The organism is Pseudoalteromonas nanhaiensis (assembly GCF_051235485.1).
Lineage (GTDB): Bacteria > Pseudomonadota > Gammaproteobacteria > Enterobacterales > Alteromonadaceae > Pseudoalteromonas > Pseudoalteromonas lipolytica_C.
Genome location: NZ_JBPNYQ010000001.1, coordinates 1 through 57,671 on the forward strand (window position 1 = coordinate 1; position 57,671 = coordinate 57,671).

Genomic DNA, 57,671 nt, shown 5'->3' on the forward strand with positions numbered 1-57,671 from the left:
AATTATTGATTGAAAAAGATCAGTTACCTGAATTTAAGTAGGGGCAACTGATCAAAATATATGTGAAAGAGTACTAGTTTATTGATTTTAGATGAACCATGCCTAGGTCTTGATGAAGCGAATAGGCAACGCGTGTTGTTACTAATAGAAAAAATCTGCGCCGCGGGTACCAGTACTGTAGTTTACGTTAACCATCATGCCAGTGATAAAATTGCAGGCATCGACAACTATTTAGAGATGGCTGATTTCACAAAAAAAGCGCCATAAGGCGCTTTTTTCAGTTGTTTATATATTTAGATACGGGTAATGGTGAAACCTTTATCTGTTAATTGTTTTAATAAACCATGTTGCTCAGGTAAGTGTAAAGCACCTACAGCTATGAACAGTTTTTCTTTACCAATGCGAGTCGATAGTTGCTCAACCCAGTCATTATTGCGATCAATCAGCATAACCTGCTCACTTAATTCACCGTATTGTGAGTCGTCAAAACTTTCGTTATAAAAAGAGGTTAACGTTTTCATATCGCCTGACTTCCACGCCTTAATCAGACCTAAAAAGTAGGTATCGACATCAGCGAGTTGCTCAAAGGTTTCCTCAATCATTTTGTCGTTCATGATCGCTAGGTGTTCAAACATTTCCATTTGTCGTTCTAGAGTTTCTAACTCACCTACGACAATGTTATTTTCTTTAGCGTAAGCAAGAACCTGTTTGTCTATCCCATATTGATCTGAAAATCCAACGCGTTGAAATTCCATTTGCATCATCGTAATCATAACCGCCCAAGGCGCTAAGTTCTTAAACATCGCAATATCAATTGATTTGTCAGCAAAGTACTTTTGCAGTTTCGCATAGTTAGCTGGCGATAATTCTGACTGTAATGTTTTACCATCTTTTAGCATCATAAATGGCAATGAGCGACGTTGCATCTCCATAGGAGATATTGAGCTAATATCCACCTCAACAATCACTTTATCACTATTATCAAGGGCCTGAGTTACTTTGTTTGGCAAGCCTTTCATGCTGGTATCACCCACATGAACAGTGCCAAATAAATAAGAGGCAACGCCGTTTTTTTCTACCTTCCATAAGCCAGGTTCTGCAAAAACATGCTGACTAAAGCCAAGCACTAAAACAAGACAAAACAAAACCTTGATATGCTGAATGAGTTTCATAACTTTCCTTTTAAGCTGTCGTTATTTTCAATACTAAACTAATTTTTTGTTGGTCGTTAAATTAAATCGCTCTCAAATAGAAATTCAGCAATATCCTAGATAAAAATTAATCAATCATTTAATGGCTTATTACGAGGTATGAAATTTCAAAAAACGAACGATATCGAAAAATAAATCCGTAATAATTGTTTTTGTGCATATATTTTTCTTTAAATTCGCGTTTGCCTTGTTTTTTTGAATTGATTTTTATGTTGACTTAACGGGCTTGTCGCGGTACTAATAGAAAAAGGCAGCGGGATGGCTAGATTTCCGCTACAAATGAACAAAATTTGGTTACAGATAATGCTTACTAACAAACTCACTCTTATTCTAATTAACGTCGTGGTGATTATTATTACCGCGGGGGCTAGTTAGTGCTTGGAGAAAAGTAAAGCATTTAAAAAGCCCCCCGCACTTAATAGTCCGGGGGGCTTTTTCGTTTAAAGGGTTTGAATCGCAGCAAATACACAATGTCACTGAGGAATGAGGATTTACGATGACAGGCGCAGAGTTAACAATCGATTTATTAGCCAAACATGGCGTTAAGGATGTTTTTGGATACCCAGGTGGTGCCATCATGCCTATTTACGACGCTTTGTACGGTGCGCCAGTCAAGCATTACCTGACACGCCATGAGCAAGGTGCTGGTTTTGCGGCCGTAGGCTTTGCACGTAGCACGGGTAAGTTAGGTGTGTGTTTTGCAACATCGGGCCCAGGTGCAACTAACTTAATCACTGCACTTGCCGATGCCATGATGGATTCAGTGCCATTACTTGCTATAACAGGGCAAGTGCCAACCGCTGCGATAGGCTCAGATGCTTTTCAAGAAGTGGATGTGTTGGGTATGTCATTATCATGCACAAAGCACAGCTACATGGTTGAACGTGCAGAAGACCTTGCCGAAATCCTGCAAGAAGCCATCCACCTAGCACAAAGCGGTCGCCCTGGCCCTGTGTTAGTTGATATCCCCAAAGACATTCAAATGGCGCAAGTGCCATTCCACCCTTGGCTAGCTGCAGAAGATTATTTACCTAAACTAGACCCAAACCAAGTTGCTATAGCAAATCAAATCTTAAGCGAAGCACAGCGCCCAGTAGCCTACGTGGGCGGTGGCGTACAAGCCGCTGATGCGCAAAACGAGCTTATGCAGTTTTTAGAAAAAACACATATGCCTGCGGTTTCAACCTTAAAAGCGTTAGGTAGTGTGTTACCTGATTACGATTATGACTTAGGTATGCTAGGTATGCATGGCGGTAAAGCGGCTAACCTAGCGGTGCAAGAATGTGATGTATTAGTTTGTATCGGCGCCCGTTTTGACGACCGAGTAACTGGCAACTTGAGTAAGTTTGCGGCAAAAGCAAAGGTGATCCACTTAGATATCGATGCTGCTGAAGTAGGTAAACGCAAGCCTGTAAAAGCGTCGTTAGTGGCAGATTTAAAAACCTCATTACCGCAACTTGATTGTTTTGTGACACCTGACGAGTGGTTGACTCATATCGAAAGTATGATGAAAGAGCATGCTTGGCGTTACGACTACCCGGGCGAAAAAGTATTTGCTCCTTATTTGTTAAACCAACTAAGTCAAAAAATGCCATCAACCGGCGTAGTGTGTTGTGATGTTGGCCAGCACCAAATGTGGGTTGCGCAGCATATGAAATTTAGCCACCCAAGCAATCATTTAAGTAGTGGTGGTGCAGGTACTATGGGCTTTGGTTTACCGGCAGCGATCGGTGCCCAAGTTGCTCGCCCAAATGATTTTGTGATCACTGTGTCAGGTGATGGCTCAATCATGATGAACATTCAAGAGCTGGCAACGATTCGTCGTAACAACTTACCAGTTAAAATTTTAATCTTAGATAACCAGCGTTTAGGCATGGTACGTCAATGGCAACAGCTATTTTTTGAGGGCCGTTATTCTGAAACCAATCTTTCGGATAATCCTGATTTTGTAGCACTTGCGGCAGTATTTGGTATTCCAGGTCAAACCATCACTAAAGCAGATGAGGTCGATGCTGCGGTTGATGCGTTAGTGAAAAGTGAAGGTCCTTACATTTTACATGCTTGTATTGATGATAAAGAAAATGTATGGCCGCTCGTGCCACCAGGTGCAGCCAATGATGAAATGATGACGGAGACAGTAAAATGAAACACACCCTAACGATTACATTAAAAAATCAAAGTGTCGCAGTTGAGCGCTTTTTACGCGTTGTTCGTCATCGCGGTTTTGATTTAACAACAATGAACCTAGAAATGGCTGATGGAACTTTTCATGTCACCATGACAGTCGACAGCGATAAGCCAATTTATTTACTAACATCACAGTTAAATAAATTGGTTGATGTAAGACAGGTCAGCATTGAAAACCAGTTTCACCAACAGGCAATGTAACAACGAATAAACTAATTCAACAGGTCGCTTAAGCGCTAAAACGACGGTTAAGCGAATAAATAAATTTTTGGAATGAGGAAGTCAGTGGCATGCCACTGCAACAACTGAGGTAATTATGGCTAAATTAAGAAGTGCAACAACAACAGAAGGTCGCAAACGTGCAGGTGCGCGCGCACTATGGCGTGCAACGGGGATGACAGATAAAGACTTTGGTAAGCCGATTATCGCAGTTGTTAACTCATACACTCAGTTCGTTCCTGGTCACGTTCACCTTAATCAGTTAAGTGAACTAATGGCCGAAACCATCACCGAAGCAGGTGGTGTACCAAAAGAGTTTAATACCATTGCAATCGATGATGGCATCGCAATGGGTCACGGCGGTATGCTTTATTCACTGCCATCGCGTGATTTAATTGCTGACTCAGTTGAATACATGGTTAATGCACACTGTGCCGATGCTATGATCTGTATTTCTAACTGCGACAAAATCACCCCAGGAATGATGCTGGCAGCGCTTCGTTTAAACATTCCAGTTATCTTTGTATCGGGTGGGCCAATGGAAGCAGGTAAAACACGCCTTGCTGATATCGATATCAAGCTCGACTTGGTTGATGCCATGGTTAAAGGGGCTGATACCTCTGTGAGCGATGAAGATTCAGAAAAAGTAGAGCGCTCAGCGTGCCCTACTTGTGGCTCGTGTTCAGGTATGTTTACTGCCAACTCAATGAACTGTTTATTAGAAGCGATTGGTCTGGCACTACCGGGTAACGGAACCACACTTGCAACGCATAAAGACCGTAAGCAGCTGTATGTTGAAGCGGGCGCACGCATTGTTGATTTATGCCGTGAATACTATCAAAAAGATAATGCAGCGGTATTACCACGTGCTATTGCAAATCGCACCGCTTTTATGAATGCGATGGTGGTTGATATTGCCATGGGTGGTTCATCAAATACGGTGCTTCACTTATTAGCTGCGGCGCAAGAAGCAGGTGTAGACTTTGATATGTCGCACATCGATGAGCTATCTCGCAAAACACCATTCCTATGTAAAGTGGCACCCGCGACAAACAAATACCACATTGAAGATGTTCACCGTGCTGGTGGCATGATGGCCATCATCCGAGAACTAGGCAAAGCTGGATTAGTTGATTTATCAGTTGATCACGTAGCAGGTCATACTATGGCTGAGATGGTTGCTAAATGGGACGCGACCGATCCAAGTAACGAAGTGGCGCAAAAATTCTATAAAGCGGGCCCTGCAGGTATTCGAACTACAAAAGCAATGAGCCAAGAATGCCGCTGGCCAGAACTTGATAATGACCGAGAAAACGGTTGTATCCGCAGTGTTGAAAATGCTTTTCGTCAAGATGGTGGCTTAGCTGTGTTATCGGGCAACCTTGCCCTTGATGGCTGTATTGTTAAAAGCGCCGGTGTTGTTGAAGAGATGCTACATTTTGAAGGCCCTGCCGTTGTTTATGAATCACAAGATGATTCGGTAGAAGGTATTTTAAATGGCGAAGTAAAAGCGGGTGATGTGGTTGTTATTCGCTACGAGGGGCCAAAAGGTGGTCCGGGCATGCAAGAAATGCTGTACCCAACAAGTTACTTAAAATCGGTTGGTTTAGGCGAAAAATGTGCGCTTATCACAGATGGTCGTTTCTCAGGTGGTACGTCGGGCTTATCAATTGGCCACGTTTCGCCAGAAGCAGCAAGCGGCGGTGCAATAGCCTATGTTGAAAACGGCGATAAAATAATCATTGATATCGCGACCCGTGAAATCACTTTGGCGTTGTCTGATGAAGAGCTTGAAGCGCGTAAGCAAAAACAATTAGCGCGTGGTAAAGATGCATATAAACCATTAAATCGTGAACGCTATGTATCGCCTGCACTTAAAGCCTATGCGTTACTTGCAACCAGCGCAGATAAAGGAGCTGTGCGCGATTTAGCTAAACTTGAGGAGCTAAGTTAATTATGGTGTCCCAAGAGCTCGATTATTTTCGCGCTATCATCCAAGCGAACATGGAGCCGCTTGCAAAAGTCACTGAGGTCAGCGAAATGGCTGAACTCAGTGCGCGATTAGGCAATCATGTGTGGTTAAAGCGTGAAGACCAACAACCGGTTTATTCATTTAAGTTACGTGGTGCTTTTCATAAGCTGGGCAAGCTGCCAAAAGGGTCTGATGTGATCACGGCTTCAGCTGGCAATCATGCACAAGGCGTAGCACTGAGTGCCTCTTTTTTAGGGCATAAAGCAACTATTGTGATGCCAGTTACAACACCCGAAATTAAAGTCAATGCAGTGCGTGCTTTAGGTGGTGAAGTGGTATTACACGGCCATCATTTTGATGCGGCAAAAGCCCATGCTTTAGAGCTCACAGAGCAGCGCAATGGGGTATTTGTACCACCGTTTGATGATCCTGATGTGATTGTTGGCCAAGGTACGGTTGCCCGTGAATTAATGCAACAGCTTAATGATCTTGATGCAGTCTTTATTCCTGTGGGGGGCGGTGGCTTACTTGCAGGCATGGCGGTGTACATTAAATCTTTACGTCCCGATATCAAAGTTATTGGTGTTGAAGCCGACGAGAGTGCTTGTTTAAAAGCTGCGCTTGAGGCTGGCAAACCCGTTGAGCTTGACCGCGTTGGCAGCTTTGCGGATGGCGTAGCAGTAAAAATCATCGGTACAGAAACCTTTCGTTTAGCGCAAAAGTTTTGCGATGAAGTTGTCACTGTAACGGGCGATGAAATCTGCGCAGCAATGCAAGATATCTTTGTTTCAACCCGTGCTATAGCGGAGCCTTCAGGAGCACTATCAACAGCGGGTTTAAAGAAGTGGTGCCAACAAAATGGTGTGAAAGGCTTAAACGTAGCTGCGATTTTATCGGGTGCAAACTTAAACTTTGACCGCTTACGTTATGTTGCTGAGCGAACCGCGCTTGGTGAAAAGAACGAGGCACTTCTTGCCGTAACTATCAAAGAAGAAAAGGGCAGCTTCAAGCAGTTTTGCGCTTCTTTAGGTGGGCGTGCAATCACCGAATTTAACTATCGTTATGCAGGACCAGGCGAAGCACAAATTTTTGTTGGTATTGCTTTGAGGCAAGGCCAACAAGAGCTTGATGAGCTGAAAGGCGCACTGACTGAAAATGGTTATACGTTTTGCGATCTATCAGATAACGAGCTGGCTAAATTGCATATTCGTTATATGGTGGGTGGTAAAGCACCGGCTCAGTTGCATGAACGTCTGTTACGTTTTGAGTTTCCTGAATACCCAGGTGCACTAGCGCGTTTCTTAGATACACTAGGTAGCAATTGGAGTATCACTTTATTCCACTATCGTAATCATGGTGGGTCAATTGGTAATGTTCTGGCTGCCTTTGCTATTGAGCCGAGTGATTATGAGGTATTTAACGAGCACTTGAACCGGTTGGGTTATAACGTTCAAGATGAAACAAATAACCCATGTTTTACGCAATTTTTAACCACTCAAGGCCAAAAGTTAGCTGATGTAAAAGCGGCTAATCAATAAAACCGATTTAAGGCTCCTTTTGGAGCCTTGATTTTTTATTGGCTTTTCCTATAGTTAATGGATGGTTTTCAAGCAAGGATGATGCGTGCGTGGAACTCGCTATTACATAGGGTTACTTTGTTTAATGTGCAGCTTGAGTGCATTGAGTAAGGATAAGGTTACCCTACAATTAAAATGGACTCATCAATTCCAATTTGCTGGCTATTATGTGGCATCACAGAAAGGCTTTTATAAAGAAGCAGGCCTTGATGTAACAATTTTACCCGCCGATCCAAACGACCCTGATACCTTCCCTAAAGTGTTAAGTGGCAAAGCTGACTTTGCAATTACTCACTCAGGCATATTGCAAAAGCGCCAACAAGGAGCGCCAGTTGTTGCCTTAGGAGCCATACTGCAGTTTTCACCTTATTGTTGGATGGTGAAAAATAACTCAGATATTTTTCAGCCTCGAGACTTTGTAGGCAAGAAAATTAGTAAAGTAAGCTCGTTGGAAAACGCCGAATTACTAGTCATGCTTCGTAAAGCTGGATTAGATTATCAACATTTAATAGAGGCAAGCACCGAAGGAGGAATTGAGCAGTGGCTTAATGGTGAGCTTGATGCGGTGCAAGTGTATGTTACCAATGAACCTTATACAATGACGCTGCGTGGTGTGGGGCACCGATTAATCTGCCCACAAAAGTTTGGTCTAAATGTGTATAGCGATATTTTATATACTTCAGAGTCGATGCTCAAAGCTAATCCTGATGTTGTTAACCGCTTTTATCAAGCAAGTATTAAAGGCTGGCGCTATGCATTACACAACATGAATGAGACGATTGCATTGACCAAAAAGCACTATGCGGTTCATAAGAGTATTCAAGAACTTGCCCATGAAGCTGATGTGTTGGTCAATTATATTCAGCCGCCAGGAATTAACATCGGCAATATGTCGATGGCTAAATGGCGATTGATTGCTGACTTATATGGACTCAGCCAAGACGAGTTTGATCAAACGTTTGCCGGTTTTATGTATCAACACCAGCAAGATGAGGGATTAGAATTATCGTGGATGCTGATTTTAGCAATTTTATTAAGCATTGCCTGCATTCCATTATATATCCACTTGAACAGAAGTAATCTGCGCTTGTAAAAACTGTTATACTACATTTTATTTGTTGTCGTTTTGTAGTTATGACCCTTGCTCAGCAGTTTGCTGCCTTAGATACTTTGCTTTTTTCAACCCGTCAGTACTGGCAATGTACCGCATTTGATTATGATGCAATCCCTTGGCCTGAACTTTCGTCTTTATTATGGGCGCTTGACGATCAACAAGTTAGTGAACTAGATAGTGACCAGAATGCGTTGTATGCCTATTTTGCAAAGGCAATTAAGGGGCTCGATGAGCTTCAATCGTTATGCGAACTTCCCACAACCCAACAAACCCGAGATGAGTTTCCATTTTGGATCAGTAACGGCATTAAAGGACGTAAGTTCGAGCAACTACAGGACTTTGTTGCAGCGATTAGCCAGCAGAAGTCACAGTATCCAGTACTTGAATGGTGTGCTGGAAAAGGGCATTTAGGGCGCATGCTCGCTTTTAATGGAGCACCGAGTATTCATAGCATAGAACTACAAGCGCATTTGTGTGAACAAGGCCAACACAGTGCTAATCAACAACAATTACCTATGCAGTTTTCGCAAGCTAATGTACTTACCGATGATGTTACTGAGTATTTTAAAGAGCAACAGCATGCCGTTGCGTTGCACGCCTGTGGTCGATTGCATCAAACATTTATGCAGCAAGCAAGTGATGCTAAAACTCAGCAAATAAGCTTTTCTCCATGTTGTTATCATTTATTCACGGATAACGATTATCAAGCAATGAGCGAGCCTGCAAAGCAAAGCCAGCTTGCGTTGACTCATCGCGATTTAAAATTGGCACTACAAGAAACCGTCACTGCTCCGAGTCGTGTTGATAAAGTACGAAAAACTGAAGTCGAATGGCGGCTTGGTTTTGATGCGTTGCGTAAATCAATCACGGCAGAGCAGCACTATGTTAGTGTCCCGTCGGTGAACAAAGCGATCTTTTCTGATTCTTTTAAATCATTTTGTTTATGGGCTGCTGAGAAAAAATCATTATCACTGCCAGAAGATATTGATTACCATGAATTTTTAGCAATAGGGAAACAACGAAAACGAGTAACTGAGCGTGTTGAACTCGTCCGACATGTGTTCAGAAGGGCAATTGAAGTTTGGCTCGTGCTCGATCGTGCTTTATATTTGCAACAACAAGGGTATCAAGTAACGGTTAGTACGTTTTGTGAAAAGCAGCTCACCCCAAGGAATATCTTGATCCAAGCTAATTATTAAAACATCGTAAAGAGGCGCAATGAGAAAGTTAAAAAATTTATTCGAAAATAATAGACGTTGGGCAGCGCGTACGAGTGAAAATGATCCTGAGTTTTTTAAAATTCTATCAATGCAGCAAAATCCAGAGTACTTGTGGATCGGTTGTTCAGATTCGCGTGTACCGGCTAATGAAATCGTTGACTTGTTACCGGGTGAATTATTTGTTCACCGTAATGTAGCAAATGTCGTTGTTCATACTGATCATAACTGTTTATCAGTAATGCAGTATGCTGTTGAAGTGCTTAAAGTAAAACACATCATGGTGGTCGGTCACTATGGTTGTGGTGGTGTGCAAGCGGTATTAAATGAAGCGAGCTTTGGTTTAATTGATAACTGGCTTCGTCATGTAGGTGATGTAAAAGAAAAACACATCGAACAACTTAACGCATTACCTGAAAAAGAGCGTTTAAATAGTCTGATAGAATTAAACGTTATTGAACAAGTACGTAACGTGTGCCGTACTAACATAGTGCAAGATGCGTGGGCGAAAGGCCAAGAGTTAACAATTCATGGTTGGGTTTATGGCTTAGCGAATGGTCACCTCAATGACTTAGAGTCGGTTGTGACGTGTGCTGAAGAAGCTAATGAGACCTATGGAATTGCGGTTAAGCGTGTATTTGAACGAGTGGCTGAAAAAAGCTAATACCGAATAAAGTAGAAAAAAGGAGAGCTAATTCGCTCTCCTTTTTTATTGTTCGTCTTGTTTGCTAGCAAGTTGCTGCTCAAGTAATGCAACTTTCTCTTCAAGCTCAGTGAGTTTTTCACGAGTACGAATAAGTACTTGGCTTTGAATATCAAACTCGTCACGGCTTACAAAGTCCATCTCAGCAAGTTTGTTTTGAATAGCTTGCTTAGTTTTGCCTTCGATTGTATCGGCAAGGTTTTTCACACCTTGCGGCATGTTATCAGTAATTTGCTTAGCGATTTCTTCAAGTTTTGCTGGGTTGATCATGTTCGTCCCTTGAGTCACGTAAAAAAACAATCTTACCTTATTGGCTAGGCGTAGTGTAGTGATTACGGTAAAATTGCCCGTCCTGTCTTTGGATAATTTCTTTAGGGGCTTATGAAACTCAACCCAAAACAAGATGAAGCGGTAAAGTATATTAGTGGGCCGTGTCTGGTATTAGCCGGTGCGGGCTCTGGTAAAACGCGTGTTATTACTAATAAAATCGCTTACTTGGTGCAAAAGTGTGAGTATCAAGCACGCAATATTGCTGCGGTAACCTTTACCAATAAAGCAGCAAAAGAGATGCGTGAGCGTGTCACGCAAACACTTGGCAAGCAAGAGTCAAAAGGCTTATGGGTTTCAACGTTTCATACCCTCGGGCTTGAGATAATCAAAAAAGAGCTAACCACTTTAGGCTTTAAGCCCGGATTTTCGTTGTTTGATGATCAAGATACCAACCAGCTATTAGCTGAGCTGACCGAAGAAGAGCTTAAAAAAGACAAAGACTTACTCAACCTGCTTAAGATGCAAATAGGCAGCTGGAAGAACGAATTAATTCTACCTGAGCGTGCTATTCGCGAAGCCAGAGAGCCGCAAAAAGCTTTATTTGCCCAGCTGTATGCGCGTTATCAAAATCAACTGCGGGCTTATAATGCGCTTGATTTTGATGATCTGATAATGATCCCCACTTTATTACTTAGCCAAAACGCCACTTCTCGTGAGCGTTGGCAACAGCGTTTTCGTTACTTGCTGGTGGATGAGTATCAAGATACTAATACCAGTCAGTATCAACTGGTTAAATTATTAGTGGGTGAGCGAGCTCGTTTTACCGTGGTAGGCGATGACGACCAATCAATTTACTCATGGCGCGGTGCCAGACCACAAAACCTTGTGTTATTGAGTAAAGACTTTCCGGGCTTACGTTTGATTAAGCTTGAACAAAACTACCGAAGTGCTGGGCGAATTCTTAAAGCGGCGAATATTTTGATTGCCAATAACCCTCATGAGTTTGATAAAAAGCTATTTAGTGAGCTTGGTTATGGTGAGCCTATCAAGGTCATTGGTTGTCGTGATGAAGAGCATGAATCAGAGCGAGTGGTGGCAGAGATCATTTCTCATAAATTTATGAAACGCACCAGCTATAAAGATTACGCAATTTTATACCGTGGTAACCACCAAGCGAGAGTGTTTGAAAAAGCACTCATGAGCAACCGCATTCCTTATAAGATCAGCGGTGGTATGTCGTTTTTCTCTCGCTCAGAAATTAAAGACATCATGGCTTACTTACGCCTATTGGTGAACCAAGATGACGACAACGCATTTTTACGAATCGTCAATACGCCACGCCGTGAGATTGGTACGGTCACTTTGGAAAAGCTAGGTACGCTTGCTAATGAAAAACATATCAGCTTATTTGCTGCCTGTTTTGAGCCTGAGCTTGCGCATCGACTAAAAGGCCGTGGTTTTAATGCTTTAGCTGGTTTTGCCCGTTGGGTGGTTGAGCTATCTGATAACGCTGTACGTGGTGACACCCTTGAAGCAGTTAAAGAATTAGTTAGGCAAATTAATTACGAAGCATATCTTTACGAGTCATCACCGAGTGCAAAAGCCGCTGAAATGCGCATGAAAAACGTCTCAGAGCTTTATCGTTGGATCACTGATATGCTGACAGGGGACGCAGACAATCCGCCGCTGAACCTCGCTGAAGTGGTCAGTAAACTGACCTTACGTGACATGCTTGAGCGTAACGAAGAAGAAGACGAATCCGATGCGGTACAATTACTAACGCTACATGCTTCAAAAGGTTTGGAGTACCCGTATGTGTTTATGGTTGGCATGGAAGAGGGGTTATTACCGCACCAAGTGAGCATTGATGAAGATAACGTCGAAGAAGAGCGTCGCCTTGCTTATGTAGGTATTACGCGTGCTCAGCAAGAGCTGGTAATGACCTATGCTAAGTTACGCCGTCAATTTGGTGAAACCTCAGAGACTGAGTTGAGCCGTTTTGTACAGGAATTACCGCAAGATGACCTAGCCTTTGAATCTAAAAAGCCACCGTCATCGCAAGCAGAGCGTATGGAAAAAGGACAGGCTCGTGTGGCTAATCTAAGAGCAATGCTTAAGAAGTAATCGACTTTGCGTTTGGCACGACTTGATCAAAGGGTGCCAGCGCACGTTGTTTTCCAATAAACAAAGACAAGCCATGCTTTTCTAGCAAGGTGCGGTAATTGAAAATAGACGGCCCTTTAGCGATTACTTGGATATTTTGCAGTTTAGTAATCGCCAGCACACCTTGCAGTTGTAAATGATAATTTTCTTGCTGTAATACTCGTTTGCTGAAGGTTGAGCTTAACAGTAAGTAATCGAACTCGAACTCAGTAAGCAGGTTTAGTTCACAGCGATCTTTAGCAAATTCGTTCAAGCCGATAGATACCCCCAAAGAAATAAGCTCTTTTAAGTTCTCTATTTGCACTGCTGATGCATAACGGATCTCTTGCTCATTAAATAGCAAACAGATTTTGCTCGCATGATTTACTTGTAATAGCTTAGTCAATACTTTGAAATTAATGCGTTCAAGTACTAAGCCTGAGCATGGGAATAATACTTTTTTAAGATTATTCGTATTGATTAACGTAAAAGCTTGTTCAATGAGCTTTAGCTCAACTTCAAAGTGCTGCACGCGATCAGTCGCAAACTTCTTCAAAACTTCAAAGCTAGTACTGCCAAGTACAGGGTGTTCACCAAATGCTTCGAGTAAAGACTCTGGGTGAGGTTGCTCATCAAGGGTAATGATTTCTGCACTTCTAAAGTGCATTGGCAAATCATCCAAGTGATGCATTGATTCTGATTCGTGATGAGATAGCGACGTATTAAGCAATGGATGAAAAGATTCAAATCGATTACGACCTGCATTTTTAGCGTAATACATAGCAGCATCAGCATCGCGAATAATTTCATCAGTGTGCTTATAACTCGGTTGAGAGTAAGTAATACCAATACTCGCACCGCTTTGAATACATTGACCTTTTAAACAAAACGGCTTTTTCATTATCTCAATAATTCGCTTAGCAACATCTTGTGCTTGCTGCTGCTCTGTTAGATGAGTCAACAACACAACAAATTCATCGCCGCCTAAGCGCGCTAATAAATCATGCTCACGAATACAGTGCGAAAAGGATTCTGCAACACTAATTAAAAACTGATCTCCGGCTTGATGACCAAGCTGATCATTAATGTCTTTAAATTTATCTAAATCGATAAATAACACTGCAAATTGTTGTTCTGGATAGCGCTGGTAGTGCTGAAGTGTTTTCTCAAGCTGAGTTAAGAATAAACTGCGATTTGGTAAACTAGTGAGAGAATCATGATGGGCATCATGATAAAGCTGTTGCTCTATTTTTTTACGTTCTTCCATCTGCATTTGCAAGTGCATATTAGCTTGGCGTAATTCTTTGGTTTTTTCGGCCACTCTATGTTCAAGCTTTTGATGGCTTTGTTTAAGCGCTTGATTGGCTAAATGTGCTTGGATAACGTTGGCAATTTGATGTGAAACAAAGGTAATGAGCTCACAGTCATCTTGGCTAAATTCATGTTTGTTATTATATGCTTGGCAGACTATTAAACCGATAACACCTTGCGATGTTTTAAGAGGGGCACCTAACCAGCTCGTGGCTGTTTGTTCTCGGGGAACATTAACAGGCTTCTCAACTATGCCAAGTTTAACCAGTTCTTGCTCTCTTTTACTATCAATAAGCTGACATTTTTCGGTACTTAGCACTAATTCACTGTAGCCTTTAGCAAACGGACGCGGCTTAGCATTGTTATTATATTCATCAACACAATACGGAAAGCTTAACCAGTTTGTGTTTTCATCATACAGTGCAATGTATAAATTATCTGCGTATGTAATTGTTTTAATAATTTCATGCACATGTAGATAAACATCCTCTAAGTTTTCACTGAGCGTAGCTAGCTCTGAGATTTTAAACAGGATCTGTTGTCGCTCGAGGGCATTTTTCCGATGTTGAATTTCTTCGTTGAGGGCTTGGTTACTTTGCGTTAGTGCACGAGTACGAATTTTTACTTCTGATTCTAGTAATTCACGTTTTTTGACCCGCTCAATCGCTGTTGCTAAGTACATCGACATCGCTTCGAGTAGTTCAATTTGCTGCTCGGTATAGCCATTTTGTGCATCGTAACTTTGTGCAACCATTACACCAATGATTGTTTTATCTCGGTATACAGGTACACCCACCCAATGCTCCGCCGGGGTTCCAAATACTTTAAACAGACCTTGCTGCTCGGCTAGCTCTGTTTGTTGTTTTGTAAAGTAACTGGTTTCTCCGTGTTTAAACACATACCCCGTTAATCCTTCCTTGAAGTACTGCTCATATTTTAAAGGCACCGATAAACCATCTTTTTCATCGGCAAAATAAGACAGTTCGAGGTTATCGTATACAGGATTGTGTAAAACGACGAAAAAATTCTTACTAGGAATAAAATCTTGTAAAATTTCGTGAATAGCTGGATAGAGTAGGGTTAATTCGGCAACAGTGCTGGCCTGCTCTGATAATTGTAAGAGAGCATTTTGCAGGTGATGTGATTGCTTATACTGTTGTAAAAGCGATTTTAAACGAGCATTTTTACGGGCTAGTTTATCAATGTGTGTTGCTGAATCTTCCAATGATTTAGAACCAGATCTTATTATTGTTTAAATATCGTCCTATATAGTTCCACTTTTTTATTAGATCGTCAAGTAACAGTTGTTAACAAAATACTAATTAATTGTGGGGCTAATTCGGCGACAGAGCTAGCCTGGCGAGCAAAAATGGGCACAAAAAAAGGGCTTAAAAATTTAAGCCCTTAGTATTAGTTTTTGAATTGTTACTTGCTAGTCATAAAGTCGATAGCAGCACTGATTTCTTCATCAGAACAATCCATACATGTACCTTTTGGTGGCATCGCATTGAAGCCATTGATAGCATGATCTAATAGTGTATCTTTACCTTTAGCAATACGAGGAGCCCAATCATCAGCTGATTTAGGTGCACCTAGTGCGCCAGTGCCATGACAAGCAAAACATGCTGCTTGGTAAACTTGTTCACCAGAACGAGGACCTGTAGGTTCAGCAGCGACCGCAGCTTTATCACCTTCTAGATATACAGAACCAATTGGCGCTAGACGCTTTTTAATTGCATCTTCAGTCAAAGAGTTGTCATACGCTTGTGCATATGCCGTTGTTGCTAGCAGTAATAATGCAGCTGATAGTTTTTTCATTTTGCCTTGCTCACTTCGATTTGAACGTGATCAATCACGATATCTGACGGAAATTAGAACGATTATAACGCTAAGCCACAATTTATAAAATGATCTAAAAGGCTTTTTCTTGAGAAAAACCGTCATTTTTTTGCGTTAGCGCAAGAAAAGCCAGCATTAAATACTGGCTCTTAGCTTGATGTTTAAGCAAGCTCTAATACTTTGTTAACCAATTTTTCGATACCCGCATCAGCATCTAAAATGCTTTGGGCCAACATATAGGCTGGGGTTGTGACCACTTTATGCTGAGGATCGACAACGATATCATCCACAGCACAGCTTTGGTGCGCTCCGCCAAGTTGCTCGATTGCTGCAGCGGTGTCTGCATCGTTACCAATGGTTGTTTTTACACCTTTACCATAAATAAGTGGCAGCATGGCAGGAGCAATACATATATAACCTGCTGCTTTGTTGGAATCGACAAAGGCCTTCGCAGTTGTCAGTACATCACCTTGAACTTGGGCATCTGCGCCTTTAACAGCAAAGTCAGATAGGTTTTTCGCGGCCCCAAAGCCACCTGGTACGATCAAGGCATCGAATTCATCTACATTTAGCTCAGTCAGCGCTTTAATTTCACCACGGGCAATACGCGCAGCTTCAACTAACACATTACGGTTAGGTGTCATTTCTTCACCGGTTAGGTGATTAATGGTGTGCATTTGTTCGATATCGGGTGCGAAGCATTGATAGCTCGCGCCTGCTTTTGCGATATGTAATAAGGTTAATACGGCTTCATTGATTTCTGCGCCGTCGTAAACACCGCAACCAGCTAAAATTACAGCAACTTTTTTCATTTTTGAACTCTCCTTAATGCGACTAGCTTTAGTTTAACAAGGATACGAGCATGGCGACAAAATAAAAAATTTTTGTCGCTTGATAACTCGCAAAGCATGATGAATAGCCGTTTATGCCTTTTTATAAATTACTAACGAAAAAAAAAGTATAAAGGATCGCTATGATCTTTGATCCATTATGCTAGAATACTCCTCCGGTTATGAAAAGGGATGTTAATTCGGTATCGAATAAGCAAAAGGTTATCGCTACTAAAACCGTTTTCCACATCGGATAAAAATAATAAAAAAAGAACCACGCATTATCTTTTTTAAATAAAAACATAGTCTTAATAAAATTTTCCTAAGTGTTTTTACATTTTGGGAGGATTAACTTTGTCCGTTATCTACATAGTTATCCACAGGTTGCTATTAAGTTAAACGCTTGTTGGTTAATAATTCACAGTCGTTTTCTTCATGGCCTTATGGCATGCTTACAAACAATTTAATGTTATTCAATTAGGATCCAATTTCACCATGGCTCAGATCCCTGAAAATCCACTTATTCTTGTAGATGGTTCTTCTTATTTATTCCGTGCATACCATTCGCCACCGCACCTTACTAACTCAAAAGGTGAAGCGACAGGCGCAATCTATGGCGTAGTTAATATGCTTAAGAGTTTGATCAAGCAATATGATCCGTCGCACATGGTGGTGGTATTTGATGCCAAGGGTAAAACCTTCAGAAATGATATGTACAGTGAATACAAAGCGAATCGTCCGCCAATGCCGGATGACTTACGCACACAGATCGCACCACTGCATAACATTATTAAAGCAATGGGTTTCCCACTGATTAGTATTGAAGGTGTTGAGGCTGATGATGTTATTGGTACCTTTGCGCGCATAGCGTCAGAGCAGCAGCGTCATGTACTGATTTCAACTGGCGATAAAGATATGGCGCAGCTTGTTAATGAACATGTCACGCTGATCAATACCATGACAGATAGCATTTCAGATCCAGAAACCGTGGTTGAGAAGTTTGGTGTTGGTCCTGAGTTGATCATTGATTACCTTGCTTTAATGGGTGACAAGGTCGATAACATCCCAGGTGTTGATGGCTGTGGTCCAAAAACAGCAGTGAAATGGCTACAAAAATATGGATCATTGCAAGGTGTTATTGATCATGCAGGTGAAATTAAAGGCAAGATTGGTGAAAAACTTGCTGCAGCACTTGATCATCTGCCACTTAGTTATGAATTAGCAACAATTAAGTGTGATGTTGAGGTTGAGTCAGATCTTGAAACTTTTAAGCTGCAAGAGCCTAATCGTGACGAATTGATCGCACTTTATGGTGAATGTGAGTTCCGCCGTTGGTTAGCTGAACTACTTGATAACCCTAAAGACGCTGATACGCATTTAGATGTGCCAACTGAAGCTAACGAACTACCAAAAGTTGCTGATGCACACTACGAAACTATTTTAACTGAAGAGCAGCTAGATACCTTAGTGGCGCAGTTAAATGACGCTGAATTATTTGCTTTTGATACTGAAACAACCAGCCTTGATTATATGCAAGCGCAATTGGTTGGTATGAGCTTTGCGGTTAAAGCCGGTGAAGCGGCTTACCTTCCGGTTGCTCACGATTACCCTGATGCGCCAGAACAATTAAGCTTAGAAACCGTAATGGCAAAAATTGGCCCAATCTTAGCTGACGAAAACAAAGCGAAAGTGGGGCAAAATCTTAAGTACGATAAAAGCGTGTTAGCGAATGCGGGCTTTGAGTTAAAGGGTATTAAATACGACACTATGTTGGAGTCGTATGTCTTTAATAGTGTAGGCAGCCGCCATGATATGGATTCACTGGCACTGAAATACCTAGGCCACAAAAATATCAGCTTTGAAGATATTGCCGGTAAAGGTAAAAAGCAGTTAACGTTTAACCAAATTGAGCTAGAAAAAGCGGCGCCTTATGCTGCTGAAGATGCCGATATAACGCTACGCCTTCACCAAGTGTTATGGCCAAAAATTGATGCTGATAGCCAGTTGAAATCAGTATTCGAAGATATTGAGTTACCACTTGTCACAGTGCTTTCTGATATTGAGCGCACTGGTGTTGCAATTGATAGCAACATGCTTGCAGCTCATAGCCAACGTTTAGGTGAACGCCTGTTAGAGCTTGAGCAAGAAGCTTATGATATTGCAGGTGAAAAATTTAACTTAGGCTCACCTAAACAACTGCAAGCTATTTTGTTTGAAAAACTTGAGCTGCCTGTTATCAAGAAAACACCTAAGGGTGCACCTTCGACAGCAGAAGAAGTATTGCAAGAACTTGCTCATGATTATCCATTACCAAAAGTGATTATTGAGCACCGTGGTTTATCTAAACTTAAATCAACCTACACAGATAAACTTCCGCTAATGGTTGATGAGCGCACTAAGCGAGTGCATACCTCTTACCATCAAGCTGTAACAGCAACAGGGCGTTTAAGCTCAACGGATCCTAACTTACAGAATATTCCAATTCGTTCAGAAGAGGGGCGCCGTATTCGTGAAGCCTTTATTGCTGCACCTGGGCATAAAATTGTGGCTGCCGATTACAGCCAAATTGAATTACGTATCATGGCGCATTTATCACAAGATAAAGGCCTATTAACTGCGTTTGCGAATGGTTTAGATGTACACAGTGCTACGGCGGCAGAAGTCTTTGGGGTTAGCCTTGAAGAGGTTACCAGCGATATGCGCCGTAAAGCCAAAGCGGTTAACTTTGGTTTAATTTATGGCATGTCAGCGTTTGGTTTATCACGTCAGTTAGATGTTCCACGTCATGAAGCACAGCATTATATTGATAAATATTTCGAGCGTTTCCCGGGCGTACTTGAGTACATGGAAACTACCCGTGAAAAAGCGGCAGATAAAGGTTATGTAGAGACTATTTTTGGTCGTCGCTTACATTTACCAGAAATCAACGCCCGTAACGGTGCTCGTCGCAAAGCCGCTGAGCGTGCAGCAATCAATGCGCCAATGCAAGGTACTGCTGCTGATATCATCAAAAAAGCGATGCTTAAAGTTCATCAGTGGGTAAACGCACAAGCTGAAGGGTCAGTGAAGCTTCTAATGCAAGTGCACGATGAATTAGTGTTCGAAATTAAAGAAGAGTGTGTTGACGACTATAAAGCTGAAATCTGTAAGCTAATGTCAGAAGCTGCCACTCTTGATGTGCCACTGATTGTTGAAGCCGACAGCGGTGACAACTGGCAACAAGCACACTAATAGTCGCAATAAATGAGAGCTGTCAGCTATCAGCCGTCAGCTTTCAGACTGAAAGTTAGCGAGTTTCTAGGGGAAAGTTAGAGCTGTCAGCTATCAGCCGTCAGCTTTCAGACTAAAAGTTAGCGATTTGCTTGACCGTTATACCGTATTTATCTCGAATCTAGCTTCCAATTTAAGGGTCGCGGCATAAAGGCGCTGCTACAGGTAGGCGTGAAACTTGTTTCGCGCGTCTGACCGCTGAAGGCTGAAAGCTGATCGCTTATGTGTATAGAACATCACTTCTAGCGACCCGACTTAACCAAAAATAAATCATTACTCGTTAACTATAACCCCAACTCTTGTAACCTTTTTACATGTTGACGATAAAGCTCAACAGGGTCGACTTCGCGTAAATGATGCAAACCTATAAATTGATTGATTTCGTCTAAATGATTCATTTTATAATCATCTTTAATGACATGACCTAAGTGGCTACTACAGCGTGAAATCAGGCCATCATCTTGACCTACGATCAATATTGATCCAAGCAGCATAGATAAGTCGGTTGGATCAAGAATATTGGTAAGCGCTGCTGTGCCACTCCACGAAAAATAATACACCCCATTACTGGCAAGCATTTGTCCTTGCTCGCATGCCGTTGGCGGTAAACCTTCTGGGTACTTTTGATTGAATACAGAGGCTCCTTGGCTGGTTAAGCTATATAATGCTGCTAACGGATCTTGCGGTAAATCACTGTGACCTGATAGTAACGAAATCATGCTGCCTAGTGCTGCAAATACTAGCTTAAACGAATGTTCAGATGGTGAGTTTGGTTTTATTTCTTCGCGAATAAGATCAGCAAGTGTACTGCCATAGTTTGCCCCCCCGATACTGGTCACAGAGGCAACTAAGTTAGGCGAGATCGAAGCGACATAGCGAACCGTTTGCGCTCCTTGACTATGACCAATTAAGTTAACCTTTTCTGCGCCCGTGAGTGCCAAAATATGATTAACCTGAGCCAGTAATTGTTGACCACGAAACTCTGAACTGTGAACAGCTGACACAGCAGCAACAAAAACCAGGTGGCCATCAAGCGATAAAGTGCTAGGGATATTATGAAAATAGTCAACGCCTAATAGGCTATCAAAACCTAACAGCCCATGTACCAAAACAATCGGGTATTGAGTGCTATTATTTTTCGCGTGACAGGGCAAGCTCAGCGAAATGAGTAAGATGGTAGCTAGTGCTAGGAGGCATTTTTTCATTCCTTTTTACTCTTGTGCTAAGTTTTTGCCATCAACATGTATTAATAATGCTGCTATTTTCTCTTATTAATTTAACGATACCTTAAATAACCACTTGATGTAATGTTAATTATAGGTAAACAAGAAAAGATAGTTTTAGAGTTTCGTTATATGTTTATCAAATCGAGCGTTTTCTTTGCGGATGTAATTTCTTTTTAACGCGGACTTTGTTAAAGTCCGCGCCGTCCTCATCCTGTAGGACATCCTGTTGATGATGCATCTGAAAAGATGCAACGTATTGATAGCTTCTCCCCAGTTTGCTATACCGGCTCGCTTGTTATTGAGCGAGTCGTTTTTTCTCTTCTTATCATACAATTCATTGCACAAATTAACGCAGGTGATACCATCTAATAGATTGTTATTATCTTCGAAGGAATGCGTTATGTTTAAATCTGTGGCCTTTGCCGCCTTATCATTATCAAGTTTATTAGTTGCTCCTTTTGCTAGTGCAAACTGGCAGGTTAACAATGAGCAAAGCAAGGTTAGCTTTGTATCTATCAAAAAGAATTCAATTGCTGAAGCGCATCATTTCAAAAAAGTATCAGGTACGTTGAATGAGCAAGGTCAATTCAAGTTAATGATCGATCTTAGCTCTGTTGAAACGCTAATTCCTATCCGTAATGAGCGCATGACTAAATTGTTGTTCGAAACAGCTGAGTTTCCTCATGCAGTTTTAACTGCTGATTTAAGTAAATCATTATTAGCATTGAAGCCAGGACAACATGTATTAACTGGTTTGAAAGCCGAGCTTGACTTCCATGGCAATAAAAAAGAGTTAACGATTGATGTACTGGCAAATATGTCACCCAATGGTGATGTGACAGTTTCTTCGTTCTCACCAGTGATTATTAATGCAGATGATTTCAAAGTAACAGAAAGCATTGCACAGCTACAAAAGCTTGCTGGTTTACCATCTATTGCAACAGCTGTTCCTGTAACTTTTTCTTTGACGCTCGATAAAGATAAGTAATGCAGTCGCTTGCCGAGCTAGAAGCTGCACTTGCAGAGCCTGATAAACCTTTTGATCAATGGCAACCAGACAATTGTGGTCAGTTGCCTATTGAGATCAATAGTCAAGGAGTGTGGTTTTATGCTGGCAGCGAAATTCAACGGGAGGCAATGGTCAAACTATTTGCCTCCGTACTTTGTAAGGAAGCCAATACTTACTATTTAAAAACGCCAGTAGAGAAAATGGCGATTACAGTCATTGATGTGCCTTTTGTTATTGTTGATTGGTATTTTGAAGAGACCGAGCAAGGGCAGGCTTTATGCTGTGTTGATAATCTACAACGCACTTGGTTGGTGACATCATCGCAACCACTACAATTACGCAAATTTGAAAGTCTGCAGGTACCTTATTTACAGTTAGCACATGGGTTAGCGGCAAGAGTATCGAGAAATGTTTATTATCAATGGGCTGAAATAGCCTGCTCAGACGAGCAGGGCTACTTTATAGAGTCATTAGGTAAGCGTTATTACTTGGCCTAAGCTTCTGGTTCTTCCTCAGATTCAGGAGTTTGAACTTCAATTGGCCCTAAGAACCATTCATCTAGCTTTTTAGCAACTTCAGGTAAGCCTGTTCCTTTTAATGATGAAAATGCATGAACAGTAATATCACCTTCCAAGCTACTTAGCTCACGGCGAACTTGTAAAACTTGTGCTTTACGTGCGCCCTGTTTTAATTTGTCGGCTTTAGTTAAAAGTGCAAGTACTGGGATCTCACTGCCAACGGCCCAGTTAATTAAATCACGATCAAGATCTTTTAGTGGATGACGAATATCCATTAAAATAACAATCCCTTTCAAACTTTGGCGCTTTTGTAAGTACTCACCTAACGATTTTTGCCATTTCTTTTTCATTTCGATAGGCACTTTCGCAAAGCCATAACCAGGTAAGTCGATAAGGCGTTTATCAGCATCAAGCTCAAAAGTATTGATCAACTGAGTACGACCCGGCGTTTTAGAGGTACGTGCTAACTTTTGATCAGTTAGCGTATTAAGGGCACTTGATTTACCCGCATTAGAGCGACCAGCAAACGCGACTTCAATCCCCGTATCAGCAGGCAAGCGTGAGATGTCAGGTGCGCTAGTAACAAAGGACGCAGTATTGTATTTGATACGAGATTTGAGCACAGGCTCTCCTAATCTTTTATAAATAATGTTGAACAGTGACTAAAATTCACTTAAGACGCGTATTTTATACTATTAAAGCAGCATTCAAAAGCGTATTTAAGCGTGCTAAATTTAGTTACACAGTGGGAAAATTTCTAGATAGAAACTTAATCTAAGTCAAATCCCTATAAATTATGAGCTTAAAGTGGGCAGAAAACGTGCCAGAGAATTTATTATCGTGTAGAATATAGAAATCACAACATCCATATTGTAGATGATACAGGGTCGGAAACAGAGAATTCACCATGAAAAAAATAGCACTATCTTTAACTATATTGCTTGGAACGTTGTCAGCAAGCAACGCAACAGCATTTGATGGCGATGTAAACGCAGGTAAAGAGAAATCGGCAACGTGTGCGGCCTGTCACGGCCCAGACGGTAATGCACCGGTTAATATCTACCCTAAAATTGCAGGCCAACACGCAGATTATATCTATAAACAATTACAAGAGTTTAAATTAGGTATGACGTCTGGCGGCAAAGAAGGCCGTATGGATCCAGTAATGAGTGGTATGGCTATGCCGCTTAGCGATCAAGACATGAAAGACCTAGCAGCTTACTTCTCTTCTTTAAATATGTCTGAAGGTTCAACACCTAAAGATGTAGTAGAAGTGGGTCAGCAGCTTTATAAAGCCGGTGATGCAGAGCGTGGTATTCCAGCATGTGCTGCGTGTCACGGTCCTCGTGGTAACGGTACATCACTTGCTAAATTCCCGAAAATTTCGTTCCAACACCCAGAATACATCAAGTCTCAACTTGAAAAATTCCGTGATGGTACACGCAATAATGACCTGAACGGCATGATGCAAGACATCGCTAAAAAATTAACAGACAAAGACATCGAAGTTCTTTCAAAATACTTAGGTGGCTTACACTAAAGTCTGATTGCCGAATGTAAATATTGGCATTAAAGTGTACAAATTGTAAAAAAAGCAGCGCTAGCTGCTTTTTTTTCATATTTATCTCATCGAAATTTCTTACTTCCTTGTGAGACATTGCCCACACTTCAATGTGAGCTAAATCTTATTTTTATTTTTTTTTATAATATAACGAATTGTTTTAAAAGGTAATTGTCTTTTTTTAATCTTTTGACTGTAAGAAAAGTTATATAAATTAGTTGTAACAAAATTATTAATGAGTAAATTAACCACTGTCGCTGAGACAATAAAAACAACAAGGACAAAGCAATAAGGAAAGTGATTGCGGCAAATCTTTAGGGGGTTACATCGTTTGATGTACTAAAGGAAATAACAAAAAAGTGTCAGGATTGACCGAGAATAATAAAAGCTCACGGAAGTTTAATAATAAAAACAAAATGGAATGCTACACGGAAGGTTTAAAAATAACAAAATGGATAAAAAATAATAATAAAAATAATAAAGACTAAAAGTCGAAGGGAGAAGTGTCCAAATTATTGGCGCTCAGATTAGTAGGCGGTAGAGATGTTTTCTCTACCGCCTTTTTATTTGTCCTGTTACAATAGCCACCGTTTGTACTAATACCAATCGACTTAAATATTTAGCTGCTAAATAACTTAACACGATTGATATGAGAGTATGAAAAGTGCGCAGTTCGTCATGTTGACAAACCACATCCGCACACCGAATTCTTCTGGTTATGCCAGCATTACAATGCCGCTAAAGGTGTTGTGCACAACCTCTTAAGTGAGACGATCAAGATATGAGTAGAAAGAAAAAGTCGCGTAAAATTCCATCAAATGGCCCGGTACGTCTGAGTAAAGAAAAACTTAGAGAGATGCGAGCGTTGAAGGAGCAGCGAGTTAAAAAGACCAAAGGTGCTAAACCAGGTTCTCGAAACGCCCCTGACGTGCAAAAGGGAGAGAACACAAAGGCTAATAACCAACCGAAAGATAAACGTGTTGGTAGCAAAAAGCCAGTTTCATTAGTTGCGCCTAAAGCTGAACCAAAAGTTGAAATGAAACGTAACTTAAAACCAATGGTTGAGCTTAAGAAAGTTAATGAGCCAGAGCTAACACCAGAGCAAGAGCTAGAAGCATTAGAAAATGATGAGCGCTTATTAAAGCTTGTTGAGCGTCACGAACGTGGTGAGCTGTTAACAGGTAAAGATGCTAAGTACTTCAATAGTCGTATCGCACGTCACCAAGAGTTATGTGAACTGCTAGGTATTGAAGACGAAGACGAGTACGAAGATGACTTTGAAGATGATTCATACGATGAAGGTGAATCTGACTTCGATAAGTACTTATCTGATGACCTAGCAAACGAATGGTTAGATGACGAAGATGAGGATGAACGATGAGCATACCCTTGATTATTGCCATAGTTATTGGTGCGGCAATTATCGCAGGACTTGCGTTTTATGCAGGACAACTTCTGTATAAACTAAAAGAGCAAAATAAGCTTATCGCTAAGAAAAAAGCTGAGTATGCGCTAAAGCTTGCTGACTCAAAAGCAAAGCGTAATGCAAAGTTAGCTGACAGCATTCATTTAATTGCCCGTGCGATGAATGAAGAGCAATGTGAGTTCTCAGAAGGCTGTCTACGCATTTGGGTGCTGATCTCTCAATACAGCTTTGCAGAAGAGTTTGAGTTAAGTGAGCGCTACCCAGGCATATTCAAAATGTACGAAGTTGTAAAAGACATGCCAACGCACGATGCCCGTAAAAAGTACTCTAAAAAAGAGATCTTTAAAATGGACGCCACTCGTTGGCGTGCTGAAGAGCAGCATAGCGATGAGATTAAAGCCGATTGCGCACGTATTATTGAAGAGTTTAAAGCAGCTCCAGGCAGCGAAAACGTAGTATTTAATTAAGTTGACGTATCGTTGAATTAAGCTAATTAAACAGCAGAGCCTAGGCTCTGCTTTTTGTTGTTAAATTACTCGTGAGAAACGAGTTTGCTTTATTTGTTGTTGTAGGTGCGCATCAAAGCACATACAAATAATACGAATAAATAAATTACCGCGGGCTGTTACTGTGATCTTATTTTGGCTAACAGACACCAAGCCATCAGCTAGTAATGGGTCCAGTGCTTGCAATGCCTCACAGAAATAGCTGGCAAAGTTGATATTAAACTGTTTTTCGATTGAGGGAATATCCAGCTCAAACTGGCAGATCAATTGTTTGATCACCGCTGCACGTAAAGTATCGTCATCAGTGAGAGCGACACCTTTACATACTGCATTGCCAAAGCCTTCTTGCACGGCTTTGTAATAGTGCTTTAACTCTTTTTCGTTTTGTAAAATGGCATTGCCAATTTGCGAAATCGACGACACACCCAAACCTAATAAGTCACACTGACCATGTGTTGTGTAACCTTGGAAATTACGGTGTAATTTACCTTCATTTTGGGCAATCGCTAGTTCATTATCCTTACGAGCAAAGTGATCCATACCGATAAACTGATAGCCCGCCGCTAACATTTGCTCAAGTGTATTTTTGAACATAGTAAGTTTATCGCCAGCAGAAGGTAAGTCAGCGTCTTTAATTTTACGTTGCGCTGCAAATCTATCTGGTAAATGAGCGTAATTAAACACAGACACGCGATCAGGATTTAGCTCAATCAGCTGTGCAATTGTCTCTTTAAAGCTTTCAGGTGTCTGTAATGGCAAACCGTAAATCATATCAGCATTAATAGATTTAAAGCCAAGCTCACGAGCCTCGCTAATTAAACCTTTTACTGACTGCACGCTTTGCGGACGATTAACCGCCAGCTGTACAGCATCATTAAAATCTTGAATACCAAACGAGACACGATTGAAGCCAAGCTTACGTAGATGTACTAACATGCCATCAGCTAAAGAGCGAGGGTCAATCTCAATTCCGCGCTCAGCATCATCAGCAAAATTAAAATGCTGCTCAACTAACGCCATTAAGCGGCTCATTTGCTCTGCAGATAAAAACGTTGGCGTACCACCCCCTAAATGCAGTTGTTCAACGTTATAATCAGCAAAAAGCGTTGCCTGCTCAGCAATCTCAAGCGCTAAATTATCGAGGTATAAATCGGCTTTAGACTGATGACGAGTGATCACCTTATTACAACCACAGTAATAACAAAGCTGACTGCAAAAAGGGATATGGATATACAACGATAAAGAACGGCTTTTCGATGCCGCAATCGCGTTAATCATATCTTGTTGGTTATAACCATCAGCTAGAGACAACGCAGTGGGGTAAGATGTATATCTTGGCCCTGAAATATTGTATTTATTGATCAAAGATTGATCCCAGCTTGGTAAATTTATCACAGTCAGCACTCCGCAATTGATTGAGCGGCTATTTTAACGAGTTTAGTGATTTAGCTATTTGATCTAGAACAATGTCGGAGGCTAGAAATCAATCGACATGCTTTAAGGTCGTTGAAAAAACAAAGAGTTTACTATTTGAGCAAATAGTTTAAGGATTTTTAAAATAAAGAGTTTTGCTAGTGACAAGGTTACAAAAACTTTTTATACTGCAACCCGCTTTAGTGAGTTAACCCTCCTAAACGCATCTCAAAATTAGCAAAAGCTAATACAATGGCCCCTTAGCTCAGTTGGTTAGAGCACACGACTCATAATCGTTAGGTCCCCAGTTCTTATGAGGGGTGTAAAATAGGGTTGTATTTGGATACACTGAAAGGTATTATTCAAACAGGTTTAAAACTAGATTGGTATACTCACTAGTATAAAAATAAGTATAAGAAAATTTGGCCCCATAGCTCAGTTGGTTAGAGCACCCGACTCATAGAGTATTGTGACCCATATCAGTAATGGTATGAGGAAAAATCGGATGAATTGCTGGAAAGCTTCGTTTTATTAACATGCCAATCAGCAGCCAAGCTCCATAGGCGTATGGAGAAGGTTCAGAGACTAAGTGGTTCAGCGCGTTCCCGCTGTGTAATACACTATTAGCGTCCGACACCCCACCGTATATACGAGGGTGATGATATAGTCCAGGCCATGACGAAAGTCTTGGATAACCAGAATCGGTAGGTCGTTGGTTCAAGTCCAACTGGGGCCACCACTTCCTCTATGATATTTCATTAATTCTCCTTATTTGACAAAACTTTTTCTGCTATATAACTTTACCTATACAGGGTTGTATTTAGAGTTTAAAAGCAGTGAAGAATTTCCTACTTCAAAAAATGGGGGTTGGGTATAAAGCTCGTTATGTACTGTTATATAAAAATATGACAGATGTAGACGATGTGGAGTATGCACCTTTTACAAGTTACGTGAATTGGTTGGAACACACTAAAGGTTACGCAGAGCACACGATTGAACAATACTCTGGGCACGTAGCAAGGTTTTTAGACTTTCTATATGAAGCTGTAAAGATCGAAGACCGGAATAACGATTTTCAATTATTAATTGCCTCTTATAAAAGTTACCTCTTATTTGGAAAAAGTTCAGAAGATAAGCTTGCTACAAAAGTAGCATATCAGCTGGGTAGAAACCATGCTGCGTCGGTTGAGTCCATAACTTTGGGTATTGAAAATGCAATTAGTAGTTTTATTGATTTTCAAACTGTGAAGTCTAGCGCCGTAGATAGTGATAATCTTTTCTTAAAATATTATTTAACTGAAAGAGTTCGTACACCTAAAGAATTAAATAATATACGAGAAAAAGATTGGCTTGCAGGAACTATTAGACGAAGTTTATCTGCCGCACGAAAAACACTGGGAAAAAAACTCTTTCCAGGTGCAGCCAGAAAGTCCAATAGAAATACAAAAGCAGACAAACCATACAAAACTAAAGCTTATCCGTTAGAGTCTGTTATAGACTTATTACATAACAAACCCAAACGCAAAACAACATCCCATACTCGAAACCAATGTATTTATTCTTTACTTGCAGCATCCGGTATGAGAACTTCAGAATGTCTTCAGCTTAGAACAAAAGATATAGACTTCAATAACTTCAAGATTTTCATTAGATCGCCTTTTGAAGATGTTCTACCAGGTATAACAGAAGAAGAGTTTACTTACCTTTCTTGGAAAGGGCGGGCTACTGAAGAAACATTTTTAATTGAGCCCTTCGCTACTAGGTTCTGGACTTTATTAAAAAAATACATGGCGGAGGTTTATAACTCTTCTGTTAACCATGATTTTATATTTCAGAAACATGATGGTCGTCCTCTGTTTACGGGTGATAGAGCGTCTAGAATTAAAACATTCAAACATAATGCAAAAAAAAGTGGCCTAAAAGATACAAAAGGTATTTCCCCCCACAGTTTACGGCACATGTATGGAACATACGTATTAAATTACTTACCCATTGATGCAGGTCAAGGACAAATGAGGTATGGGTTGTCTATGGCTTTCGTAAAGCTACTCATGGGCCACCAATCAATATCGTCAACTGAAAGGTATGCTATAAAAGACTCTAAGGTTGCCGATTTTTATTTAAAAATAGCCAACAACTTTATTAAGCAGAAATCGATCGATATGGCTCAACTAAAAAGGAGGTTTTATGATACACAAATCGAAGGTTTGAAAGCTCTAAGGGAGCGTATCGACGATGTTTAACTCTTCTAATGGTATTAAAATTTTATTAGAGGGCGAAGAGCTATATGAGGCTATTATTGCAGCTATTTCAGATGCAAAGAGAATTAATCTAAGTTATTTAGGTAGAAAAAGTATATCCCCAGAGGAAGTTACATCTGCAAGTGCAAATCCGTTAGGCAGAAAAGCAACACTATTTAAGTTTTTCCACAAACACAAGTCAAAAAATAACAAAAACTTATTTTCGAAATCATGGATTGAAAAATTATGGGAAATCAGAAGTAGTTCGTTTGAAAATAATGTTGAATTGAAAAAATTATTTACAGCAGATAGTAAAGATTACAAAATTACAAATCAATTCAAAGGATCTTTGAAACGTGACTTTGACCTAATACTTCATATGTTATGGGAGAATCGAGCAATTCTTCTTCCTATAACAATGAAAATGCCCTTAGCGAAAGGCGGAAATAGGGCTCAGAACATCGAATTTGCGGCAGAGTCATATTCTGAAGTGCTACAAATATTCAAAAAGTCTTCAGTTAAACACGTAGATTTTGGGGTTATAGACTTAACAAAAAAAATGCCAGAACAATCGATAAAAAACTACGAATGGTACGCTTGGCGGATGGTGCGTGCTGCAACTTGGTACACGATTGAAGATATTACAAGCGAAGATCTCAACGATGCATGGAATTATTGCTTAGAAAGCCAAGTCTACCCTTTTCAGATAAAGTTTTGGTTTACTCTTCTGGCTGAGGCTGTCCCACAGAGGACAAATTATGATGTTAACCAAATAGGATACCAACTTACACAAAGGATACATAAACAAAAAAATTTAGCCACCACAGGACAAAACAAAAAAAGCGATGCTATTACAACGAGTGACTATGTTCCAAAGCCGATAGAGGATAAGCTTAAACCTTGGTTAAATGCTGTTTTTATATATGGGAAAAAGCAAAAGGCTAAAGGCCATAAAACATGGGATAAAATGCAAAATATAGCTTCGTTTGTTATTACCTACCTAATACATGAAGTTTATCCCAAATGTGGTGCAGATGGTGTCCCTTTGATACATCAGTTTGATCGTTCTTACATTGATGGATTTAATGGAAAGCCGAGTTTATTAACATGGTTAAGTAAAGACGTCAAAAAGAATACTTATCAATCAAGGCTATACCGAGTTTCTGACTTCTTTGATTTCCTTGAACTATATGATGAAAATGGTTTTAGAAATAGGATGTCTTCTAAAATTGACTTCCCAATCGTGCGGCGAGGTAAAGGCACAGAAAAGAAAACTATTGATCAAGATTACTTCTCTATTGTTTACAAATTCACATTTGCAATTGCTGATTGGTATTGGCACCTGACACAACAGGCTGTAGATGGAATCAATTTAAATGTAAGTTCAAAAAAACTAGCTATTGAGACCTGCTTATTTGGGTTTGTTCCATTCATTATTCATGATGGAAAAGTATTTCCTATTAAATTCGTGCCTATTCAAATCGCTCCTCTAATTTACCGTCAATTGAAGGACTCGGAGGGCTTAAAACAAATCCCAACAATACATTATTTAAATTTAACACAATTTATGCTGGAGACAGGCATCCGACATATACATGTAAATTGGCTTGACCGAGATCGATACGATGAGTTGACAGATAGAGAGACTTTGAATCCCTACGATTTTCTGCCGGTTGATATTCTAATAAATACAGATAAGGTAAACGGTGAATGGTGTGCGCAACCTTTACCTACCGCATTACTTGTTTTAGATAGACAAAAAGAATATCAATCCTTTTTTCCTGAACCGGAACTAACCAAAAAAATTTGGTATGACGGCCATGAAGATGGTGTATTTGGAAAGTTCATTCCTTTATTTGCATTAGGTGCTGCTGCGGGTGGTCACCACCGAAGCATTAGTAGCCCTCCAAGCCATGATGTTTACACATCAAAGTGGAAAGCATTACTTTATGTATTCAACCTGTTCGCTATTGATGTACTTGGATTAAAGGGGGTTTTAGATAAGCCATTAATATTAAATGATAAAAATAGTTTTTTATCTATGGATAATTTCGAAGATGCCATGAAAGTCTTTGAGGCAAAGAATGTGGATATTACTCCCCATTCGATAAGAGCAACTGTAGTAAGTGAATTTATACCTATACTCCCCCCAAGTGAAATAAAGAAAATAACTGGCCATGCATCAACCGCACATTTGCTCTATTACGCTAAGATCGATAAGAACTATTTGAAAAAAGTGGGGGAGTTTCAGAAAGCCATCATAGAAGCTGGCTTTTCTGAAGTTAGGGAACCTCGCTCTATAGATGAAATTGACGCAATAGATGTTGATTTTGTCAGTGCCAAAGACATAAATGAAAAACTCAGAAATGCTTTCAGGCAGAATAGAGAAGGTACTTTGCATGATTATGGTGCGGTTAGTAATACTAGCCCAGCCAAAAATGCCGATACAATCTCTTCGGGAATAAATGTTATAAAAAACAGACCTATAGATAATTTTAGTTTCAACAATACACACATTTGTCCATTTAATAATGAGTGCCCAAAGGATGTTGTACGTAGCTTTCCTTCAGCGCCTATCATGAAGCCATGTGGAGCGTGCTTTTATTCAGTAAAAACAGTTGACCATTTGCCAAGTATATTAGGAAAAATAAGAGCTTATACGGATGAGAATGCTGAATTAGAGGCGTTCATAAAACAGGCTAAATCTAAAGGAGTTGATAGCTGTGAACTGAATGAACAAATAACACGTAGAAAGTTTCTTTCTGATGAAACTGTTGCTTGGATATCTACAGTACATTGCTTAGATCGGATGAGGATTGAACGGGAAAGTCGAGAGCAGTGGTTAGTTCAAAAGCCAGAGTTGCTAAATGAGCATTTGATAAAGGTTTCTTCAACTGAAGGCTCTCTCTCAAACTTATTACTCAAAGCATCTGAAGCTCGTGCTCATGCCGAATATTTTACGCCAACTCTAAAAAACAAATTAAAAGCAGCACGAAGTAAGATATTAGCCCACACGCAACAATACCAGTTGCTTTTAAAAGAAGCTCCTGAAGATTTCACCTTAATCGATGAATTTAGGGGGCAAGTAAAGTCTATATGTGACGCACTGAACATTAATGTAACCGAATTATCGGAGGTAATGCAGCAACCACTAGCCATAGATAATTCACCTAGAGGTTCTTTAGCGCTGTTAAATGGTAAAAAGGGAGATAGTAATGAGTAAAGGCGCAAAGAAGGGGGAGAACCGATTCAAAGCTTCACAGGAAGCATCTATAAGCTACAGGATAGAACGAATTAAGACACATGTAATCCCTAAAATTAAATCTTTATCACTGCACATGAAAGTAAATAGTTCGACGGCTTACTGTAAATTGTGCGCCAAATTATTTAATGATGGGCTTTCATTAAATGACAAGCCAATTGCATATAGAGTAATAAAACAGAACAGAGACTACTGGGAGTTACTAGGCCCAGTTTATTATCAACTTTTTGAAATAAATGAAGATCTGGATGATTTCAAGAAAGAGTCAATACTTAGAATTGAAATCAAAGAGTTACAAGAGAAGCTAGATAACAAGGAACAAGAGGTAAACGCACTCTCTGCTATGCTAAAAAAGGTTGGTAATTTACACCAAAACAAGCCTATCCAAAAGGAAGGTGAAATAACTGATTACACTCAAAACTCGGATAAACTTTGTCGTATAATCTTAGCGATAATTGAAAGTACTGACGGAGTAATATTAATCGATCGTGAAAACTCGGCAATACGTAACCTTGCTGACGATTTTGAAGGTGAAGAAGGTCTGTTACCTAAGGAAGTAACTCGCCCATTTATTGATTGGATAAATAATAGAGACGAAAAGTTCAGTTCAAATCAATAAGAATATGTCAAACTACGAAAAAGCCTAACAATAAGTTAATCGATTCTCATCGGTAGAATCTTAAGAAATTAAGATTGAGAGCATGTCTCAAGTTTGATTATATGTTTACTTCCACACAAGCGTTGTAAAAATTAAGAATACGCGGGATAAGAATAGCGAGCTCTAAACTAGTTAACAGACTTCTGAACGAATTCAATATTAAAGATGTTGGTAAACGGTGTGTTTTTTGTCATCGTAAGGGGATTATTAAACCCTATGAGTTAGTGATAGCACTGGTGACTACCATTGGGGACAACCGCACTTCCGCATAGGTGATTTGCATCGCTATTTTACCGGGTTGAAGAACGGGTTCTTTCTGATTTTATAAGACAAGCTTACAGCAATCACTGGGTAAATTAACGAAGAATTTATTTCCGTAGAATAACTTACTTGTAGTCATTAGACTTCAAAGGCTCAACACGAGTTAAAGCACCGTGTGCTTTTATTTGTTCATCATTTAAAGATTGGTCTGAAAACTTTTTAAGCTCAATTGAGCGCTTATCTTCAGTAAGTTGGCATAATAGAATATCACCGATATTTAGCTTACATAACTCGTTGTCAGGTAGCGGAATGGCCCCATTTTTACCAACTGTCACAATCATATATCAACCTGCGTATGTTATTTAATGAGCCTTGAATTTGATCTTAATATTAGAAAAAGGTTTCATTCTGATCTAAATAGTAAAATGAAGCCTTGATTATAAACTCAAATATTGAAATAAGCCTTCATTTTGATCTCAATACTGAAATAAAGCCTTGATGAAAAGCTCAAATATTGAAATAAGCCTTCATTTTGATCTCAATACTGAAATGAAGCCTTGATGAAAAGCTCAAATATTGAAATAAGCCTTCATTTTGATCTCAATACTAAAATGAAGCCTTGATGATAAGCTCAAATATTGAAATAAGCCTTCATTCTGATCTCAATACTGAAATGAAGCCTTGATGATAAGCTCAAATATTTAAATAAACCTTCATTCTTATCACCTGCAATCTTATTTATGCGAATTATCAAACTTTCGTTGTGCGCGTAACCAGAATTCACGCGGCATTCCGCTTGTGGCTTCAAGTCGTTCAGCTAAAGAAACTGTTACGCCTTTTTTCCCTTTTAGAAAATCATCGTATTGTTCGACCGGCAGGTCTAGCATCTTGCTTAGATCATTATTGCCCAGTCCTTGAGCTTTTAGTTTATGCAAAAATAACCCCTCGAAATATCGTGCAGGGTGAGGTACTTCTTTGCCATCTGGAATATTGATAATATAATCGTCTTTAATTTCAGCAATGAATTTGAGCTTTTCCGGACTGCGAATTCGTGAAGCAGCAGCATCGACTCCAAGGTTATCCAGATCTTTGCTCTTGAAAGGGGTTGGACGTTGCATTTGGCTTGTTCGCTGAGTGTCATAGGAAGCCTGAATTATTTTTGCACTTGGGATCACTGCCGTAACTTGTGCAACAACCGAAGCGACCAAACTCTTATAATTAGTCTCTTTCCTACATAACTCAATTGCAATATTTCCACCCCCAGAATGACTTATAATAGCATCGTCAAATCCAGCTTCAAAGAGACAATCGTCAATATCATCTAGAGTTAGAGAATCATTATTAATCTTAAATCTTATTATTGCTTCAGTCATAATGTGTATACCTTTTTTCTTCAGTATTCACTTAAGCCTACACCATCGACATTAAAGTAATCAAAATGATTACAGCAACTTTGTTACGCTTTTACGCGGCTTCAGTTTTTAGGGGGGTTGTTTCCGAGATGAAGGATTGATAGCTGATATTGAGCTAGAGGAACTAACCTTAGAAACCATTAAACATTTAAGAGAATGATTGTTACTAAGCAAATAACAAGAAGTGTTTAATCAATTTAGACCCAAATGAAGATATCAATTTTTCAGAAAAAGTTGTATTATTTCATGTTAATAATTAGTGTCGTTGTTTAAGTAAATAACCTGTTTAAGAGTCTTAAAATAATTAATATGTCCGTTTCTTGTGTAGATTTATTTTGTGGCGCCGGTGGCTTGACACATGGGTTTGTTAAGGAAGGATTACGAGTCGTTGCTGGTATAGATCTTGATGCTACATGTCGTTATCCGTATGAGCAAAATAATGATTCTATTTTCATAGAAAAGGATGTTAGTGATTTCTCGGTCGGTGAGTTATCAAAACTCTATGGCAATTCAAAAATTAAGATCCTTGCAGGGTGTGCTCCCTGCCAACCATTTTCAACTTACTCTCAACGATATGACATTAATAGGAATGAGCGTTGGAGCTTGTTGAAAGAGTTTTCTCGTCTGGCTGAAGGTGCAAAACCTGACATTATTACAATGGAAAATGTTCCAAGCGTGCAAAAGCATTATATATTCGATGAATTTATTAAAGAGTTGGAAAAAAATAATTACCATGTGTGGTTTAAGGTTGTTGATAGTAGTCACTATGGAGTGCCACAAACTCGTAAGAGACTTGTACTATTAGCATCTTTGCTAGGACCGATTAAAATCATCGAAAGAACTCAGCCTTATCCAATAACAGTAAAAGAGGCTATTGGCTCTCTTGCTCCAATTAAGGCTGGTGAATCATCTAAGTATGATAAGCTGCATTCAGCTTCAGCATTAAGTGATATAAATATGAAACGAATCCAGGCTTCTAGACCTGGTGGAACTTGGAGAGACTGGCCTGAAGAACTCATCGCACCTTGTCATAAAGCCAAAAGTGGTAAGACATATACAGGTGTTTACGCTCGTATGGAGTGGGATAAACCAGGTCCAACAATGACAACGCAATGTTATGGGTTTGGAAATGGGCGATTTGGTCACCCTGAACAAGATAGGGCTATTTCATTAAGAGAGGCGGCCATTCTTCAAGGCTTTCCTCGGACCTATAAATTTATCCCTAAAGGTAAATCCCTTGATAGATCTGCTTTGGGGAGAATGATTGGTAATGCTGTTCCTGTGGGTTTAGGTGAGGCAATTGCAAAAAGTATTAAAGTACATCTAAAAGAATACGGAAAAACTTTGCTTTGAATTAAAAAATAAGGAAAAACTCAATGCCTGAAAGCGTTGCAGAAATTAACTTACCTCTAAGAATTTCACCAGAGCCAGGGCAACTGGTCGAAGTCAGAAAAAGGCAATGGATTGTCGGTGATGTTAAATCATCACAACTATCAAATTCATCCCAAAAGCAACAGAGCTACGTAAAATTATCTTCTATTGATGAAGATGCCCTAGGTGAAGAACTAGATGTCATCTGGGAAATAGAGCCAGGTGCTCACATCATTGAAAAATCAGGATTACCAGAGATTACAGGTTTTGATGATGCTAATAAGCTAGATGCATTTTTAGACGCGGTACGTTGGGGGGCTGTAACAAATGCCGATAGAGGTTTTCTACAAGCGCCATTTAGAAGTGGTGTAAGCATTGAAAATTTTCAACTAGACCCGCTTGTAAGAGCTATCAATATGGCTCGCGTAAATCTTCTTATAGCAGATGATGTCGGCTTGGGGAAAACGATTGAAGCTGGGCTTGTAATCCAAGAAATGTTGCTGCGTCATCGAGCTCGAACAGTATTAATTATTTGTCCCGCATCACTGCAATTAAAATGGCAAGATGAAATGCAGGAGAAGTTTGGTCTAGAGTTTAAAATCGTTAATACCGATTATGTCAAAAATCTTCGTCGAGAGCGTGGTATTCACGCAAACCCATGGACTTCATTTCCAAGACTAATAGTATCCCAAGACTGGATTAAGAGTGGCGAAGGTTTAAGACTTTTAAGAGAAACCATCCCTGTCAAAGCTACCTACCCTCGTAAATTTGATATGATGGTTATTGATGAGGCGCACAATATAGCCCCATCGGGTTCAGCCCAGTACGCGATGGCGAGTCAACGTACAAAAGTCATAAGAGAGATCGCCCCTCACTTTCAGCATAAGTTGTTTTTAACTGCCACTCCTCATAACGGTTACACAGAATCTTTTACTTCATTGTTGGAAATATTAGATGATCAACGCTTTTCACGAAACATCCTGCCAGATGAAAAGCAATTACAAAAAGTAATGATAAGGCGTTTAAAAACAGATCTTGTTGATGAACAGGGCCAACCGCTTTACCCGAAGCGTAAGCTTCAGGCTTTAGAAGTTAACTACACAGAACTTGAACGAAAAATCCATAAAGTATTAGATGATTATGCTGAAAGCCGCGAAGATTCAAATGTTGATGCTAAAAACGCAATGGCAACAAAATTTGTAAATGGCTTGCTTAAAAAAAGACTTTTTTCTTCTCCAGCCTCTTTTGCATCGACTCTTGAAAAGCACATAAATACTGTTAATGGCAACTCAAGCGCTAACAAAGTTAATGTGTTGGATGATCGTATTCTACGTAAGGCAATACTTAAAGCCGAGGAAGATTATGCTAATGATCAAGACGTAGAAATTGCACAAGAAGAAGCGATTGAGGAAGCTACTAACCGAAGTGGCCCTATTACTTCAGAGCAACGAGCATTATTGAATGAATTAAGAAACTGGGCACAAATAGCGCAGCATCAGACGGATTCAAAAGCTGACGCCATTTGTCGCTGGATAGACAATAACTTAAAAACTAATAACAAGTGGAATAACCAGAGAGTCATATTATTCACGGAATACCGAACCACTCAACAATGGCTTGAGAAAATTCTTACTGAAAAAGGTTATGCAGGTAAGAGACTTGCCATAATAAATGGTGGAATGGACCATGAAGAGCGCGAAGAGATTAAAGCAGCTTTCCAAACCCAACCTGAGCAATCTGATGTACGAATTTTATTGGCAACAGATGCAGCTTCCGAAGGTATTGATTTACAGAATCACTGTAATTGCCTAATTCATTTGGAAATACCCTATAACCCAAATGTAATGGAACAACGTAACGGTCGGATAGACCGTCACGGTCAGAAAGCCAATGAAATACTTATTTGGCACCCTGTAGACGCTGGTGCAAAACCTGGAGATAGCAACACTGTTGGTGGTAATAAAGACGATATTATTCGGGCTCTTACAAAGCTTGAATCAATGCGCGAAGATATGGGGAGCGTAAACCCTGTAATCGCACCACAAATGGCTGGGCTGATTGAAGGGCGTAGGAATGAGTTAAATACAGCGCAAGCAGAAGCAAAAATAGCTAAAGCAAAAAAAGCTATTCGAGCCGAAAAAGATTTACAGGAAAAAATTAAACGCCTTCATCAGCAGTTAGTCTCGACTCAAGAAGACTTCCACTTAACGCCAGAGCATATAATTGCAGCGGTGCAAACAGCGCTAGAAGTTGCTCAAAAACCACTTCTTAAGCCTTCTATCCTTGCTAATACACCAGATGGTAGCATCTTTATAATGCCTGAATTTACAGGTTCTTGGGCACCATGTAACAAAGGCTTACGTCACCCTCATACAAAAACAATTAGACCTATAACATTCGATCATAATGTTGCCAAAGGAAGAGACGATGTCGTCTTGGTTCATTTAAATCATCGTTTAGTACAAATGTGTTTGAGGCTCCTTAGAAGTCGAGTCTGGGAAAAAGATGACAAGTTGCATCGAGTAACCGTCAGAAGTTTACCAAATGATCAACTAGAGAATGCTGTTGCGATTGTTGCTTCAAGGCTTGTAATTGTTGGTGGCACTCACAATCGCCTTCACGAAGAAATTACTTATGCAGGTGGCTATTTAAAGAATAACGGTTATAACCGAGAGCGTGGTGTAAACCAAATAAATGAATGGTTAGAGAGTTCTAAACCGGCCACAATTTCTGATGAAACTAAAGAGGCACTTCAACTTAGGTTTGCCAAGTATAAGGATTCGATTTACCAGTCTGTAGAAGCTCGATCAAAAGAGCGACTTAATAATTTGGAAAGCACCTTAGAGCGTCAAAAAAACAAAGAAATTGAAGATATTACAACGGTTCTAGATGAATTAGATAATGCCATAAAAACTGAGTTAGCTTTCGAAGGTGTTATTCATGATCAATTGAGCTTATTTGGAGACGATGAACGAACTGAGGTAAGAAGAGATAAGGCCGCCATTGAAGCAAGACAAAAAAGAATTGAAGCAGATAAAGAAGCTGAAACAGATGCTATAGAAAAGCGCTATGCCAACTATATAGATCGCACATTTCCTGTTGCGGTTACGTTTCTTGTACCTGAAAAATTTTGTGAGGCTGACTAATGGCGTATTCTACAAATCAACACGCCGAATGGCTGTCACTTATTGAAGTATCTGGTCCATTTTTAGCCGAACCAATACTTAATCAAGCATTTCCACAAGGGTTAGAAAAAGTTGACCCTGTTAAAAAAAAGCAATTTCGCCAGGCCTATGATGAATGGCGAGAAGTTATTGATAGTGATGCTCAGCAAGATCTAAAGATAAAAGACAAAATTCACCATCAATGGATTAGCTGGGTGCTCAAATTTGGTCTAGAGCTTGATGAAGATGAAGACGGAGATACTTTAAAAGGTAGCTCTCAACTAGCACTCTCACTCCAAGTTTCAGTGGCTGAACACCACGTTACACTTATACCAGAATATGCCGTTATCACTAATGACGAAGAAAAACCGTATATGTTGGTGCAAACTTACGCACCAGGGACCGAGCTAAGTGAGGTGTTGCGAGGAGATAGCTGGTCAACAAGCCCTGCTGAACGGATGGCTCATTTATGTCGAGGGTTGGATACAAGGCTAGGTCTTATTACCAACGGTGAACAATGGATGTTGATTGATGCCCCTGCTGGAGGCATAACAACTTATGCAAGCTGGTATGCGAGGCTTTGGGGGCTAGAGCCCATTACATTAAAAGCATTTTATAGCTTATTTAATATAGGTGTAGTTTTTAATGGGTTTGATGAAGCCAAAAGCCTAACTGAACTAATTGATGAGTCTTTACAGCACCAAGATGATGTAACTCAAACGCTCGGAATTCAAGTTAGTCGTGCTGTAGAAGTACTTATTCAATCAATTGATAGAATTAATCACGACCATCACGGAAAATTGCTTGAAGGTATAGAACCAGAAGAGTTATACGAAGCAGGCTTAACGTTAATGATGCGTTTGGTATTTTTGCTATGTGCAGAAGAACGTGGCTTATTACTTTTGGGGGACCAAGCGTATGAAGCCAATTATGCTTTATCAACTTTGCGAGCTAAGTTACGAGAAGAAGCCAGCTTACACGGTGATGAAGTACTCTCTTATCGTAAGAATGCATGGGCTCGCTTATTAGCAATTTTTAGGTCTGTTTATGCAGGTGTTGAGCATGAAAATATGCGGATGCCAGCATTAGGTGGTTCGTTATTTGATCCTGACCGCTTTCCGTTTTTAGAAGGTCGAACTAAAGGCAGTAGTTGGCTTGAAGACGAAGCCAAACCACTACCCATTGATAACAGAACCGTTCTATTGTTTCTAGATGCAATTCAGCTATATCAAGGTCGAACACTTTCTTATCGAGCACTCGACGTAGAGCAGATAGGTTATGTTTATGAAGGCTTATTAGAGCAAACAGTAAAGCGTGCGCCTGATGTAACCTTAGAACTCTCAGGAAGTAAAAGTTGTAAAAAACCTTGGGTATATTTGGGCGAACTTGCATCAGCTTCATTGGATGGGGAAACAGCTCTTAAGAAGTTATTAAAAGAACGTACAGCAAGTTCAGCTTCGCGTATTACTAATGACTTAAAAAAAGAAGTTACCGATGCAGATCTAGATAAACTTCTGGTTGCTTGTTACAACGATGCTGAATTATGTCAGCGAATCAAACCTTATTATCACTTTTTAAGGTTTGATGCTTGGGGGAATCCTCTCCTATACCCTAAAGATGCATATATGCTGAGTACAGGCTCTGATAGACGAGAAACAGGCTCGCATTACACACCTAAATCATTAACTGAATCTATTGTTACTGAAACACTTGAGCCAATTGTTTATGTTGGGCCTGCTCAAGGAAAATCTCGAGAAGAGTGGCAGCTCAAATCACCAGAAGAATTGCTTAACTTAAAGATCTGTGATCCTGCAATGGGGTCGGGAGCTTTTCTCGTTCAAGTATGTCGGTGGCTATCTGAACGTGTTTGCGAATCATGGTTAATAGCTGAAGACGGTGGCCTTTTAGTTACGATTAAAGGACATACTACAAATGATGATTCTGAAGAATTAATTCCTATTGATGCTGAAGAGCGGCTCATTATTGCTAAACGCTTGATCTCTGAACGTTGTTTATATGGTGTTGATATTAACCCTTTGGCTGTTGAGCTAGCCAAGCTCTCTATTTGGTTAGTTACCTTATCTAAAGATCGTCCGTTTGGTTTTTTAGACCACAACCTAAAAGCTGGTGACAGTTTACTGGGTATTCATGATTTAGATCAGCTTTGTTACTTAAATTTAAACCCTTCTCAAACAAAGAAAAGTATATTAGAAGAGCAACCTTTTGCTGCGAAAATAAGAGAATTGGTTGCGGAAACCTTAGAGCTGAGAAAACAAATAGCTACTCACGACATCAATGTACTATCAGATATTGATGAAATGGCACTGCTAGAGGAGCAAGTAAAAGAGACAATGTTTCTACCTAAATTAATTGCAGACGCTTTAATTGGTTTGACATTAGAGACAGGTGGAAAGTTAAGAGATACTTCAATGTTGTCTTCATTTATACAAAAGACTTTATCTTATGATGAAGAATCTTTAAATGCATTAAGGGAAAGTGCTAGAAGAGGCTTAAGCAGTGAACTATCAGGGAAAATTAAAGGAAGAAAAGCATTTCATTGGTGCTTAGAGTTTCCTGAAGTATTTAATTCAGGAGGCTTCGATGGCCTTGTTGGTAATCCTCCATTTGTAGGTGGTCAAAAAATTTCAGGCTCTATGGGAGCAAACTATAGAGAATATTTGGTTCAAAATATAGCAAATGGAAAAAAAGGTGCGGCAGATTTAGTTGCATACTTTTTCCTAAATTCTAACACTCTTTTGAAACCTAGAGGTGGACTTGGTTTTATAGCGGTAAATTCAATTGCAGAAGGTGACACAAGACAAATAGGTCTGGAGTCTCTACTGAATCTAGGTACGTCAATTTATGCTGCATACCCTAATGAAGTTTGGCCAGGTAAAGCTGCCGTTATTACAAGTCGTATTCATCTTTTCAAAGGCAAATGGGATGGAAGTTTTTGTTTAAATAGTCAGCCTGTCGAGAGTATTTCTTCTTTTTTAACTAGTGATAACATTTGGACTCCTGAGGTCTTAAAAAGTAATGCTGGAAAGTCATACATAGGCTCATATGTACTTGGTTTAGGGTTTACAATGTTACAAGAAGAAGCTATGTCAATATTAGCTAACGAGCCTTTATGTAACAAAGTACTTTTTCCATATATAAATGGTAAAGATTTAAATACACATCCTACTCAAAAGCCGAGTAGATGGGTTATTAATTTCTGGGATTGGACTGTTGATGAGTCTTCGGAGTTTGAGCAACCATTTAAAATAGTTACTGAAAAAGTTAAGCCAGAAAGGGAGTCGAAGAAAGACAAAGGAGCAAAGGAAAAATGGTGGCAATATATAAGACCCCGTCCAGAGCTTTATCACAAACTAGGTAGAGGGAGTTTCTTTAATGCACATCCTCAAGGTTGGGATGATGAAGAACCACTACTAGATCGTTTTTTATGTATTACTAGAGTAAGTAAATCAGTTGCATTTACATTTCTACCTAATAACGTAATTCCATCAGAGGCAATCGTCGTATTCCCTATTGATGATTACGCTTATTTTGCAGTGCTTCAATCTAGTCTTCATAGTGTATATGCATGGCAACACTCTTCCAAACTAAAAAATGATCTTAGATACAGCCCATCAGATGCCTTTGAAACATTTCCCTTCCCTGAAAAAGCCTTTTTAGAGGCAAATAGTCCTTTACGCTCCATTGGGCAAAAATATTACGAGCTTAGACAAAGTATAATGAGTGACCTCCAAATTGGCCTAACCAATGTGTACAACTTGTTTAATGATCCTGAATGTTCAACTCATTCTATTGTTGGTTTGAGAGAATTACATGCAGAGATGGATAATGTGCTATTACAGACGTATGGCTGGGAGCAAGTTGACTTAGAGGTTGGCTTTCACCAAGTAGAGTACCTTCCAAAAGGTAAAAGGACTAAATTTGGAATGTCCGAAAAAGCCCGATTAGATATTTTAAATAGATTATCTCTATTAAATAAAGTTAGATATGAAGCTGAAAATTAATAAGGAACATTATGCATAATAAAAATAATAGCATTGGCGCTTATATAGCGGTAAGAGAAATAAATGATGAGAAGAGCTCAAATATAGATTACTGCCTTCAGCTTAAGGGTAAAAAAGTTTTATTTTCTAGCGTTGAAGATGGGTGCTGGGTATTAATCGTTGATACGGCTAATATGCTAACAGGTGTAGGCAGGGTTTATCGGCAGAGAAGTGATATAGAGTCCACTACATTATTCTTTGATAAGTATTTAAAAGTCGAATCACCTGTAATCGTTTCATTCCCTCGCTCAGGACAAATCGCTCGAATTGAGTGGACAAGGTTTGCTGAGGAACTACCTAAACTTACGGGTAAAACTTTAGCTGATATACCTTTGATTCAAGACGATGTTTACGTACGTGAATTACTTCAATTTGCTGTAAAAGATGATTTATTGGGCCCTGCGAATGGTCCATATGAGCAAATTTTTGATATGAGTGTTCGAGATCGCTACTTAGTTGGCCGTTTAGCGCCAATGGACGCTTCAGAAAAAGGTGGTGAGTTTGGTATTGATGGCTCAGGCGATGAAGATGGTGAACCAGAAGAGCTAGTCGTCAAAGCGCAATCAGGTAAAGGCGACTCACCCATAAATAATGTGAAACCAGAGCCTGAAGTGAGCGAAGAGGTTGACGCTGCAAGCAATCAGTCCCTTATTCCTTCAAGCATTGGATTTACCTTTTGTGTTTCGGGTGATGAAAAAGAGATTGAGCTTCAAGCTAGTTGGGGACGATATCAGCGTTTTTATGATCATGAAATGTATAAGACGAAAACAGATCCTGAAACAGGCGAGGAATCTCAAGGCGCTAAAGTAAAAGTGTGGCAGCGTATTCCTTGCGGAGGAACTATTTCCTTACAATTAGAAACAGGCTTAATCCCACCAATCTCAATTGATAAAGAAAACCCGAAAGTTGTCATTCAAGGTACAGTTCGCAAACCTAATGAAAACGGTGATAGGCTAGTTACTATATTTTTAGTAAATACTGAAAATGAGCCCGAATCAAATAGGGATACTGCTTGGATTTTTCAGCCAGAGATATCTGTTACAGCCACTGAAAATGCGGGCAATAAAGATGTCTTTCGTAAACGCCCTGTATTAAAGCCAGACGGCGAAGACTTAGAACGTGAATCATTGGAGATGGTTTATCGTAACCAGGTTGAATTTGCCACCGGTCATGGTATTGCTGTTCATGCCACTTCTTCAAAAGATAATGTTGAAAGAGCAACAGAAGTTAAAACAGTTGTCATACCTGATTATGAGGTTCCAGTAACTGAAGTACCAGGTCAGCGTGATGGTGACAGACCAGCGCTTAAAAAGATGATGTCAGAAGGCTATTTAGACATGATGAAGCTCGCTTCGATGTCTAGAAAAGACCTTGTTGTTGCCTTAACGCAAATGACATCTGACTATACCGCTTGGATAGCAGAACAAAAACTTAAAGCTGAAGAGGGATTACAGGACCATAAAGAGGCTGCCTCAAGAGCGATTGCGAGCTGTAATGAAATAAATGATCGCTTACAAGAAGGCATTGCCGTTTTAGCCGACACTGAAGATGACAATGCACTACAGGCATTTCGTTTTGCAAACTTAGCAATGGCTAAGCAACGCGTGCAGAGTATTTATGCGCACAAACGAAGAACGGATAAGAGTATTACAGTTGAAGAGCTTAATAAGGATCCTAAAAATTACTCTTGGCGTTCTTTCCAGTTGGCATTTTTGCTGTTATCTATTCCCGCTATCGCTAATCCAGAACATCAAGACCGTGCAGAGTCAGCGGATTCAATTGCTGATTTATTATGGTTTCCAACTGGTGGTGGTAAAACTGAAGCATATCTAGGTGTAGCTGCATTTACAATGTCGATACGCCGATTCCAAGGAAATCTTGGAGGTTATGATGCTAGCCGAGGATTAGCCGTAATAATGCGCTATACGCTCAGGTTATTGACTCTTCAACAGTTTCAACGTGCAACAGCGCTAATTTGTGCAATGGAAGTTATTCGTCGCGAAGCAATAAAAAAAGGCAAAATGAGGTTAGGAGAAACCCCATTTACAATTGGCTTATGGGTTGGTAACCGTGTGGCACCCGGCACTACTGCTGATAGTGCTAAAGCTATAAAAGATATTAGGGATCCTGAAAAGTTTAATGCTGGTAGCTCATCACCCGCTCAGTTAACTAGTTGCCCTTGGTGTGGTGAACAAATCGATCCTGGTAAGCATATTGAAGTTAATAAAGACACGCTACAAACAGCCATTTACTGCGGAGATAAAAAAGCCCGTTGTGAATTCTCTAAAGGTAAATCTGCAAAGTTAGCTCATCCAGGTATTCCTGCGTTAGTTGTAGATGAAGAGATGTATCATCGACCTCCTTCAATGATGATTGCGACCGTAGATAAATTTGCGATGATGGCTTGGCGTGGTGAAGTTAAAAACTTGTTTGGTAAAGCAACGTTAGAATGTGAACGTCATGGGCTTGTTTGGGAAGATGCCAACTCATGCAATGGGAATCATCCGAAATCTAAAGCCGGTGCAGCCACAAAACCTAAAGTCATATCTGAGATACGTCCACCAGACTTAATCATTCAAGACGAATTTCACTTAATTAGTGGTCCATTGGGAACAATGGTTGGTTTGTATGAAACCGCTGTTGATGAGCTATGTTCATGGTCTATAAATGGCAAAAAAGTTAGACCTAAAATAATCGCTTCGACTGCAACTGTCCGAAAAGCCAAGCAGCAAGTAAGCGGAGTATTTAACCGACAGGTTGCAGTATTTCCGCCACATGGCTTAGATATTGAAGATAACTTTTTCTCAGTTCAACGACCGATAACAGAACATTATGGCCGCCGCTATATGGGTATCTGCTCTCCAGGAAGTGCTAGGCCTGCCGTATTAATACGAGTTTACACTGCATTTTTAACCGCATCACAAGCCTTATTCGAACGTTTTGGTCAAGTAGCTGATCCATACATGACAAGTGTTGGTTACTTCAACTCATTACGTGAACTCGGGGGAATGAAACGGCTGGCTGAAGATGATGTGCAAACACGTTCATACCGAGTACAAATGAGTTTAGTTGAACGCCCTGGCTTACAGCAACGCAGCGTAAATAACATAAGGGAATTAACGTCTCGAGTATCTAGTCAAGATATACCTAAATACTTAGACCAATTAGAAGTTAAGTTTAAAGCTCAATATGACTCAACTGAAGGTAAGTATGTTACCAAGTGGGATGAAGGGGAAAGTCGAGCAATTGATGTGGTCTTAGCAACAAACATGCTATCTGTTGGTGTTGATGTAAACCGCTTAGGTGTAATGGCGGTCAACGGTCAACCTAAAAGCACAGCAGAGTATATTCAGGCAACAAGCCGAGTCGGGCGTAGTTTTCCAGGATTAGTTTGTACAGTTTTGACTTGGTCAAGGCCACGAGACCTTTCTCACTATGAGACATTTGAACATTATCATGCGACTTTTTATAAGCATGTGGAAGCCCAATCCGTCACACCGTTTTCTCCACGAGCTATAGATCGTGGTTTAACAGGCTCAATGGTTAGTTTAATGCGTTTAAGTGATGATACGCTGAACTCTAATGATGGAGCTGCTAATTTGACTCACACCACTTCAAATATTGTAAAAAGTACTATTGAATCAATATCAGAGCGTGTTCATCAGGTGGAAGAAAGCCCTCAATCAAAACAACTTGCCGAGGCATCAATTAAACAACGAATAGATGAGTGGGTAAAAGAAACAAATACGCCTGGACGTGCGGTTGCTTATGAGAAAAAGGGTGAAAGAGCAGACTCAAAAGTCCCGCTGATAAAAAAACCAGGATTTAGCGAATGGGATAGGTTTACCGTACCTATGTCTATGCGAGAAGTTGAGCCAGGCGTTAAATTACAAATGAGTACTCAAAAGTTAGAAGAAGGCCCGTCGTGGAAACCACCGGTTAAGAAAAAAAATCAAACTGAAGGGAATTCGTAATGAGTGGTAGTAAAAAATACGAGTCAACAAAAACGCCTGTAGGTGATGTGCGCCCTAGCCAATTACTATGGACTTATGGACCTGGCGCTCTTATCGATATGCCTAGTTTATCTGTGGTCACTCAGGGCATTGATCGATGGGATAAAGACCGTTGCCCTCCAATTACCGAAGCTAGGTTACTAACTGCTGTTAAGAAAGTGTTAGGGCCTCAGGTTGAAAGCATGAGAATGCCACCATTCTCGAATAAAGAGTCTACTGATCCATACTCAGCTGAGGCCAGAGTCGGTGTACCTGTTAGACCTTTTCCTCGATGGTTGCGCTGTGTAAAGTGCGGAATGTTAGCTGAGTATGATTCAGGACTGTTTGAAATAAAAGAAAATCGATTTAGGCCCGAAAATACGCGATTCGTTCACAAGATGTGCCGTGGTTCTGAGGGTGATAAACCTGCTAGGGATGCAGATGCTGTTCCTGCCCGTTTTCTACTCGCCTGTAGAAACGGTCATTTAGATGATTTTCCTTGGCGTTATTATGTGCACGGTGGCGAAACTACATGTAAAGGTACTTTGCGCTTTTTCGAAAGTGGAGCATCACTGCAAACCGAAAATCTTTGGGTTAAATGCGATGCTTGTGAAGCAAAAAGAAATTTAGCCCAAGCATTTGGTAAGGCCGGTAAAGAAAATTTACCAGCTTGTAGAGGAAGACATCCACACCTTGATAAATATGATGCTAGCTGTGATGAGGATGCCAAAGGCGTGTTATTAGGTGCTACTAATAGTTGGTTCCCTATTACCTTATCAGCCTTAGCTATACCGCTTACTCGAGACCCTATAGTGCAATTAGTACAAGATGGTTGGGATAACTTCTCTGACGTTGAATCTGTCTTGGAAGTTAAGGCGATTTTAAAAATATTAGTGAAAAATGCTATTTTGCCAGGTATTGATCAATACTCACCTAAAGAAGTTTGGGATGTTATTGATGCTATTAATAAAGGGGAAATTGGCGACACTGTAACTCAGGAAGATATTAAGGGACCTGAGTGGGATGTGTTTATAGACCCTAATCCACCAAATGATTGGCCGCATTTCTTGAGCGAAGCTACAGCGGTACCTACAAAATATAAAAACAAAATATCTAACGTCTTGTTGTTAAAGCGCTTGAGAGAAGTGAATGCTTTAATTGGCTTTACCAGAGTAGAAGCGCCAGAAGAAAGTAACAATCCAGATGAACAGCCACCAATGGCTTCACTTTGTAATGAATCCCCAACTTGGGTTCCTGCTAGTGAAGTGCATGGTGAGGGTATCTTTATCAGGTTTGATGAAAGCGCACTCACTACATGGGAAAAGTTACCCGCTGTTCAAGCTATCAATGAAAAACTATTCAATGGGCACAAAGGGTGGAGAGTTGCTCGGAAAAAAACACCTGAAGATGGATATCCTGGAATAAGGTATGTTTTATTGCATACTATTGCCCATCTACTTATTCGAGAGTTAGCTCTTGAGTGTGGCTATAATGCAGCTAGTATCAGAGAGCGAATATATGGTGATACTAGTTCTGAAAATAAGCAGGCTGGAATTTTAATTTATACAGCCGCCGCAGATTCAGACGGCACACTTGGAGGTTTAGTTGAACTTGGCAAGGCTGAAAACCTGGAAAGGCTGCTTCATCAAGCTCTAAATCGTGCCAAAGTATGTTCTTCCGACCCTCTTTGTTCAGAGCACAACCCCGAAAAAGACCGAACACTTCATGCCGCAGCCTGTCATGCCTGTACTTTCGCAGCAGAAACGTCCTGTGAAAAAAACAATCGTTATTTAGATCGAGCGTTAGTTGTTCCTACATTGGATGATAGTGGTGCTTCATACTTTGGAGATGAGGTTTAATGGATAAACTTTTAAAGGGAATTTATAACGTAGTTAAAGATCAGCACTTTAGTAAGATAAAATCTTTGTCTACAAAGTTAAAAAGTACTCGTAAAGAAGATTGTCTATCATTAAAAGGCTTTTTCAATGCAGATAGCTCTAATATTGCTTTAAATAAGTTGTTACAGCTATGGGCGCAGAGTGATTATTCAAGCAGCGAATTAGCAGGTATGTTGATTGGTGCTTCATATGGATGTATCAATGAAAGAGAACAAGAATCTACAGAGCTAGTATGGTCCGGACCAGATGCTAATTTGTTACCGGCAAGAAGAACCGAGCAAGTATTGTTAGATATTATCAACTCTGCCCAAGAGTCTTTATTTATAGTTTCATTTGTTTTAGTAAATATACCGACTATTGAGGCTGCTTTAGATAAAGCTGTTAGTCGCGGGGTTAATGTAAAAATGCTTTTGGAGTCTGAAGACAAGGAAGCTTCAGATAACTTCATTGGCACTATAAAGAGATTGTCTGCTTCTATGCCTAATATTGAGTTTTATATTTGGCCTAGAAAAAATAGAGAAGGTATTCAAGGTGGTTTTGCTAGGGTTCATGCCAAATGTGCTGTTGCTGATAAAGCAAGGGCCTTTATTACGAGCGCAAACCTCACTTCAGCTGCGCTAGATAAAAATATTGAGATGGGAGTTAATATTGAGGGAGGTAATATACCTAAAAATATTTTCGAGCAACTGTCCGCAATGATTAGTTCTAAAGAAATTGTTCATTATACCCCCAATGCATTTGCCAGCATGTCAGAACCTAAGTCAAGCGATGCCATACCCCTTGAAGAAATGCCTGATGACGTAAAGGCAGGTAGTAGTATTCAAATTGAGTTCGATAATTTAGAAGCTGGCTTCAAAGATGCCCGAAGGTTTATTGTCTGTGATAAGAAGAACGATAGGCCGAAGCCTGGAACATTAGTGATAATCAAACATGAAGCTCAATATTTGCTTGGTAACTACCGGTGGAATAAACAACAAAGCACAGATAGTGAACGAGTATTCTATGTTGTAACAATTAATGGTTTTGGCCTAAGAAAGAAAATAAAAATAAATGAAAGTGATTGGGAGAGTTTTAAACCAATTGCCATGGAAGAAAAGAACTAGGAGGTGGACTTTGGCTAGACTAATCCCAAAAGTTGAAATTGAAGATATAAGCGTTAAACCAGAGAGAGATGTTGCAAAGTTTTTAGTTGATTTACTGCCTGATGACTGTGTTATTTATCACAGCTATCCGTGGTTGAGAACTGATAGAAATGATAAAGGTAATACCACCATTAAAGAAGGCGAAACCGATTTTGTGATAATTATTCCTTCTCATGGCATGCTGGTGCTAGAGGTGAAAGGTGGTGAGATTGATTTTGATAGCGATAGCAGGCAATGGAATAGAGTTTTGTCTGGAGGAAGGTTAAAGGAAATTCAGGATCCCTTTGAACAAGCTAGACGCAATACACACTTCTTAGAAAAAGAAATAAAAAGAAGAGGATACAATGGGGCGAGTAGCTTACCATTTGCCTATGGTTATGCTGCTGTATTTCCCGATTGTGAATACGTTGGTGATACGCCTGCGGGAGCAACTCCGTCGATTGTTATTTCGGCGGGAGATTTGCAGTTTATTGACCGCAAAATTAAATTAGCGTTAAGTCAGTGGTCTAGAAGAGAAAGGCCAATGCCTTTATCTAAAGAGGATAAAGTTAAAATACAAAGATCTATCTCTCCAAGCTTTAATTTGTTGCCAATTCTTTTTCGCAAGATTGAAGATCAAGAAGAAAAGCTCTTTCGCCTCACTAATGATCAAAAAATGCTTCTAGACTTCTTAGCACATCGACCTAGAGCATGTATTAATGGTATTGCTGGTTCTGGTAAAACAATGCTCGCACAAGCCCAAGCTGAAAAGTTTGCGGATATTGGAAAACGGACACTATTAGTATGCTACAACAAAGCTTTGGCTAAATGGTTGCGTGATAATATTGCACCTGAATATGCTGATAGTATTACTGTTACCCACTTTCATGGACTTTGTTACGAGTTATGCCGAAAAGCTGGCATTCCATTTAGTCCTTCTAGTTACAATGAAGATGAATTTTGGCAAGAAGAAGCGCCAGAACTTTTGATAGAAGCTATTGATTATTTGGATATTAAGTTTGATGCTGTAATTGTCGATGAAGGCCAAGACTTTCAATCTGATTGGTGGATGCCACTTGAGCTTATAAATACTGATGGTGACGAGGGTACAATGTACGTATTTTTCGATCCCAATCAAAACCTATACGTAGATAAAAATTCATCTTTGCCTGCTTTAGGTGAGCCTTTTCAACTTCCTGTCAATTGCCGAAATACAAAATCAATTGCTGGTTTATGTAGTAATATTCTAAATAAACCGATACCGACAAAAAGTGATGCTCCTACAGGGGATGAACCTGAGGTTATCAAGCTAGATAATCAATACGAGGTACAGAAAAGAGTAGAGCGGTATATTCACGAATGGGTAAATAAAGGAAAGTTAACCCCAAGCCAAGTAGCTATTCTATGCCCATTTAAACTGAGTAATTCATCACTTTCAAATACTAATAGAATTAGAGGGCTTGAAATTACAGCCGATATTGACCATTGGAAAGGAAATAAAGGTGTTTTGTTTTCAACAGTTAAGGGATTTAAAGGTCTAGAAGCTGATGCCATAATTTTAATTGATATCCCCCCAGCTAATGAAGTATCGCTATTTAAACAAGCTGACTATTATGTCGCTTGTTCAAGAGCCAAACATATATTGGTTGTTATGACAATTGATTAAATTAAAGGTTTTATCAATTGTTATATTTGTACCTTTGTAAGTTACATGAAATGGGTGTTTCATTAAACTAGAAAGCAAAGTGTAGAATTTAATAAGGGAGTTTTAGCGTCAGCTAAATCAGTCGTCAAACCAAAACTGCCATCAATCCAAAACAGTTTAATAAAAAGAAATGACATCTAATCGCTTGTTAACTCTGGGGGAATGCAACCTTTCTGATTCTAATGTGGGTTAGATTCAGGAATTTATAAATGCAACCTAAGGGTTGTATTTTACTTGTGATTAAAAGATTGCTTATATTATATATTTTTCAAATAGATAGTGCTCAGATGGTTTTGCTTAGATAAAGATTTACATACCACATAAGGGTTCAAGTCTGGGAGGGGCCACCATTTTTACAAGCTTCCCAAGTAAACACCTACTAACAGAAATTACCCTGTGCTACCTCTGTGCTACTTTTTATAATATTAATGAACCTAAAATGATGCAATAATTACATGTATATTTTGAATTCATGGGTTACTCTGTTTATGGGTAAATTAAATGGAATGTTTTTTACTTAACTGGTTATGAAAAATATCGAACTGTCCAAATACGACTTTCAACTTATGAGCAAGGTCTTTAATAAAAGCATTCTAGTGGAGCTTGCCAAGTTTGGTGAGAGTCATACTCTTGAAAAGATAGTTTCTGGGTTAGAAGCCAATGTGATTCGCCTCGATTATCAGAACCTACCTGCATTTTTTGAGCGGGCATTTCACTTATTGAGACAGCATTACCCAAATGAATATATATATAAAAATGCTATCGCAGAAAAAATAGTAAGAGGGAGGCATAAGCTCTCAAATTCACTCTATGTCACAGAGTTCAAAGTTAATAATACTATTGCGGATGTTGCTATTTTTAATGGTACTTCAACAGCATATGAAATAAAGACTGAGTTTGACTCTTTTCAAAGATTAGACTCTCAGTTGAAAACTTATAAAAAAGCTTTTGAAAGGGTTTATCTTGTTGTACCTAGTGTTGATGTAGAGAAGGCTCTAAAAGTTGTAGACGGTACTACTGGGCTTTATGAATTAACTGATAGATATAGCCTAAAAATGTTAAGAGAAGCATCTACAAACATAGAAACTTTTTGTTCTGAAACAATATTAAATTGTTTAAGAGTGCCTGAGTATATGCAGATTATTAGCAATAACTTTGACTACAGCCCCGCACTGAGCCCATCAAAAAGAAAACAAGATTGTATCGAGCTATTTGCAAAACTTGATATAAATACCCTTCATAAGGAATATCTAAAACAAATTAGAGCCAGAGAATACTCAGAATTAGAAAAAAGCACTTTTAAAGACTTCCCTAAATCCTTAACCTCAGTCTTGTTGTCAAGCCGCTTGAATAAAAAGCTTTTATTAAATTTACAATCCTGTATTGTTGGTTAGTAAATACACAATACAAGGAATGTGAAAATGTATCACTCTTATCTACGTGGTAAGCAGTTTGAGTTATTAGCTGTTCGTTATGTTATCGACAAAATTGCAGAGAGCAATTCTACACCCATTATTGAGCCAGTTAGGCAGTCAAGCAGAGATATTCTTAAATGTATAGAAGTCTTAGAAGAAAATAATTCAAATTATATCATAGTTTCAAACCCTAAAGTTGGAGAGTTAGCCAACAATTCGCTCGCGAGAGAGCAACTTTTAGATGGAATTTCTAATACTTATCCTAATGCTGAATTTGGAGTAATTGTGAATGATACATCTACAAATACAGACATTAATATTATTCTAGATAGATACCCACAACATAGTTTTTCAATTATTCATTTTGGTCAATTTCAGGATATCCAATTTTTACAAGAACTATCAGCAACGAATAGGCAGTTTAAAAAGCATATTTTTATAGAGCATTGCTCAAGCAACTTTTATCAATCACAATTTAGTGGTTTTGAGCGTGTATTAATTGATGATTGCTTTAATCGTAGATCAACTAATAGAGAATATAGAGCTCAGTTAGAAGAGTTTTTTACTGATTTGCATGTCAACTATACAAGTCGAGGTTTTCAAGGCTACGGAGATTTTTCTGTTGTGGGTGATTACTTCTCAGAGGGAGGCGGGCAGGCCATAACTGCTGCTCTTCATATCACTTTTGATAAGCCTACTTTAGAAATATATATAAGGCATTTTTTATCAGCTGAGAGGCAAGTAGCTGATGAAGTGCCGATTTTACTTGAAGAGGCTATTTCAGAACTAGAAGCTTTTATAAGAACTAAACCTGAAATTTTAGAGTGGTCAAAGTCTCTCAACGAAGTGCTAGAAATCTATCAGAATGGTTGCCAAACCAGCTTGGCATATATTAAAAAGCTATCAATTGCTCATCACTTTGAATTAATGCATAAAGTACTAATCAATGGGTAGATTTATCTCAAGTAAACTTCAGTTATTTCAGCCCTGAAATGGCCTAGCTCTTGCGATACTGTCTCAAGAGCTATTGCCCTACTTAAACCGAAACTCCTTAGCTCAGCCATTCTCTCTTGTGCGTAGCTATGCCTGAGGCCATGACCGCCATTTGAAAAGAAGAGTGTTCGATCAGATGCTTTTGAGAATGAGCATGACCATTTATGACCGCCACCAATATCATAACGTTGCAAATAGTTAATTTCTCTATCACGAATCGTCATGGGCTGTGCTAGGCGCTTTTTTAAAGCTGGGAAAAGCGCTTATAAACATACAGAAACTCTAAAGAGGCTAATCGCATAGGATTTATTTTGAATTTAAATCACTTGCTAATAGGCACTCTAGGGACATAATAAAAAGATAGGGAAAGGCTTCATATGACACTTGATGAACTAGAACAACATGCCATAGCTTATGCTAAAAAACACAGAACACGTATTGCCCGTGAGTTAACAGACAAAAATCAGTTTCCTCCCGATACAAGACCGGTTTCTGTTTTTATGGCAGGTTCGCCCGGTGCTGGAAAAACGGAAGCTTCAAAAGCTTTTTTAGAAGAGATTGGTGCTGATAATGTACTCAGACTTGATCCCGATGAGTTAAGAGAGCAAATACCTGGTTACACAGGTGATAATTCTTATTTATTTCATCGTGCTGTATCTTTTATTGTAGAGAGGACACTTGACCGTGCTTTTAAAAATAAACAGTCATTTTTGTTAGATGGTACCTTGGCAAGTTATGATGTTGCAGAAAAAAATATTGAGCGATCTATTCGTAAAGGTCGAAATGTGCTTATTTTGTTTGTATACCAAAACCCAGAATATGCATGGGAATTTGTTGAAGCTAGAGAGAAGTTAGAAGGGCGTAGAATTTTACCAAATACTTTTATAGATCAATTTTTTGCATCACAAAAAGTTATAAAGGAACTTAAGGCAAAGTTTGGAAGTCAAATTAAAGTAGATTTATTAGTTAAGAATAATAAGGGTCGAACACGCTTTTATCATGATAATGTTCAGGCAATTGAGCATCATTTAGATGAAAAATTCACTAGAGAAGATCTAGAGAGCCTGATAAAATCATCGTCCAGCTCAAAAAACGAGCTTTAGGAGTGCCTATGTTTTCAAATTTAATAAAGCCAAAGCAAGCTCAAAATTCTAAGCTTTCAGACTTTGTACTTGATTCAAGCTCAAGTGAGAAAAAGCGAGTTTATAATCAAGTTATTGAGCGAGCAATTTCCTCTCAAGTACAGGTAGTAAATAAAGCACCTGCTGGCCATAAGTAATTATTAAAAGTCCCTATGTGGGACTTTTTTGCTTAAGAAAGAAACACAATTTCAAATAGATAGTTAAATTAAACACCTCTTATAGACCCAAAATTTTTTTATTAGCTTTACTAGCTTAATCTCAAAAATTTCTACACCTCTTTTTTATCCTTAAAATTCAACGAAATAAAATTATTTTTTTTTAAATATTTTGTCAGGTTTTTTGAGTTTGTCTCGTCTATAGCTGCAAATGACACGAAGTTGTTCTATTTGGTGGTAGCGATAGGCAGTGTCTTATGTATCTATTTTTACGAAAAGGACAAACTCATGACGACTACAACATCAACTGTGAATACGCTAAAACTTGATTCAATGAACGCACCATTTAGTGATGCTACTCTTTGGTTAAAAGAAGGATGGGGGCTATTTAAAAAAGCACCGTTTAAACTTTTCTTACTTATGACGCTGTTCGCTATTGTACCTGGTGTGGTGCAACTATTGCCTGCACCTACAGGTTTAACCGTATCAAAATGGTTAGCGCCTATGCTTATGGCAACGGTATGGCCTTTGTTGTTTAACCTGAATAATAACCAGAGATTTTCATTTAGGCACAATGCAACATGGGCGAAGTGGGGCAGGGTTGCGATTTGGTCTGTTGTGGGTATTTTACTGGCGCTGGTGCAATTTGCTGTTGGCAGTGCTTTGATCGGTAGTGAGCAGTTATCGGCATTATTGTCTGGTCAGTTTGTTGATGTTGAGCGCTGGCGCGTAGGGGTTATGTTTGTATCAATTGTCCCTATAAATATGCTGCTTATGTTTGTGGTGCCCCTGTTACTTTTAAATAATGCTTCGCTTATTTCAGCTGTAAAAGAAAGCATTACAACCGCATTAACGGTGATTAAACCATTAAGCATACTTTGTTTGATTAATATGCTCGTTACCTTTACTGCCCCTTATAGTCTTTTACCTATGTTGTTGGTAGGGCCGGTATTAGCATGTACCTACTTTTGTGCCTATAATCGTTTGTTCAAATAATAATAAAAACATGGAAGTACAGTGAAAGCTGATGTTCAAATAAACACATTGCTGAATGAATACGCGCCGCTGTTGGCGCGTGTTGCTGCAACCTACGAGATCAATCAAGCGCTACAAGATGAGCTAATTCAAGAGATGTCGCTGGCTGTTTGGCGCGCTTTTGAAAGTAATGACTCATCACCCGATGTTGCCTTTCGTGGCGATGCCAGCATAAAAACCTATATTGCCCGAATAGCTCACAATAAAGCGGTTGATCATGTGATTAAAGAGCAAAACTGCAAAGAGGTGGCCAGCTCTGAAAGTA

Annotated in this window: 40 protein-coding genes and 2 pseudogenes (1 of these 42 running past the window's edge); 31 read left to right on the forward strand and 11 right to left on the reverse strand. The window is 39.6% G+C overall.

Going from position 1 to position 57,671, the window contains the following annotated elements; all coding sequences use genetic code 11:
- Positions 1–66 precede the first annotated feature (66 nt).
- Positions 67–267: pseudogene (locus ACSFVZ_RS00005) on the forward strand (molybdenum ABC transporter ATP-binding protein); the annotation flags it as partial.
- 26 nt (positions 268–293) lie between these two features.
- On the opposite strand, the gene ACSFVZ_RS00010 reads toward ACSFVZ_RS00005, so the two are convergent.
- Entirely contained in the window at positions 294–1,172 is an 879-nt protein-coding gene (locus ACSFVZ_RS00010) for a TraB/GumN family protein (RefSeq protein ID WP_435557866.1), read from the reverse strand.
- 535 nt (positions 1,173–1,707) lie between these two features.
- Between ACSFVZ_RS00010 and ilvG the strand changes: the two genes are divergently transcribed.
- The 7 genes from ilvG to can all read left to right on the forward strand — a co-directional run bounded on the left by ilvG (position 1,708) and on the right by can (position 10,161).
- On the forward strand, positions 1,708–3,357 hold the full coding sequence (ilvG, locus tag ACSFVZ_RS00015; protein ID WP_138557996.1) for an acetolactate synthase 2 catalytic subunit: 1,650 nt from the start codon (positions 1,708–1,710) through the stop codon (positions 3,355–3,357).
- Complete coding sequence (gene ilvM, locus ACSFVZ_RS00020; RefSeq protein WP_135922791.1) at positions 3,354–3,599, forward strand: acetolactate synthase 2 small subunit; 246 nt, start codon at positions 3,354–3,356, stop codon at positions 3,597–3,599. The genes ilvG and ilvM overlap by 4 nt, the downstream gene beginning before the upstream one ends.
- 115 nt (positions 3,600–3,714) lie before the next feature.
- The gene (gene ilvD / locus ACSFVZ_RS00025; RefSeq protein ID WP_135922790.1) at positions 3,715–5,571 is read left to right on the forward strand and encodes a dihydroxy-acid dehydratase; all 1,857 of its coding nucleotides are present in this window, start codon (positions 3,715–3,717) and stop codon (positions 5,569–5,571) included.
- Between the two features lie 2 nt (positions 5,572–5,573).
- Complete coding sequence (gene ilvA, locus ACSFVZ_RS00030; RefSeq protein WP_435557867.1) at positions 5,574–7,127, forward strand: threonine ammonia-lyase, biosynthetic; 1,554 nt, start codon at positions 5,574–5,576, stop codon at positions 7,125–7,127.
- A gap of 124 nt (positions 7,128–7,251) precedes the next feature.
- Positions 7,252–8,259, forward strand: coding sequence for an ABC transporter substrate-binding protein (locus tag ACSFVZ_RS00035; protein ID WP_199527153.1), 1,008 nt, complete (start codon positions 7,252–7,254; stop codon positions 8,257–8,259).
- A 41-nt stretch (positions 8,260–8,300) separates the two neighbouring features.
- Positions 8,301–9,479 carry a methyltransferase gene (locus ACSFVZ_RS00040; protein WP_235383213.1) on the forward strand — a complete coding sequence of 393 codons (1,179 nt, stop codon included), beginning with the start codon at positions 8,301–8,303 and terminating at the stop codon, positions 9,477–9,479.
- A 19-nt stretch (positions 9,480–9,498) separates the two neighbouring features.
- Positions 9,499–10,161, forward strand: a complete 663-nt coding sequence (gene can, locus ACSFVZ_RS00045; RefSeq protein ID WP_135922787.1) for a carbonate dehydratase — start codon at positions 9,499–9,501, stop codon at positions 10,159–10,161.
- A 45-nt stretch (positions 10,162–10,206) separates the two neighbouring features.
- Here the strand turns inward: can and ubiK are convergent, their stop codons facing one another.
- Positions 10,207–10,470 (reverse strand): ubiquinone biosynthesis accessory factor UbiK, encoded by a 264-nt coding sequence (ubiK, locus tag ACSFVZ_RS00050; protein WP_036971505.1) that lies wholly within the window; start codon positions 10,468–10,470, stop codon positions 10,207–10,209.
- Positions 10,471–10,581: 111 nt separating this feature from the next.
- Here ubiK and rep point away from each other — a divergent pair, with 111 nt between their 5' ends.
- Positions 10,582–12,594: a DNA helicase Rep gene (gene rep / locus ACSFVZ_RS00055; RefSeq protein ID WP_138557993.1), complete on the forward strand. Its 2,013-nt coding sequence runs from the start codon at positions 10,582–10,584 to the stop codon at positions 12,592–12,594.
- Here the strand turns inward: rep and ACSFVZ_RS00060 are convergent.
- The 3 genes from ACSFVZ_RS00060 to elbB form a co-directional block, all read right to left on the reverse strand.
- Entirely contained in the window at positions 12,584–15,148 is a 2,565-nt protein-coding gene (locus tag ACSFVZ_RS00060; protein ID WP_435557868.1) for a diguanylate cyclase domain-containing protein, read from the reverse strand. The genes rep and ACSFVZ_RS00060 overlap by 11 nt on opposite strands.
- A gap of 200 nt (positions 15,149–15,348) precedes the next feature.
- Positions 15,349–15,741: a c-type cytochrome gene (locus ACSFVZ_RS00065; RefSeq protein ID WP_435557869.1), complete on the reverse strand. Its 393-nt coding sequence runs from the start codon at positions 15,739–15,741 to the stop codon at positions 15,349–15,351.
- A 182-nt stretch (positions 15,742–15,923) separates the two neighbouring features.
- On the reverse strand, positions 15,924–16,574 hold the full coding sequence (gene elbB, locus ACSFVZ_RS00070; RefSeq protein WP_435557870.1) for an isoprenoid biosynthesis glyoxalase ElbB: 651 nt from the start codon (positions 16,572–16,574) through the stop codon (positions 15,924–15,926).
- Positions 16,575–17,087: 513 nt separating this feature from the next.
- Here elbB and polA point away from each other — a divergent pair.
- On the forward strand, positions 17,088–19,823 hold the full coding sequence (gene polA, locus ACSFVZ_RS00075; RefSeq protein ID WP_435557871.1) for a DNA polymerase I: 2,736 nt from the start codon (positions 17,088–17,090) through the stop codon (positions 19,821–19,823).
- A gap of 323 nt (positions 19,824–20,146) precedes the next feature.
- On the opposite strand, the gene ACSFVZ_RS00080 is transcribed toward polA, so the two are convergent.
- Positions 20,147–21,067, reverse strand: a complete 921-nt coding sequence (locus ACSFVZ_RS00080) for a lipase family alpha/beta hydrolase (protein WP_435557872.1) — start codon at positions 21,065–21,067, stop codon at positions 20,147–20,149.
- Between the two features lie 421 nt (positions 21,068–21,488).
- Here ACSFVZ_RS00080 and ACSFVZ_RS00085 point away from each other — a divergent pair, with 421 nt between their 5' ends.
- Positions 21,489–22,076, forward strand: coding sequence for a YceI family protein (locus ACSFVZ_RS00085; RefSeq protein WP_435557873.1), 588 nt, complete (start codon positions 21,489–21,491; stop codon positions 22,074–22,076).
- Positions 22,076–22,594 carry a DUF1285 domain-containing protein gene (locus ACSFVZ_RS00090; protein WP_295511639.1) on the forward strand — a complete coding sequence of 173 codons (519 nt, stop codon included), beginning with the start codon at positions 22,076–22,078 and terminating at the stop codon, positions 22,592–22,594. The genes ACSFVZ_RS00085 and ACSFVZ_RS00090 overlap by 1 nt, the downstream gene beginning before the upstream one ends.
- Here ACSFVZ_RS00090 and yihA read toward each other — a convergent pair.
- Positions 22,591–23,238, reverse strand: coding sequence for a ribosome biogenesis GTP-binding protein YihA/YsxC (yihA, locus tag ACSFVZ_RS00095; RefSeq protein ID WP_295511641.1), 648 nt, complete (start codon positions 23,236–23,238; stop codon positions 22,591–22,593). The two genes, ACSFVZ_RS00090 and yihA, sit on opposite strands and share 4 nt — an antisense overlap.
- A 284-nt stretch (positions 23,239–23,522) precedes the next feature.
- Here yihA and ACSFVZ_RS00100 point away from each other — a divergent pair, with 284 nt between their 5' ends.
- The 3 genes from ACSFVZ_RS00100 to ACSFVZ_RS00110 all read left to right on the forward strand — a co-directional run bounded on the left by ACSFVZ_RS00100 (position 23,523) and on the right by ACSFVZ_RS00110 (position 26,069).
- The gene (locus ACSFVZ_RS00100; RefSeq protein ID WP_135922778.1) at positions 23,523–24,155 is read left to right on the forward strand and encodes a c-type cytochrome; all 633 of its coding nucleotides are present in this window, start codon (positions 23,523–23,525) and stop codon (positions 24,153–24,155) included.
- Between the two features lie 802 nt (positions 24,156–24,957).
- Positions 24,958–25,557 carry a Der GTPase-activating protein YihI gene (gene yihI / locus ACSFVZ_RS00105; protein ID WP_135922777.1) on the forward strand — a complete coding sequence of 200 codons (600 nt, stop codon included), beginning with the start codon at positions 24,958–24,960 and terminating at the stop codon, positions 25,555–25,557.
- On the forward strand, positions 25,554–26,069 hold the full coding sequence (locus ACSFVZ_RS00110; protein ID WP_435557874.1) for a DUF2489 domain-containing protein: 516 nt from the start codon (positions 25,554–25,556) through the stop codon (positions 26,067–26,069). The genes yihI and ACSFVZ_RS00110 overlap by 4 nt, the downstream gene beginning before the upstream one ends.
- Positions 26,070–26,129: 60 nt before the next feature.
- On the opposite strand, the gene hemN is transcribed toward ACSFVZ_RS00110, so the two are convergent.
- Positions 26,130–27,503, reverse strand: coding sequence for an oxygen-independent coproporphyrinogen III oxidase (hemN, locus tag ACSFVZ_RS00115; RefSeq protein ID WP_421967820.1), 1,374 nt, complete (start codon positions 27,501–27,503; stop codon positions 26,130–26,132).
- Positions 27,504–28,357: 854 nt separating this feature from the next.
- Here hemN and ACSFVZ_RS00120 point away from each other — a divergent pair.
- The 3 genes from ACSFVZ_RS00120 to ACSFVZ_RS00130 are packed head-to-tail and all read left to right on the forward strand — an operon-like array spanning position 28,358 to position 33,642.
- Positions 28,358–29,764: a tyrosine-type recombinase/integrase gene (locus ACSFVZ_RS00120; protein ID WP_435557875.1), complete on the forward strand. Its 1,407-nt coding sequence runs from the start codon at positions 28,358–28,360 to the stop codon at positions 29,762–29,764.
- Positions 29,757–32,984 carry a site-specific integrase gene (locus ACSFVZ_RS00125; protein WP_435557876.1) on the forward strand — a complete coding sequence of 1,076 codons (3,228 nt, stop codon included), beginning with the start codon at positions 29,757–29,759 and terminating at the stop codon, positions 32,982–32,984. The genes ACSFVZ_RS00120 and ACSFVZ_RS00125 overlap by 8 nt, the downstream gene beginning before the upstream one ends.
- The gene (locus ACSFVZ_RS00130; protein WP_435557877.1) at positions 32,977–33,642 is read left to right on the forward strand and encodes a hypothetical protein; all 666 of its coding nucleotides are present in this window, start codon (positions 32,977–32,979) and stop codon (positions 33,640–33,642) included. The genes ACSFVZ_RS00125 and ACSFVZ_RS00130 overlap by 8 nt, the downstream gene beginning before the upstream one ends.
- Before the next feature lie 425 nt (positions 33,643–34,067).
- Here the strand turns inward: ACSFVZ_RS00130 and ACSFVZ_RS00135 are convergent, their stop codons facing one another.
- Together ACSFVZ_RS00135 and ACSFVZ_RS00140 are read right to left on the reverse strand one after the other, a co-directional pair.
- Positions 34,068–34,283 (reverse strand): hypothetical protein, encoded by a 216-nt coding sequence (locus ACSFVZ_RS00135; RefSeq protein ID WP_435557878.1) that lies wholly within the window; start codon positions 34,281–34,283, stop codon positions 34,068–34,070.
- A gap of 393 nt (positions 34,284–34,676) precedes the next feature.
- Positions 34,677–35,315: a helix-turn-helix transcriptional regulator gene (locus ACSFVZ_RS00140; RefSeq protein ID WP_435557879.1), complete on the reverse strand. Its 639-nt coding sequence runs from the start codon at positions 35,313–35,315 to the stop codon at positions 34,677–34,679.
- Between the two features lie 348 nt (positions 35,316–35,663).
- Here ACSFVZ_RS00140 and ACSFVZ_RS00145 point away from each other — a divergent pair, with 348 nt between their 5' ends.
- The 9 genes from ACSFVZ_RS00145 (at position 35,664) to ACSFVZ_RS00185 (ending at position 55,035) form a co-directional block, all read left to right on the forward strand.
- Positions 35,664–36,707, forward strand: coding sequence for a DNA cytosine methyltransferase (locus ACSFVZ_RS00145; protein WP_435557880.1), 1,044 nt, complete (start codon positions 35,664–35,666; stop codon positions 36,705–36,707).
- A 23-nt stretch (positions 36,708–36,730) separates the two neighbouring features.
- Complete coding sequence (gene drmD, locus ACSFVZ_RS00150) at positions 36,731–39,871, forward strand: DISARM system SNF2-like helicase DrmD (protein ID WP_435557881.1); 3,141 nt, start codon at positions 36,731–36,733, stop codon at positions 39,869–39,871.
- Complete coding sequence (locus ACSFVZ_RS00155) at positions 39,871–43,911, forward strand: Eco57I restriction-modification methylase domain-containing protein (RefSeq protein ID WP_435557882.1); 4,041 nt, start codon at positions 39,871–39,873, stop codon at positions 43,909–43,911. The genes drmD and ACSFVZ_RS00155 overlap by 1 nt, the downstream gene beginning before the upstream one ends.
- An 11-nt stretch (positions 43,912–43,922) precedes the next feature.
- Entirely contained in the window at positions 43,923–47,924 is a 4,002-nt protein-coding gene (drmA, locus tag ACSFVZ_RS00160; protein ID WP_435557883.1) for a DISARM system helicase DrmA, read from the forward strand.
- Positions 47,924–49,801 (forward strand): DrmB family protein, encoded by a 1,878-nt coding sequence (gene drmB / locus ACSFVZ_RS00165; RefSeq protein ID WP_435557884.1) that lies wholly within the window; start codon positions 47,924–47,926, stop codon positions 49,799–49,801. The genes drmA and drmB overlap by 1 nt, the downstream gene beginning before the upstream one ends.
- On the forward strand, positions 49,801–50,943 hold the full coding sequence (gene drmC / locus ACSFVZ_RS00170) for a DISARM system phospholipase D-like protein DrmC (protein ID WP_435557885.1): 1,143 nt from the start codon (positions 49,801–49,803) through the stop codon (positions 50,941–50,943). The genes drmB and drmC overlap by 1 nt, the downstream gene beginning before the upstream one ends.
- Positions 50,944–50,953: 10 nt before the next feature.
- On the forward strand, positions 50,954–52,627 hold the full coding sequence (locus ACSFVZ_RS00175; RefSeq protein WP_435557886.1) for an NERD domain-containing protein: 1,674 nt from the start codon (positions 50,954–50,956) through the stop codon (positions 52,625–52,627).
- 566 nt (positions 52,628–53,193) lie between these two features.
- A complete protein-coding gene (locus tag ACSFVZ_RS00180) occupies positions 53,194–54,060 on the forward strand; it encodes a sce7726 family protein (RefSeq protein ID WP_237131768.1) in 867 nt (288 codons plus the stop codon).
- Positions 54,061–54,087: 27 nt separating this feature from the next.
- The gene (locus ACSFVZ_RS00185; protein ID WP_435557887.1) at positions 54,088–55,035 is read left to right on the forward strand and encodes a sce7725 family protein; all 948 of its coding nucleotides are present in this window, start codon (positions 54,088–54,090) and stop codon (positions 55,033–55,035) included.
- 2 nt (positions 55,036–55,037) lie between these two features.
- Here ACSFVZ_RS00185 and ACSFVZ_RS00190 read toward each other — a convergent pair.
- Positions 55,038–55,319, reverse strand: a pseudogene (locus ACSFVZ_RS00190) (site-specific integrase); the annotation flags it as partial.
- A gap of 132 nt (positions 55,320–55,451) precedes the next feature.
- On the opposite strand from ACSFVZ_RS00190, the gene ACSFVZ_RS00195 reads away from it, so the two are divergent.
- The 4 genes from ACSFVZ_RS00195 to ACSFVZ_RS00210 form a co-directional block, all read left to right on the forward strand.
- Positions 55,452–56,177, forward strand: coding sequence for a zeta toxin family protein (locus ACSFVZ_RS00195; protein ID WP_435557888.1), 726 nt, complete (start codon positions 55,452–55,454; stop codon positions 56,175–56,177).
- An 8-nt stretch (positions 56,178–56,185) separates the two neighbouring features.
- Positions 56,186–56,353 (forward strand): hypothetical protein, encoded by a 168-nt coding sequence (locus tag ACSFVZ_RS00200; protein ID WP_166338703.1) that lies wholly within the window; start codon positions 56,186–56,188, stop codon positions 56,351–56,353.
- A gap of 306 nt (positions 56,354–56,659) precedes the next feature.
- Entirely contained in the window at positions 56,660–57,367 is a 708-nt protein-coding gene (locus ACSFVZ_RS00205) for a hypothetical protein (RefSeq protein ID WP_435557889.1), read from the forward strand.
- Positions 57,368–57,388: 21 nt separating this feature from the next.
- Positions 57,389–57,671: the 5' portion of an RNA polymerase sigma factor gene (locus ACSFVZ_RS00210; RefSeq protein ID WP_135922773.1), read on the forward strand. 221 nt of this gene lie beyond the right edge of the window; 283 of the gene's 504 nt are visible here — the first part of the coding sequence; the start codon lies at positions 57,389–57,391; its stop codon lies beyond the right edge, outside the window.

Bases quoted from the DNA above. Each gene is read 5' to 3' on its own strand.
- ACSFVZ_RS00010 (WP_435557866.1), bottom strand. From the start codon at position 1,172: ATGAAACTCATTCAGCATATCAAGGTTTTGTTTTGTCTTGTTTTAGTG.
- ilvG (WP_138557996.1), top strand. From the start codon at position 1,708: ATGACAGGCGCAGAGTTAACAATCGATTTATTAGCCAAACATGGCGTT.
- ilvM (WP_135922791.1), top strand. From the start codon at position 3,354: ATGAAACACACCCTAACGATTACATTAAAAAATCAAAGTGTCGCAGTT.
- ilvD (WP_135922790.1), top strand. From the start codon at position 3,715: ATGGCTAAATTAAGAAGTGCAACAACAACAGAAGGTCGCAAACGTGCA.
- ilvA (WP_435557867.1), top strand. From the start codon at position 5,574: ATGGTGTCCCAAGAGCTCGATTATTTTCGCGCTATCATCCAAGCGAAC.
- ACSFVZ_RS00035 (WP_199527153.1), top strand. From the start codon at position 7,252: ATGTGCAGCTTGAGTGCATTGAGTAAGGATAAGGTTACCCTACAATTA.
- ACSFVZ_RS00040 (WP_235383213.1), top strand. From the start codon at position 8,301: ATGACCCTTGCTCAGCAGTTTGCTGCCTTAGATACTTTGCTTTTTTCA.
- can (WP_135922787.1), top strand. From the start codon at position 9,499: ATGAGAAAGTTAAAAAATTTATTCGAAAATAATAGACGTTGGGCAGCG.
- ubiK (WP_036971505.1), bottom strand. From the start codon at position 10,470: ATGATCAACCCAGCAAAACTTGAAGAAATCGCTAAGCAAATTACTGAT.
- rep (WP_138557993.1), top strand. From the start codon at position 10,582: ATGAAACTCAACCCAAAACAAGATGAAGCGGTAAAGTATATTAGTGGG.
- ACSFVZ_RS00065 (WP_435557869.1), bottom strand. From the start codon at position 15,741: ATGAAAAAACTATCAGCTGCATTATTACTGCTAGCAACAACGGCATAT.
- elbB (WP_435557870.1), bottom strand. From the start codon at position 16,574: ATGAAAAAAGTTGCTGTAATTTTAGCTGGTTGCGGTGTTTACGACGGC.
- polA (WP_435557871.1), top strand. From the start codon at position 17,088: ATGGCTCAGATCCCTGAAAATCCACTTATTCTTGTAGATGGTTCTTCT.
- ACSFVZ_RS00080 (WP_435557872.1), bottom strand. From the start codon at position 21,067: ATGAAAAAATGCCTCCTAGCACTAGCTACCATCTTACTCATTTCGCTG.
- ACSFVZ_RS00085 (WP_435557873.1), top strand. From the start codon at position 21,489: ATGTTTAAATCTGTGGCCTTTGCCGCCTTATCATTATCAAGTTTATTA.
- ACSFVZ_RS00090 (WP_295511639.1), top strand. From the start codon at position 22,076: ATGCAGTCGCTTGCCGAGCTAGAAGCTGCACTTGCAGAGCCTGATAAA.
- ACSFVZ_RS00100 (WP_135922778.1), top strand. From the start codon at position 23,523: ATGAAAAAAATAGCACTATCTTTAACTATATTGCTTGGAACGTTGTCA.
- yihI (WP_135922777.1), top strand. From the start codon at position 24,958: ATGAGTAGAAAGAAAAAGTCGCGTAAAATTCCATCAAATGGCCCGGTA.
- ACSFVZ_RS00110 (WP_435557874.1), top strand. From the start codon at position 25,554: ATGAGCATACCCTTGATTATTGCCATAGTTATTGGTGCGGCAATTATC.
- ACSFVZ_RS00125 (WP_435557876.1), top strand. From the start codon at position 29,757: ATGTTTAACTCTTCTAATGGTATTAAAATTTTATTAGAGGGCGAAGAG.
- ACSFVZ_RS00130 (WP_435557877.1), top strand. From the start codon at position 32,977: ATGAGTAAAGGCGCAAAGAAGGGGGAGAACCGATTCAAAGCTTCACAG.
- ACSFVZ_RS00135 (WP_435557878.1), bottom strand. From the start codon at position 34,283: ATGATTGTGACAGTTGGTAAAAATGGGGCCATTCCGCTACCTGACAAC.
- ACSFVZ_RS00140 (WP_435557879.1), bottom strand. From the start codon at position 35,315: ATGACTGAAGCAATAATAAGATTTAAGATTAATAATGATTCTCTAACT.
- ACSFVZ_RS00145 (WP_435557880.1), top strand. From the start codon at position 35,664: ATGTCCGTTTCTTGTGTAGATTTATTTTGTGGCGCCGGTGGCTTGACA.
- drmD (WP_435557881.1), top strand. From the start codon at position 36,731: ATGCCTGAAAGCGTTGCAGAAATTAACTTACCTCTAAGAATTTCACCA.
- ACSFVZ_RS00155 (WP_435557882.1), top strand. From the start codon at position 39,871: ATGGCGTATTCTACAAATCAACACGCCGAATGGCTGTCACTTATTGAA.
- drmA (WP_435557883.1), top strand. From the start codon at position 43,923: ATGCATAATAAAAATAATAGCATTGGCGCTTATATAGCGGTAAGAGAA.
- drmB (WP_435557884.1), top strand. From the start codon at position 47,924: ATGAGTGGTAGTAAAAAATACGAGTCAACAAAAACGCCTGTAGGTGAT.
- drmC (WP_435557885.1), top strand. From the start codon at position 49,801: ATGGATAAACTTTTAAAGGGAATTTATAACGTAGTTAAAGATCAGCAC.
- ACSFVZ_RS00180 (WP_237131768.1), top strand. From the start codon at position 53,194: ATGAAAAATATCGAACTGTCCAAATACGACTTTCAACTTATGAGCAAG.
- ACSFVZ_RS00185 (WP_435557887.1), top strand. From the start codon at position 54,088: ATGTATCACTCTTATCTACGTGGTAAGCAGTTTGAGTTATTAGCTGTT.
- ACSFVZ_RS00195 (WP_435557888.1), top strand. From the start codon at position 55,452: ATGACACTTGATGAACTAGAACAACATGCCATAGCTTATGCTAAAAAA.
- ACSFVZ_RS00200 (WP_166338703.1), top strand. From the start codon at position 56,186: ATGTTTTCAAATTTAATAAAGCCAAAGCAAGCTCAAAATTCTAAGCTT.
- ACSFVZ_RS00205 (WP_435557889.1), top strand. From the start codon at position 56,660: ATGACGACTACAACATCAACTGTGAATACGCTAAAACTTGATTCAATG.